Source organism: Mucilaginibacter sp. R-33, from assembly GCF_049949235.1.
GTDB lineage: Bacteria > Bacteroidota > Bacteroidia > Sphingobacteriales > Sphingobacteriaceae > Mucilaginibacter.
Genome location: NZ_CP188089.1, coordinates 2422205 through 2479875 on the forward strand (window position 1 = coordinate 2422205; position 57671 = coordinate 2479875).

Annotated in this window: 59 protein-coding genes (2 of these 59 running past the window's edge); 16 read left to right on the forward strand and 43 right to left on the reverse strand. The window is 42.6% G+C overall.

Annotation, left to right across the window (positions count from 1 at the left end; all coding sequences use genetic code 11):
* The 5 genes from ACP26M_RS10195 to ACP26M_RS10215 all read right to left on the reverse strand — a co-directional run.
* Positions 1-786: the 5' portion of an OmpA family protein gene (locus tag ACP26M_RS10195; RefSeq protein ID WP_188831848.1), read on the reverse strand. Its footprint begins 591 nt before the window's first position; the window shows 786 of its 1377 coding nt (coding positions 1-786); it begins with the start codon at positions 784-786; the stop codon falls past the left edge of the window.
* A gap of 310 nt (positions 787-1096) precedes the next feature.
* Entirely contained in the window at positions 1097-1936 is an 840-nt protein-coding gene (locus ACP26M_RS10200; protein WP_426588518.1) for a maleylpyruvate isomerase N-terminal domain-containing protein, read from the reverse strand.
* A gap of 29 nt (positions 1937-1965) precedes the next feature.
* Positions 1966-2394: an OsmC family protein gene (locus ACP26M_RS10205; RefSeq protein WP_426588520.1), complete on the reverse strand. Its 429-nt coding sequence runs from the start codon at positions 2392-2394 to the stop codon at positions 1966-1968.
* A gap of 80 nt (positions 2395-2474) precedes the next feature.
* Positions 2475-2891: a DUF3052 domain-containing protein gene (locus tag ACP26M_RS10210; RefSeq protein ID WP_426588522.1), complete on the reverse strand. Its 417-nt coding sequence runs from the start codon at positions 2889-2891 to the stop codon at positions 2475-2477.
* Positions 2891-3325: a DinB family protein gene (locus tag ACP26M_RS10215; RefSeq protein ID WP_426588524.1), complete on the reverse strand. Its 435-nt coding sequence runs from the start codon at positions 3323-3325 to the stop codon at positions 2891-2893. Before ACP26M_RS10215 ends, ACP26M_RS10210 begins: the two co-directional genes overlap by 1 nt.
* Positions 3326-3409: 84 nt before the next feature.
* Between ACP26M_RS10215 and ACP26M_RS10220 the strand changes: the two genes are divergently transcribed.
* From ACP26M_RS10220 to ACP26M_RS10230, 3 genes are all read left to right on the forward strand, one after another.
* On the forward strand, positions 3410-4657 hold the full coding sequence (locus ACP26M_RS10220) for a nucleoside recognition domain-containing protein (protein WP_426588526.1): 1248 nt from the start codon (positions 3410-3412) through the stop codon (positions 4655-4657).
* Positions 4658-4778: 121 nt separating this feature from the next.
* Entirely contained in the window at positions 4779-5150 is a 372-nt protein-coding gene (locus tag ACP26M_RS10225) for a hypothetical protein (RefSeq protein ID WP_426588527.1), read from the forward strand.
* A gap of 125 nt (positions 5151-5275) precedes the next feature.
* Positions 5276-5689 (forward strand): OsmC family protein, encoded by a 414-nt coding sequence (locus tag ACP26M_RS10230; protein ID WP_426588529.1) that lies wholly within the window; start codon positions 5276-5278, stop codon positions 5687-5689.
* A gap of 220 nt (positions 5690-5909) precedes the next feature.
* Here ACP26M_RS10230 and ACP26M_RS10235 read toward each other — a convergent pair whose 3' ends face one another.
* Positions 5910-6527 (reverse strand): TetR/AcrR family transcriptional regulator, encoded by a 618-nt coding sequence (locus ACP26M_RS10235; RefSeq protein ID WP_426588531.1) that lies wholly within the window; start codon positions 6525-6527, stop codon positions 5910-5912.
* A 176-nt stretch (positions 6528-6703) separates the two neighbouring features.
* On the opposite strand from ACP26M_RS10235, the gene ACP26M_RS10240 reads away from it, so the two are divergent.
* Positions 6704-7831, forward strand: a complete 1128-nt coding sequence (locus ACP26M_RS10240) for a mechanosensitive ion channel family protein (protein ID WP_426588533.1) — start codon at positions 6704-6706, stop codon at positions 7829-7831.
* Here the strand turns inward: ACP26M_RS10240 and ACP26M_RS10245 are convergent.
* The 5 genes from ACP26M_RS10245 to ACP26M_RS10265 all read right to left on the reverse strand — a co-directional run bounded on the left by ACP26M_RS10245 (position 7810) and on the right by ACP26M_RS10265 (position 15069).
* Positions 7810-8313, reverse strand: coding sequence for a DUF4126 family protein (locus ACP26M_RS10245; protein ID WP_426588535.1), 504 nt, complete (start codon positions 8311-8313; stop codon positions 7810-7812). The two genes, ACP26M_RS10240 and ACP26M_RS10245, sit on opposite strands and share 22 nt — an antisense overlap.
* Positions 8314-8439: 126 nt before the next feature.
* Positions 8440-11862 (reverse strand): efflux RND transporter permease subunit, encoded by a 3423-nt coding sequence (locus ACP26M_RS10250; RefSeq protein ID WP_426588536.1) that lies wholly within the window; start codon positions 11860-11862, stop codon positions 8440-8442.
* A 25-nt stretch (positions 11863-11887) separates the two neighbouring features.
* Positions 11888-12991 carry an efflux RND transporter periplasmic adaptor subunit gene (locus tag ACP26M_RS10255; RefSeq protein ID WP_426588538.1) on the reverse strand — a complete coding sequence of 368 codons (1104 nt, stop codon included), beginning with the start codon at positions 12989-12991 and terminating at the stop codon, positions 11888-11890.
* Positions 12992-13024: 33 nt separating this feature from the next.
* On the reverse strand, positions 13025-14374 hold the full coding sequence (locus ACP26M_RS10260; protein WP_426588540.1) for a TolC family protein: 1350 nt from the start codon (positions 14372-14374) through the stop codon (positions 13025-13027).
* A gap of 83 nt (positions 14375-14457) precedes the next feature.
* Positions 14458-15069 (reverse strand): TetR/AcrR family transcriptional regulator, encoded by a 612-nt coding sequence (locus ACP26M_RS10265; RefSeq protein WP_426588542.1) that lies wholly within the window; start codon positions 15067-15069, stop codon positions 14458-14460.
* Positions 15070-15280: 211 nt separating this feature from the next.
* Here ACP26M_RS10265 and purB point away from each other — a divergent pair, with 211 nt between their 5' ends.
* Positions 15281-16624, forward strand: a complete 1344-nt coding sequence (purB, locus tag ACP26M_RS10270; RefSeq protein WP_426588544.1) for an adenylosuccinate lyase — start codon at positions 15281-15283, stop codon at positions 16622-16624.
* Between the two features lie 216 nt (positions 16625-16840).
* The gene (locus ACP26M_RS10275) at positions 16841-17392 is read left to right on the forward strand and encodes a NifU family protein (RefSeq protein ID WP_426588546.1); all 552 of its coding nucleotides are present in this window, start codon (positions 16841-16843) and stop codon (positions 17390-17392) included.
* 148 nt (positions 17393-17540) lie between these two features.
* Here ACP26M_RS10275 and ACP26M_RS10280 read toward each other — a convergent pair whose 3' ends face one another.
* The 5 genes from ACP26M_RS10280 to mtaB form a co-directional block, all read right to left on the reverse strand.
* The gene (locus ACP26M_RS10280) at positions 17541-18164 is read right to left on the reverse strand and encodes a hypothetical protein (protein ID WP_426588548.1); all 624 of its coding nucleotides are present in this window, start codon (positions 18162-18164) and stop codon (positions 17541-17543) included.
* 113 nt (positions 18165-18277) lie between these two features.
* Positions 18278-19069 (reverse strand): inositol monophosphatase family protein, encoded by a 792-nt coding sequence (locus ACP26M_RS10285; RefSeq protein ID WP_426588550.1) that lies wholly within the window; start codon positions 19067-19069, stop codon positions 18278-18280.
* Positions 19035-19523 (reverse strand): GtrA family protein, encoded by a 489-nt coding sequence (locus ACP26M_RS10290; RefSeq protein ID WP_426588552.1) that lies wholly within the window; start codon positions 19521-19523, stop codon positions 19035-19037. The genes ACP26M_RS10285 and ACP26M_RS10290 overlap by 35 nt, the downstream gene beginning before the upstream one ends.
* Positions 19516-20685, reverse strand: a complete 1170-nt coding sequence (locus ACP26M_RS10295) for a prolipoprotein diacylglyceryl transferase (RefSeq protein WP_426588554.1) — start codon at positions 20683-20685, stop codon at positions 19516-19518. The genes ACP26M_RS10290 and ACP26M_RS10295 overlap by 8 nt, the downstream gene beginning before the upstream one ends.
* Positions 20686-20713: 28 nt before the next feature.
* Complete coding sequence (gene mtaB, locus ACP26M_RS10300; protein ID WP_426588556.1) at positions 20714-22033, reverse strand: tRNA (N(6)-L-threonylcarbamoyladenosine(37)-C(2))-methylthiotransferase MtaB; 1320 nt, start codon at positions 22031-22033, stop codon at positions 20714-20716.
* A gap of 499 nt (positions 22034-22532) precedes the next feature.
* On the opposite strand from mtaB, the gene ACP26M_RS10305 reads away from it, so the two are divergent.
* Both ACP26M_RS10305 and ACP26M_RS10310 read left to right on the forward strand, forming a co-directional pair.
* Positions 22533-23141 carry a hypothetical protein gene (locus tag ACP26M_RS10305; protein WP_426588558.1) on the forward strand — a complete coding sequence of 203 codons (609 nt, stop codon included), beginning with the start codon at positions 22533-22535 and terminating at the stop codon, positions 23139-23141.
* 62 nt (positions 23142-23203) lie between these two features.
* Positions 23204-24262 carry a GTP pyrophosphokinase gene (locus tag ACP26M_RS10310; protein ID WP_426588560.1) on the forward strand — a complete coding sequence of 353 codons (1059 nt, stop codon included), beginning with the start codon at positions 23204-23206 and terminating at the stop codon, positions 24260-24262.
* Between the two features lie 18 nt (positions 24263-24280).
* Here ACP26M_RS10310 and ACP26M_RS10315 read toward each other — a convergent pair whose 3' ends face one another.
* The 6 genes from ACP26M_RS10315 to ACP26M_RS10340 all read right to left on the reverse strand — a co-directional run bounded on the left by ACP26M_RS10315 (position 24281) and on the right by ACP26M_RS10340 (position 29186).
* Positions 24281-25009 (reverse strand): (Fe-S)-binding protein, encoded by a 729-nt coding sequence (locus tag ACP26M_RS10315; protein ID WP_090525250.1) that lies wholly within the window; start codon positions 25007-25009, stop codon positions 24281-24283.
* A 13-nt stretch (positions 25010-25022) separates the two neighbouring features.
* Positions 25023-26345: an MFS transporter gene (locus ACP26M_RS10320; protein WP_090525248.1), complete on the reverse strand. Its 1323-nt coding sequence runs from the start codon at positions 26343-26345 to the stop codon at positions 25023-25025.
* Positions 26346-26404: 59 nt separating this feature from the next.
* The gene (locus ACP26M_RS10325; RefSeq protein ID WP_175489927.1) at positions 26405-26737 is read right to left on the reverse strand and encodes a YnfA family protein; all 333 of its coding nucleotides are present in this window, start codon (positions 26735-26737) and stop codon (positions 26405-26407) included.
* A 118-nt stretch (positions 26738-26855) separates the two neighbouring features.
* Positions 26856-27380, reverse strand: coding sequence for a DinB family protein (locus ACP26M_RS10330; RefSeq protein ID WP_176624396.1), 525 nt, complete (start codon positions 27378-27380; stop codon positions 26856-26858).
* An 85-nt stretch (positions 27381-27465) separates the two neighbouring features.
* On the reverse strand, positions 27466-27810 hold the full coding sequence (locus tag ACP26M_RS10335; protein WP_090525244.1) for a hypothetical protein: 345 nt from the start codon (positions 27808-27810) through the stop codon (positions 27466-27468).
* Between the two features lie 47 nt (positions 27811-27857).
* Complete coding sequence (locus tag ACP26M_RS10340; RefSeq protein WP_426588564.1) at positions 27858-29186, reverse strand: MFS transporter; 1329 nt, start codon at positions 29184-29186, stop codon at positions 27858-27860.
* 55 nt (positions 29187-29241) lie between these two features.
* Between ACP26M_RS10340 and ACP26M_RS10345 the strand changes: the two genes are divergently transcribed.
* Positions 29242-29775 (forward strand): hypothetical protein, encoded by a 534-nt coding sequence (locus tag ACP26M_RS10345; protein WP_426588566.1) that lies wholly within the window; start codon positions 29242-29244, stop codon positions 29773-29775.
* A gap of 29 nt (positions 29776-29804) precedes the next feature.
* A complete protein-coding gene (locus ACP26M_RS10350; protein ID WP_426588568.1) occupies positions 29805-30296 on the forward strand; it encodes a hypothetical protein in 492 nt (163 codons plus the stop codon).
* A gap of 36 nt (positions 30297-30332) precedes the next feature.
* Here the strand turns inward: ACP26M_RS10350 and ACP26M_RS10355 are convergent, their stop codons facing one another.
* From ACP26M_RS10355 to ACP26M_RS10435, 17 genes are all read right to left on the reverse strand, one after another.
* The gene (locus tag ACP26M_RS10355) at positions 30333-32072 is read right to left on the reverse strand and encodes a thiamine pyrophosphate-dependent enzyme (RefSeq protein WP_090525233.1); all 1740 of its coding nucleotides are present in this window, start codon (positions 32070-32072) and stop codon (positions 30333-30335) included.
* A gap of 194 nt (positions 32073-32266) precedes the next feature.
* Positions 32267-34582, reverse strand: a complete 2316-nt coding sequence (locus ACP26M_RS10360; protein WP_426588570.1) for a TonB-dependent receptor domain-containing protein — start codon at positions 34580-34582, stop codon at positions 32267-32269.
* 38 nt (positions 34583-34620) lie between these two features.
* On the reverse strand, positions 34621-35016 hold the full coding sequence (locus ACP26M_RS10365) for a hypothetical protein (protein ID WP_426588572.1): 396 nt from the start codon (positions 35014-35016) through the stop codon (positions 34621-34623).
* A 1-nt stretch (position 35017) separates the two neighbouring features.
* Positions 35018-35785, reverse strand: a complete 768-nt coding sequence (locus tag ACP26M_RS10370) for an ABC transporter permease subunit (protein WP_090525226.1) — start codon at positions 35783-35785, stop codon at positions 35018-35020.
* Positions 35778-36497, reverse strand: coding sequence for an ABC transporter ATP-binding protein (locus ACP26M_RS10375; protein WP_426588575.1), 720 nt, complete (start codon positions 36495-36497; stop codon positions 35778-35780). The genes ACP26M_RS10370 and ACP26M_RS10375 overlap by 8 nt, the downstream gene beginning before the upstream one ends.
* The gene (locus ACP26M_RS10380) at positions 36485-37720 is read right to left on the reverse strand and encodes a nitrous oxide reductase family maturation protein NosD (RefSeq protein ID WP_426588577.1); all 1236 of its coding nucleotides are present in this window, start codon (positions 37718-37720) and stop codon (positions 36485-36487) included. The genes ACP26M_RS10375 and ACP26M_RS10380 overlap by 13 nt, the downstream gene beginning before the upstream one ends.
* 8 nt (positions 37721-37728) lie before the next feature.
* Positions 37729-38148, reverse strand: a complete 420-nt coding sequence (locus ACP26M_RS10385; protein ID WP_175489926.1) for a nitrous oxide reductase accessory protein NosL — start codon at positions 38146-38148, stop codon at positions 37729-37731.
* Entirely contained in the window at positions 38084-38713 is a 630-nt protein-coding gene (locus ACP26M_RS10390; RefSeq protein WP_426588579.1) for a hypothetical protein, read from the reverse strand. The genes ACP26M_RS10385 and ACP26M_RS10390 overlap by 65 nt, the downstream gene beginning before the upstream one ends.
* A 53-nt stretch (positions 38714-38766) precedes the next feature.
* Positions 38767-40743, reverse strand: coding sequence for a Sec-dependent nitrous-oxide reductase (gene nosZ / locus ACP26M_RS10395; protein WP_426588581.1), 1977 nt, complete (start codon positions 40741-40743; stop codon positions 38767-38769).
* A gap of 20 nt (positions 40744-40763) precedes the next feature.
* A complete protein-coding gene (locus ACP26M_RS10400; RefSeq protein WP_426588583.1) occupies positions 40764-41270 on the reverse strand; it encodes a c-type cytochrome in 507 nt (168 codons plus the stop codon).
* Between the two features lie 218 nt (positions 41271-41488).
* Complete coding sequence (locus tag ACP26M_RS10405) at positions 41489-41917, reverse strand: RrF2 family transcriptional regulator (protein ID WP_354482468.1); 429 nt, start codon at positions 41915-41917, stop codon at positions 41489-41491.
* A 22-nt stretch (positions 41918-41939) separates the two neighbouring features.
* Positions 41940-42902, reverse strand: a complete 963-nt coding sequence (gene ric / locus ACP26M_RS10410; RefSeq protein WP_426588585.1) for an iron-sulfur cluster repair di-iron protein — start codon at positions 42900-42902, stop codon at positions 41940-41942.
* A 233-nt stretch (positions 42903-43135) separates the two neighbouring features.
* A complete protein-coding gene (locus tag ACP26M_RS10415) occupies positions 43136-43504 on the reverse strand; it encodes a response regulator (RefSeq protein WP_426588587.1) in 369 nt (122 codons plus the stop codon).
* Positions 43505-43545: 41 nt separating this feature from the next.
* A complete protein-coding gene (locus ACP26M_RS10420; protein ID WP_426588589.1) occupies positions 43546-44757 on the reverse strand; it encodes a hypothetical protein in 1212 nt (403 codons plus the stop codon).
* The gene (locus ACP26M_RS10425) at positions 44757-45089 is read right to left on the reverse strand and encodes a metal-sulfur cluster assembly factor (RefSeq protein ID WP_426588591.1); all 333 of its coding nucleotides are present in this window, start codon (positions 45087-45089) and stop codon (positions 44757-44759) included. Before ACP26M_RS10425 ends, ACP26M_RS10420 begins: the two co-directional genes overlap by 1 nt.
* A complete protein-coding gene (locus ACP26M_RS10430; RefSeq protein ID WP_426588593.1) occupies positions 45082-46374 on the reverse strand; it encodes a hypothetical protein in 1293 nt (430 codons plus the stop codon). The genes ACP26M_RS10425 and ACP26M_RS10430 overlap by 8 nt, the downstream gene beginning before the upstream one ends.
* A complete protein-coding gene (locus tag ACP26M_RS10435; RefSeq protein WP_426588595.1) occupies positions 46371-47186 on the reverse strand; it encodes a DUF2249 domain-containing protein in 816 nt (271 codons plus the stop codon). Before ACP26M_RS10435 ends, ACP26M_RS10430 begins: the two co-directional genes overlap by 4 nt.
* A gap of 491 nt (positions 47187-47677) precedes the next feature.
* Here ACP26M_RS10435 and ACP26M_RS10440 point away from each other — a divergent pair, with 491 nt between their 5' ends.
* A complete protein-coding gene (locus ACP26M_RS10440) occupies positions 47678-48493 on the forward strand; it encodes a universal stress protein (protein WP_426588597.1) in 816 nt (271 codons plus the stop codon).
* A gap of 48 nt (positions 48494-48541) precedes the next feature.
* On the opposite strand, the gene ACP26M_RS10445 is transcribed toward ACP26M_RS10440, so the two are convergent.
* Genes ACP26M_RS10445 through ACP26M_RS10455 form a run of 3 tightly spaced genes read right to left on the reverse strand, consistent with a single transcriptional unit; the run spans position 48542 to position 52272 of the window.
* Complete coding sequence (locus ACP26M_RS10445) at positions 48542-49753, reverse strand: acetate/propionate family kinase (protein WP_426588599.1); 1212 nt, start codon at positions 49751-49753, stop codon at positions 48542-48544.
* 8 nt (positions 49754-49761) lie between these two features.
* The gene (gene pta, locus ACP26M_RS10450; RefSeq protein WP_426588601.1) at positions 49762-51867 is read right to left on the reverse strand and encodes a phosphate acetyltransferase; all 2106 of its coding nucleotides are present in this window, start codon (positions 51865-51867) and stop codon (positions 49762-49764) included.
* Between the two features lie 30 nt (positions 51868-51897).
* Positions 51898-52272, reverse strand: a complete 375-nt coding sequence (locus ACP26M_RS10455; RefSeq protein WP_090525198.1) for a hypothetical protein — start codon at positions 52270-52272, stop codon at positions 51898-51900.
* Positions 52273-52308: 36 nt separating this feature from the next.
* Here ACP26M_RS10455 and ACP26M_RS10460 point away from each other — a divergent pair, with 36 nt between their 5' ends.
* Positions 52309-52434 carry a hypothetical protein gene (locus ACP26M_RS10460; protein WP_426588604.1) on the forward strand — a complete coding sequence of 42 codons (126 nt, stop codon included), beginning with the start codon at positions 52309-52311 and terminating at the stop codon, positions 52432-52434.
* A gap of 52 nt (positions 52435-52486) precedes the next feature.
* On the opposite strand, the gene ACP26M_RS10465 is transcribed toward ACP26M_RS10460, so the two are convergent.
* A complete protein-coding gene (locus tag ACP26M_RS10465) occupies positions 52487-52948 on the reverse strand; it encodes a DUF3659 domain-containing protein (RefSeq protein WP_426588606.1) in 462 nt (153 codons plus the stop codon).
* Positions 52949-53144: 196 nt separating this feature from the next.
* On the opposite strand from ACP26M_RS10465, the gene ACP26M_RS10470 reads away from it, so the two are divergent.
* From ACP26M_RS10470 to ACP26M_RS10485, 4 genes are all read left to right on the forward strand, one after another.
* The gene (locus tag ACP26M_RS10470) at positions 53145-53543 is read left to right on the forward strand and encodes an HYC_CC_PP family protein (RefSeq protein WP_426588608.1); all 399 of its coding nucleotides are present in this window, start codon (positions 53145-53147) and stop codon (positions 53541-53543) included.
* A 128-nt stretch (positions 53544-53671) separates the two neighbouring features.
* Entirely contained in the window at positions 53672-54175 is a 504-nt protein-coding gene (locus ACP26M_RS10475) for a DUF3347 domain-containing protein (protein WP_091163622.1), read from the forward strand.
* 43 nt (positions 54176-54218) lie between these two features.
* The gene (locus ACP26M_RS10480) at positions 54219-56411 is read left to right on the forward strand and encodes a multicopper oxidase domain-containing protein (RefSeq protein WP_426588610.1); all 2193 of its coding nucleotides are present in this window, start codon (positions 54219-54221) and stop codon (positions 56409-56411) included.
* Between the two features lie 38 nt (positions 56412-56449).
* A protein-coding gene (locus tag ACP26M_RS10485) for a copper-translocating P-type ATPase (protein WP_426588612.1) crosses the window boundary here: on the forward strand, positions 56450-57671 show its 5' portion. 842 nt of this gene lie beyond the right edge of the window; 1222 of the gene's 2064 nt are visible here — the first part of the coding sequence; it begins with the start codon at positions 56450-56452; its stop codon lies beyond the right edge, outside the window.

Genomic DNA, 57671 nt, shown 5'->3' on the forward strand with positions numbered 1-57671 from the left:
CTCTGTACGCATTGACGATACGGGATTATGAGTTGCCATCTGATGTTTTTTCTTATTACCAAGGGCAAACTCTAAACCAATATGTGCGTATGAAAACCTGTCATCACCTGCACCATATTTGTATCCGTCAAGGTTATCGGCCTGTACAAAGTTAACCTGGTAACCTAAATCAAGGTTTATACCTGGTGCAAGGTCAAATTTCAAACCTAAGCCAACCGGGATAAACAATTCGTTGATATGGCCATTATCGGTTTTCTTAAAGTTTTCCTGTTGACCGCCAACAGGGGTAATCCTCGGCGTATAGTTCAAATTACCAACACCCGCGGTTAAATAAGGCTGAATAAATGGCTTTTCATGGCGCCAGTTGATATTAGCCAGCGTAATGTTAGCACTTAAAGCTGCCGACCAGTTTAATTTAGTAGAGTATGAATCATAGGGAGAAGTACCTGCTGCGTTAGGCTGACTGTTTGATGAAGTTAATTTACCGCGAAGGAAGTCGGCCTGTAAGCCTAAAGATGGCAATATTTGTTTTTTAATGTATCCGCCGTAACCAAACTGTTCAGTTGGGCTGGTAAAATCCTGCCTGTTATTGCGTCCAAATATGGTAAAAGGGGTTAACAAACCACCATGTACACCTATTGACCAGGTACGCAGTTCACCACCGCCCGAAAAGGGCCTCACGTAATCTTTTGCTGTAGCTGAGGTATCTGTTGACTGAGCGAATAATTTACTGCCAATCATAACTCCTGTAAGAAGCAATGAGGCTTTTTTTAAATTTGTTTTCATATCTATATATTTAATTATACGTTTAACATTCAAGTAAAACGTACACCGGGTAATCCAACATTGATGCCATCAATATTTATTAAACCAGAAAGCCCATGGCCAAAAGGCAGGCTAATCAAACAAAAAAAGCATATGAAATTTGAGATAAAATGCTGATTAACTAAGTCAAGTGCTTATGTTTTTATAACGCGATTAAGGTTGCTTTAAACAGGCAATCACAACCAAATTCTTAACTTTTTGTATAAATTGGTTAATGAGTTAAAAAGAATACAGTTTTGTACAGTTAAAGAGTAATTAAACAAAATGGTTGTTAAGCCATCACAGCAACCATATTAAACAAGTTTTCGCCCAGGTTAATATTACCGCTAATATTGGATGCCTCCAATGCCGTTTGCGGATCGATGCCTTTGGTGAAAACCTTCCAGGCAATATCAGGCGATAAAGTTACTATAGTATCCGGCACAGATCCGGCATTTTTGGTGAGTGTCCAGCCATCAGCCATTTTAAGCAGATACCAGTTACCTCCGGCTTCGCCAGTTACAGTAATTCGAATTAGCATACCAGTGTTTGCGCTGACCGTACGATATGCATGCGGCAGTCCACACATAAAGGTATCGATGCAGGGATAAAACAATTCGGCAGTTAGAATACCTTGTTTGCCTACTGCTTCACGGATCTGTTGTTGGTGATGAAATTTTTCGGTGTATTCACGGGCTATATGAAACCAGTTAACAGATTTATCTTCACCTGCCCAGGCTACTGAAAATGGTGCAGACGCAAACAAATCAGCAGCAGCCATCATTTGGTTGTATTGTTTGCCTGTAGTTTCTAAAAGATCGGTAAGCAACTGCGGGCTTACACGCCTCATAGCTTTTACCCAGGTAGCGTTTAATCCATTCAAAAAATCAACTAAATCACTATAGTTATTAATGAGATTTGAAGGAGGATCGCCTGCGAATTGATGAGACGAAGAAATGACGCGTATGTTACTATCAAGCAAATGAGCGGCAATATCTTTTACTGTCCAAAGTTTTGCTAATGTAGGCCTGTTCCAGTCGTCGGTTGATAAGGATCTAAGCAGTTCTATTAGCTTTTTATCCAAAAGGGGGAACAGGTGAACTATTTTAATAGGTATTTCCTGTTCCGCCATTTTATATTTTTAATGCGTAATAAAATATATTATTCAGCAGGGTGAACAATTACTTTCCACTTAATTTCGGCACCGGCTTTTGCAAGTGTTGCAGCAACCGAGCAATATTTATTGATAGAAAGTTCGGCCGCGCGTACGGCTTTATCTTCTTCAACATTACCGTAGATATGAAATTCGATATCCACATCTTCCCACAATGAAGGTTCTTTACCTGCTTCACGTTCGCCGTTAACCACCATTTTATAATCGGTTATTTCCTGGCGCTGTTTTTTCAGGATACTGATCACGTCAATCGCCGAGCAGCCGGCAAGGCCCATTAAAAGCATCTGCATTGGGCGGATGCCAAAATCCTGGCCGCCACTTTCCGGACTGCTGTCCATTTTTACGGTGTGCCCGTTGGCGTCAACAGCTTCAAAGCCAAAATCGCCATGTACACGTTTTAATTCAATCTGAGCCATATTATCAGGTATTATTGCGCTAAGTTATACAATTAAGCGCTTATGCTAAAACTCGCTACCGTTGTTTAACCAAAAATGACCTATGCTGTATATTTTCGGTCCTTAACAGGTATAACCAATTTTAACCCCGACCAAATTTCATCAACCGCGCAAACCTTGATATCAACTAAACCAATCTGCAAAGCGAAGTTCCTGATCAGATCCTCCGTAATATCAGTAACTACTTTTGAAGCTTTTTTGGGCCATGATATCCAGATCATGCCATCCTGTTTTATTTGATTCATCAGTTCGGGCAGCTTAGCCCGGTATTCATCAACACGTTTACTAAATAAATGAATTATATCATTCTCAAACGAACCTTCATCTGCAAAATAAACATCAGGAGGCATGTCTGTAAACAGATCAAGGTAATAGGCGGGTGCATTTATCAGCATAAGCTTTGCCCCAGCCTTTATACCCAGCTTTTTTTCCAATGGAGTGCCCGAATAACCTGCCATTACAGTATATCTTTGAGGTGATGCAACATATGGTCAACATAATCGGCCGCAAGCCATTCAACGGTTTGTAGGTTAGGTTCCTGTTTGCTGTTGTCACAACGTGCGCTTAACCTGCCGGGCGGGTAATTTGTTAATACCCGTACAATTTGCAGGTTTAATAATGCCCAAAGATCTATTAATTCGTTAATATCAGCATCTTGATAACGTGCAGCGGCAACCCACTCTACCTGCTCATAGGTAAGCCTGAAGTTTTCTTCATAGGTGCAGCGCACAAAACGCTGCAGGTTAATTTGAGCGCTGTCGATCAAATGACCGATCACCTCTTTTTTTGACCATTTAGCCGGAGATGCTTTGTAAGCCCAGTCAATATTCCGGCCTTTAAGTTGTTTTACGTTATTTATAATTCCGTTGAGTTTATTAACTGTATCGTTCATTTATTTATTTTATGGGTAGGATAAAAATATCAGCATTTCATATTAAACTACAAAAGCGCTAACTTCAAAGCCTTAAACATTACTATGGCGCTTAACTATATCTGGATAGCTTTTTTTGTAATTGCATTTGTAGTTTCACTCATAAAATTAGTTTTTTTTGGCGATACGGAAGCTTTCAAATTATTGGTTGAAGGATTATTTAATTCGTCCAAGTCGTCGGTAATGGATATTGCTCTCCCGCTGATAGGTTCAATGGCATTTTGGCTCGGCATTTTAAATATTGGTGAAAAAGCAGGTGCTATTAACTTTTTATCGCGGATAGTAAGACCATTTTTTAGCCGGTTATTCCCGGATGTACCTAAAGATCATCCGGCTACGGGCCAAATGATGATGAACTTTTCGGCTAACTTAATGGGGCTTGATAATGCCGCTACCCCGCTCGGTTTAAAAGCTATGGGCAGCCTGCAGGAACTTAATCCTGATAAAGAAACTGCCTCAAATGCCCAGATCATGTTCCTGGTACTGCACACATCGGGCCTGCAATTATTGCCGGTTACCATTATCGCGCAAAGGGCAATACTCAACTCGAAAGATCCCGCCGAAGTGTTTTTACCCTGCATCATTGCCACCTATGTAGCCACAGTAGTTGGCCTCATTGCGGTAGCTATCAAACAGAAGATCAACCTTTTTGACAGGGTTATTATTGCCTGGCTCGGCGGTGTAACTGCTTTTATCACGTTGGTGGTATGGTATTTTACCACCCAGCTAACCAAAGAGCAGATCAGTACGGTATCATCTGTTATCAGTAATGTGATGCTGTTTACTATACCGGTAATATTTATTGTGGGCGGCCTTATAAAAAAGGTAAACGTATTTGAAGTTTTTGTAGAGGGCGCTAAAGGCGGCTTTGAAACCTCAGTAAAGATAATTCCCTATCTGGTGGCTATGCTGGTTGGGATCAACGTGTTCAGGAATTGCGGCGCGTTAGATTATATGAATGAAGGGTTACGCTGGGTTTGTGTTCAGTTTAATTTAGATACACGCTTTGTAGATGCTATGCCCGTGGCTTACTTAAAACCACTTAGTGGTTCAGGTTCAAAAGGTATGATGATAACGATAATGCAAAATTTTGGTGTAGATAAATTTGCAGGTAGACTGGCTGGGATCTTTAATGGCTCGGCAGATACTACTTTTTATATCGTTGCCTTATACTTTGGTTCGGTGGGCATTAAAAAGTCACGTTACGCTATTCCTGCCGGGCTTATAGCCGATTTGGCCGGCGTTATTGCGGCTATATTTATTGCTTATCTATTCTTTGGTCATCAGCCATAATTACTACATATAAAAAGGGGTGACTTTTATTCATCAATTAAATTGCTACTTTTATTGCACCCTTTATAAACTAATGACTCAAACTTATCTTCAAGAAAAGCAGCTTAAAAAAAAACGTGCTATGAAAGGCGTATACGCCATTATCATCGCTGGTATAGTATTTATTTTTATTATGGTAAAGTTTGCCATATCTGGCGGTGTTACGGAGGTGCTTTCATTTAGCAAAATGCCTAATGCCGATGACGCTTATAAAATTGCGAAGGAATTTGTAACTCCAACTATCCGCGATGGAAATCCCTCCTTTCCCGACGATAAATACCAGTTTGGAAAAAAGGCCGACTCTGTTTTTATTATCAAATCGTATGTTCTTTCAACAGATAGCCAGGGTGAAACAAACCGTACCAATTTTGAAGTGATCCTGAAATATAACGGCGGCCCCAAATTTCTGAAAAAGAACTGGAACCTGGTTGATATTAACGAAACATCCGAATAAAGAAAGGTAAGTCGATAGTATAGAGTCGGAAGTCGCCAATCTGTTTTTTTGCTTTTCTATACTTAGAACTCATGCCTTAGGACTAAGCTTAATTTATTAATAACGATACTCTATTTAAACGCCTTATGGAAGAAACCGGAAATGAGTTGATAGAAACAGCTACTGCGCTTATAGGGCGCTCCCAATATCAAACAGTAGTTAACAGCGGTGGGCATGGCCTTATAACCGATGAACCCCTTGAAGCCGAAGGCAGTAATACAGGCATGAACCCGTTTAGCTTGTTACTGGCGAGCCTTGCAAGCTGCACTGTGATCACCCTACGTATGTACATCAACCGCAAAATGTGGCCTATAGAAGAAATTAAAGCCGATGTTGACATGTTTAAGACGTTAACCGGCACATATATTGAAACCAGGCTTAGCTTTAAAGGCGAAGTAAGCGATGAGCAACGAGACCGCCTGCTTAAAATAGCTAATGCCTGTCCGGTTCATAAAATACTGGTTGGCAATATTGATATTAACACTGTTATCAGCACATAAAAAAGCCCGCGCGGCAAAAAGCTACGCAGGCTAAATCACTCTAAAACAATCACCTCTTAAAAAAAGAAGTAAGTAAAATAATTTAAACAGAAAGGTAATTACCTGGCTATTAAACTATTTGTGAGTACAAATGTACCTATAAATAATAGCCGCAGTGCTCAACAGATGGTTCATTTGACGGCTAACTGACAGTACAGCCTATTTATACTTTCAAATGACTTTAAGCCATTAACCCTTTGATAAAAATATCGAGCAGGAGCAGTTTCTTGGTATGGATCTCTTCAAGATGCTCTTTACGGGGGAAGTTAGTTTTCTTTTGAGATATGGCACCAACCCTGATGCCATGTAAAGCGTCCATCAACACATCAACAACTTCTTCAGGGTTTTCCACAGGCTTTATAGCGCCTTTTTCAACCTCTGTTTTAATAGCATTGCTTAACAGGCCCAGTTCGGCGCTGTGTACCTCGCCAACTATCTGCCAGATGGCCTCGGGAAGATTTTGCTCATTGAGCCTGAAAAAATCAAAAAAATTGTAATTATTAACAATAAACTCGTGATGGGTATTTACCTGGAAAGTAAAAGCATCTTTTAAATTGGCAAAACTATTTAACCTGTTTTCGAGCGTTTTAAGATAATCGGTGGCGAGTTTACGCATTACAGCGATATACAGCTGGCTTTTGTCGGGAAAATAGTAATACAACAGGGCTTTCGACATGGAAAGATCACCTGCTATTTCATTCATCGTAGTTTTAGAATAACCGTAATGTAAAAAGCGCTGGTGCGAGGCCTCTAAAATTTTCTCCCTTTTAATATCCTGCTGGTCATTCGCTGCTGCCATGTGAAAAATTTTGCTTAAAAACAGGTAAACAAACAAGTCAATACAATCGATTTCCTGACTTTTTTAACAAAACTATCAAAAATTCATTAAATAAATGTAGCAACACCCGCTCACAGGTCATTTGCTAAAACAATTTTACATTCCAACTATTTTATACGGGAAAGAAGCATGTGATTATGGATATAGAAACCAGACTGCCGCCCGATTTGCTTGAGTTTTCACAACAGATCCCCTCTGTTGCCTGGAACCTGATCATTATCGTTTCGGCGATACTCATAGGCCTTTTTACCAAATTTATCATAACCAGGTTATTTAAAGTGTATGCCCGGCGAAAGGATACTGATTATTCTATCCTGCGATCAATAATTGTAAACCTGGGACCGGCAGTGGCTTATTTTATACCCTTATTCATACTCAACCTGTTTTCGCCGTTGATGAGGATGAACAAACTCTACTATCAGCCCTTCGATAAAACTATCGAGATTTTGCTTACCATATCATTTGCAGGCTTGCTTGTACGTTCTGTACGGATCCTGGAAGATTATATTTATCACGCTTATGATCTTAATAAAGTAGATAACCTTAAAGAACGTAAGGTGCGGACACAGATCCAGTTTATCCGTAAGATCATTGTAGTAACCATCATCTTTTTAACTATAGCCATTATCCTGCTTAGTTTTGAAAGTATGCGTAAGATAGGTACGGGTTTGCTTACCGGCGTTGGCATTGGTGGTATCATAGTTGGTTTTGCCGCGCAAACCTCATTGGGTAATTTACTCGCAGGCTTCCAGATCGCTTTTACGCAGCCAATCCGCATTGATGATGTTTTGGTTGTGGAGGGCGAATGGGGGCGCGTGGAAGAGATCACCCTCACTTACGTGGTTTTAAAGATCTGGGACGAGCGGAGGTTGATACTGCCCATTAATTATTTTATTCAAAAGCCCTTCCAAAATTGGACACGTACGTCGGCAGATATCTTGGGTACCGTGTTTTTGTACATGGACCACACAGTCCCGGTTGATGCTATACGCGAAGAATTTGAACGCCTGATAGTTAAATCAAACTTATGGGATAAACGGGTTAAAGTAGTACAGGTAACTGATGTTAAAGAACACACTATCGAGATCAGGGTACTAATGAGTTCCCGTACCTCATCAGATGCTTTTGACCTGCGTTGCTATATCCGCGAAAACCTGGTAACCTTTATTCAAAAGAATTATCCCGACAGCCTGCCCCGCTCGCGTAACGAGATCAGCAACCTGGGAGAGCTTGAAAAATATGTTCAGCCTGCAACCGGGGCATAAATCAGCTTGCTTAAGCCAAAACCCGATCCTATTACCAAAGCATCTTCAATCGCGCCAATTAATGGGTCGGCAATATGATTTGCCTTAACTGTGTTTTTTCGCAGGAAGTAGCTTCCGTAGGTGGCTGCTACTGCCACTGCCCCTCCTATCAGTGCTCCGGTTAATGCTTTACCGCCAACAGCTTTATAAATACTTGCGCCGGCCAAAGCACCTGATAGCCCCCTTGCCGCTAACCCGGCGGGTTCTATACGGTTTGGAGTTGAAGGTAATTTATCCGCAATAACTTCAGTAACCGATAAGATCTTTAAAACAGCAGCCACGGTTGTTGATTGCATGAACCTTAGCGGTGATTTTTCAAGTTGCTTTGATGGATGATGACTTAATACATGCGTAGTTACAACAGGGGCAGATAAGGTACGCATACCGGCTAATGTACCAAGGCCTATTACCGGCCAAAGCGGTTTTGATATTTCAAGTTTCATGGCTGTGATAAACGTTTGCATAAAGAACCATAAATACATTATTATGTTTTATTTAAAAACTGTCATAAAATAAAACAGCCGCAATCTTTCGACAGCGGCTGTTTGTGTTACTAATGGCTCTTTATTTTAAACTGCTTCTGTTTCCAATACCTCCACATGTTTAGTTTCAACCGATTTTTTACCGAACAGCCTTGCTTTAAGATTATAGCGGATGAGGTATAAACACGGTACAAGGATCAATGTAATAATAGTGGCAAAACCTAAACCAAAGATCATTGTCCAGGCCAGCGGGCCCCAGAATGCAACGTTATCACCACCAAAATGGATATGCGGTGCAAAATGGGTAAACAAGCCCACGAAATCAATATTAAAACCAACGGCCAAAGGTATCAAACCCAAAATAGCTGCAGTTGCAGTTAACAATACAGGCGTCATACGGGTATGGCCGGCTTCAACCACCGCATCGTGGATGCTTACCCCCTGCTCCAACAGCATATCGGTAAACTCAACCAATAAGATCCCGTTACGAACAACCACACCTGCCAGCGCAATGATACCGATACCTGTCATTACGATAGACATGGTCATGCCAAATACGCTAACCCCCAGCAATACACCAATAATACTAAAGAGGATCTCGCTGATAATAATAAGCGTTTTACCAATTGAGTTAAACTGGATCATTAAAATAACAAGAATAAGCCCAAATGATACACCAAGGGCGGAAAGCAGGAAATTCATGGCTTCCATTTGGTCTTCCTGGCCACCACCCTGGCGTATGATAACGTTATCTGGCTTTTTGAAGTTATTAAGAGCTTTTAAAATATTGGCGTTAACTTCATTAGGGTTGTTAGGCTTAATAACATTTGAACCAAGTGTTAAAACCCTGCGTTGCTGTTTACGCTTGATATTGCTGTACGTAGTTGTATAACGTACATCAGTAAAAGCTGATATTGGCACCTGGCGTATTGTTCCATTCATTGCCATATCGCGATAGGTTATTTTTAAGTTTTTGATTTCATCAATACTGCCTCGCTGATCTTCGAGCGCTCTTACTTTTATTTGATAATCATCCTCTTTAGTATTTCTAAAGTCAGCTGCTTTTTTTCCAAAAATAGCGGTTGCCAAATTATCAGTAATCTGCCCGGACGATATTCCTTCCCTGTTAGCACGCTCACGGTCAACATCAAATACTATTTCAGGCTTATCACTTTGCACATCGGCAATAAGATTTTCGATACCAGCAATATTCTGTTTTGCTAAGTAATTTTTCAATCGCGTGCCTGTCGCTACCAAAGTATCTAAATTATCACCAACAATTTCAATACTTATATCCTTTTGTACAGGCGGGCCACTATTTTCTTGGGTTACTGATATTTTAGCGCCAGGAACACCTTGTACAGCTTCACGTATACGTTTGAGTATTGCTTTAGTATCTTTTCCGTTTCGCTTACCAAACTCAACAAAAGCAACTGTTATTTTGCCTTTATTCTGGTAGTCACTTTGGTCTTCATCTGTGGGATCATTTACTCCCTTTGTAACATTTGAAATAACTGACGACACAATATCCTTATCAGGCTCAACAACTGTTGCAACCTTTTTTTCTAACTGCCTGGTTACTTCGTTAGTATAAGCTTGATCAGTACCGATAGGCAACGTAATATAGACGTATGCAAAGTTAGGGTCGCCGGAAGGAAAAAACTCCGGAGTCTTTCCTCGTACTGCCATCAGGAAAATAGCAAAACCAAATAAGCCAATGGTTCCTACCAAAACGGTTACAGGTCTGCGAACAGCGCGTTCAAGCCATTTGGCATACCAATTTTGAAATTTGGGCCAGGCGTTTTTCTGAAATCTGTCAATAATCCGCAGCAGGAAGAAATGATTGATCAGATATAATACCATGATCAGCACCATCAGGTTGCCAAAACCAATATTGATCAAGTAACCGATTACCGCAGCGATGGCCAAAAATATCATAGCCCTTTTTGTAGGCCTGTCAAACTTAGGGTTATCATGCTCACCATCATGATGAGGTTTCATAAAATCAACCGCAAATACAGGGTTAAAGATATAGGCTACCACCAACGAGGCCAACAAAGTAATGATCAGTGTTATAGGCAGGAAAAACATGAAATGGCCAATCAAACTATTCCAGAATGCCAATGGTATAAATGGAGCCAAAGTGGTCATGGTCCCTGAAAACACTGGCAAGAAAACCTCGCCTGCAGCCATTTTTGCGGCCTCCTTAATCGGAACCTTTCCGTTAGCAAAAATACGGTGTGTATTTTCTATCACCACAATAGCATCATCTACCACAATACCCAGCGCTAACAAAAACGAGAACAACACGATCATATTGAGCGTAAAGCCAATAGCAGGCATCACCAAAAAGGCTATGAAGCATGACAATGGAACCGAGAGCGCAACGAAAATAGCATTGGTTGTGCCCATGAAAAACATCAGGATAACGGTAACCAGCAAAAAACCAATAACAATCGTGTTGATTAAGTCGTTTAACGTTGTGCGGGTTTTGTCAGATTGATCCCCGGTTACTGTAATATCTAATCCTTTGGGAAATACTGTCTTCTGCTTAAGTTTGATCAGGTCGTTGATTTTGTCTGAGGCTTCTATCAAGTTTTCACCCGCCCTTTTACTTACATTAAGAGTAATTACATTTTTAAAATTAGGGTTGGCATTAGTTTTCAAACGAGCGTAGCTTTCCTGCTCAAGAAATGAATCCTTCACTTCCGCAATATCCCTAAGATATATTGGCTGTCCTTTAGGGTTCCTGATTACCATTGCTTTTACTTCATCAGCATTTTTAAAATCCTGCTTGATATCAATGGTACGTCGTACTCCATCTGTTTTCACTGTGCCCGTAGAGGCTAATATATTTTCGTTTCCTACAGCTGTAGTAATATCATTAAAGGTAAGCTGCGCCGCGGCCATTTTATTGATATCGACATTTATTTGAATTTCTGGAGTCAATGCGCCCACCTCGTCTACTTTAGAGATTTCTTTAAATCCTTCTATTTCATCTTTTAACGCGTCTGCATATTCTTTAAGCTTTTTGAGGTCGTAATTACCCGATATATTTATATAAAGGATAGGGATATCAGCCACATTAATATCTGAAATAGTCGATTCCTTAAGATTTGGATCCCCCTGCGGAAGATCCTGCTTCGCTTTATCAACAGCTTCCTTAACATCTGTTTTCGCATCTTTTATATCAATATCAGCATTGAACTCCGCAGTAATTACCGAAGCGTTTTGAATTGAATTAGATGTTACCTTTTTTAAACCTTTTAATGATTTCAGGCGTTTTTCGATTTGCCGGGTTACCAAATTTTCAATGTTCTGCGGTGATTGCCCCAGAAACTGTGTTGTGACAAACACCTTTGATTGCGCTATATCCGGAAAGTTTTCCTTAGGCAGGCGATTATAACTTATCAGGCCAAGTGCAGTGATCAGGAACATGAGCACATAAATGGCTGTTTTGTTATCAATGGCCCAGCTTGAAGGGCCAAATTCTTTTTTTACATCTTTCATAATGAACAGATCAATTGGTTAATAACTAATTGGCCGACTGAACAACTTTGATCTTATCGCCATCCTCTATTTCAGTTGCACCTTCAACAACCAGCTGGTCGCCGGCTTTTAAGCCTGATAATATCTCTGTTTGGCCACCATAAGTAACACCCGATTTTACATTTACCTGTTTTGCAATACCATTCTGATTTACAAAAACATGGTCGCCGTTCTCTGATTTCTGTATAGCTTTAACCGGCACTGCTATGGTATTTGTTTTTGAATAATCAGCAATTTTTAAAATAGCGGTCATATTAGGACGAAGTGTGCTGCGCTGCGGTAATCTGACTTCCACACCAAAACTACGTGATGTTGGATCAATAGCTTTGGCGGCAAAAGTTACCTTGGTAACCAATGAATCCTTAGCATCCGGAATCAATATTTTAACATTGTTACCTGTGTTTACACTGCTTGCGTATGATTCAGGAACATCGGCCTTAACTTTTAACACATCGGCATTTACAATACGGATCCCCGTTTGGCCGGGTGTGGCAGCCTGCCCCAGTTTCAGATCCATTTGATCTACCGTACCAGAAATTGGCGATATAATGCGGTATAAGCCCGATTGTCTTTTTAAGGAAGCCAAAGCTTTCCGATTACTTTGTAATGCGGTTTGAGCTTGCAGATATTGCACTTCGGTGCCAATTTTCTGATCCCAAAGGTTCTTTTGACGATCAAACAACTGTTGACTCAAGCTAACCTGTGCTTCAGCTTGTGCTATATTTTGTTGCATAACACTATTATCCAATTGTGCTAACACCTGCCCTTTACTTACATGCTGGCCGGGCTTTACATAAATAGCTGTAATAATTGCTTGTGCCTGCGGATAAGCCGTAACATTATCCTGCGCATCTATTTTACCCTGGATCTGTACATAGTTGGTAAAGCTGCTATTCTTCACTTCAGTAACACTAACATCCGTGGTTTTAGCCGAATCGGTAGTACCCATTTCAGCCTGCAGCTTCACAATCTTTGCATTGAGATCCGATTGTTGCTTTTGCAGATCAGCCAGTTCGGCCTTTTTATCTTTGGGTTTACCTGAGCATGCAGCCAGTAAAACCAGGAAAGGTATGTATATGAATTTTTTCATTTTCATTGTTATATAGTGAGTTTAGTGTTGTTGTTATTTAATTCGTCCGTAAGCTTTGTCAAGGTCAACTTTGCTAACCAGGGCATCATAAAGGCCCTGTATATATTTATTATCAGCATCTTCAAGGCTGGTTTGGGCCTGCGTAACTTCGATGCTTGAGCCTACGCCTTGCTGATATTTTATTTTTGAAACACGCAATACCTCTTGTGCAAGCTGCTGGTTACGTTTTTGATTATTAAGCGATTGTAAACCATTAATATACGATACGGTTGCCACCTTAGCATCAAGGTTTATGGTATTTTTAAGGTTAACCAGGTCGTTTGTTGACTTTTGCACTTCAATTTTTGCCTGCCTTACCTGGTTAAGCCTTTGCCCGCCACTGAAAATCGGAACGTTAAGCGTTAAACCGATATAACTTGAAGGAAAAACCTGGCTATAAAGTTTGCTGAAATTATTATCCTGGTACGACGCCGCATAGCTGCCATTAGCGCTTAATGTTGGCAAATAAGTTGACTTTTTGTTTTGCAGATCAAGCTCGTTCAGCTTTTTCTGAGTCTCCTGTAAAGAGTATTCTATGCGGTTATGGTAAAATCCTGTATCTACCGCTAACTCTGCAACATTGTTATCAAGACTAACATCACTTAGTTTATCTTTCAACACAAGGTTTTGATCAACAGGCATCCCCATCTGAAACTTCAGCATCTGATAGTTCAGTGCCAGTGAGCGGATTACATTTTCGCGGTTGGTTATCAGGTTATTATACTGTACCGTAATGCGGTCTACATCAATCTTTTCAACAAAACCCTGCTTATTTTGGGCTACAGTTTGGTCAACCTGCTGTTTCAACTGGGCAATATTGGCGTCGTACAACTTTATTTGTTCGTCACTTACTAAAACCTGGTAATATGCTTTAGTAACCGCAACATTGGCTTCAATCTTTGAGCGGGTATAATTGCGCTGTGAAAGCTCACGATACGTCCTTGAAGCCTTTAAACCAACAAGATAACTCCCGTTAAAAAGGATCTGGTTTAAACTAAGACCTAAGTTAGATTGGTATTTTACACCAAACTTAACCGGAACGAAGGTGCCCGGGGCACCAAAAAACTCGCCCGGTAATAAAGTGGTTGGTATTTTCAGATAATCCTGGAATGAAGCGGAACCACTGATTTGCGGCAAGCCGATCCCGGTAGTTTCCTTTACCTTATATTCAGCACTTTTGATATCGAGGGCCGAGTTTACAACTGTATTCTGATGCTCATAAGCATAATTAACACAGTCCTGAACCGTAAAATTATACGTTTGTGTGTTAGGCGCTGCTTCCTGCGCATAGCTTTTAAAGGCTATGGCACAAAACACAGTTGCCGTGTAAAATAAATATTTCATTATATATATTGTGGTTGAGTGATTTGATTTCATTTAAGCTGATACAAATTTGATGCAGTTAGTGACAACCCTGTGTCAGCATGTTATTCATTATTAATATTCTTATACTCATTAAGCAGCTTGTAGCCCTCAAGTGTACAAATGCCATAATTAAAATGATCTAAAAACTGAACTTGCACTTTCCAGGGACTAAACTCTGCTACAGGGAATATTGAAGTATTAAAGCCCAACTCTACCTGGTTAACCCGCATGCGTGCCATTATCTTTACGTCAATATCCTTACGAATGTAACCCTGTCCCATTCCTTTAATTAAAAGCTCTTCCATTTTTTGGATCAACACCCCGGCCTTGAACTGTTGAAAATCGTCCCAGGCTTCAGAATGATACTTTTGCAGGTCGTGGATTACAATAGGGTTGATCCTTGAAAATATTTCCTCCGAGCATTTAGTCATGTTGATCATCTCCTCAATTACATTGTTTGATCTGTTGATGATGTCATTCATCTGATCTTCGTCTTCCTTTAGTTTCTTTTTTGTAAGCGCGACAACTAACTCGTTCTTGTCCTTAAAAAATTGATAGATCGTTTTTTTTGACATACCAAGATGCCTGGCAATATCATCCATGGTGATACTTTTAATTCCCGCAGTTAAAAACAGCTCCTCGGCACCTTTTATAATTCTTTCTGTTTGACTCATTGACTTTCCGGGTCAAAACTAAGGAAACATTTTTTGAATAAAAAGTTTCCATTCATTTTTACTTTTCCATTACAAACACTTGTTTATTTTTAAAATCCATTTAATAAATGCTTATTATCCTGTGGTTTAATTGTGAAGCTTTTAATCTGCCGGTGGCACCTCAAAAATGATTACCTTTGCAAAAAATTATTACCCACTCTCTTTTTATTATATGACGCTTACTTCACTTTCAGCGATCTCGCCTATTGATGGCCGTTATAGAAACACCACCGCCGATCTTGCCGGATACTTTTCAGAATTTGCCCTTATCAAGTACCGTGTATTTGTTGAGATAGAATATTTCATAGCACTGGCCGAATACCCACTACCTCAGTTACAATCATTTGATAAAAATCTATCGGAAAAGTTACGCGACATTTACAGGAATTTTTCGGAAGATGACGCTGAGAGTATCAAAGTGATTGAAAAAACCACAAATCACGATGTTAAAGCCGTTGAATATTTCATTAAAAAAGAGTTTGATAAATTAGGTTTGGAACCTTACAAAGAGTTTATTCACTTTGGCCTTACTTCTCAGGATATCAATAACACAGCTATCCCGTATACCTTTAAACTGGCATTAAATAACAGCTACTATCCTGCCATTAATGACCTGGTTAATATCCTGAAAGCATTTGCTGCCGAGTGGGAAAATGTTCCCTTATTGGCGCATACCCATGGCCAGCCGGCTTCGCCAACCCGTTTAGGCAAAGAGATCCTGGTTTTTGTTGAGCGTTTGGAAAACCAGCTTGAGCTGCTAAAACCTATTCCAAATTCGGCCAAATTTGGCGGCGCTACCGGTAACTTTAATGCGCATAATATTGCTTACCCGGCCATCGACTGGAAAGCATTCGGCAATAATTTCGTGAACAATATATTGGCATTAAAGCGTTCACAGTTTACCACGCAGATTGAGCACTATGATAACTTTGCTGCTCAGTGCGATGCATTGAAACGCGTTAACAATATCCTGATTGATCTCGACCGTGATATGTGGACCTACATATCCATGAACTACTTTAAACAAAAGATCAAAGCGGGCGAAGTTGGCTCATCGGCCATGCCGCATAAGGTTAACCCTATCGATTTTGAAAATTCGGAAGGTAACTTGGGCATCGCTAATGCTTTGTTTGAGCACCTTGCGGCCAAATTGCCAATTTCAAGGTTACAGCGCGACCTTACCGACTCGACCGTATTAAGGAACATCGGTGTACCTTTTGCACATACATTGATCGCCATTAAATCAACCGTAAGGGGATTAAACAAGCTGTTATTGAATACCGATGCCATTAATGCCGATCTGGAAGCTAACTGGCCGGTTGTTGCTGAAGCCATCCAAACCATATTAAGGCGTGAGGGCTACCCTAATCCATATGAAGCCCTGAAAGATCTTACCCGCACCAATCAGCAGATCAACGCCAGCACAATAGCCGAGTTTGTTGATACGTTAGATATAAGTGATGTTATTAAAGATGAGATCAAAAAGATAACGCCGTTGAACTATACTGGTATTTAATCTGCAGATTTCAAATGTGCAGATGTGCAAATTATATTATGATTTTTTGATGCTTTAATTATACATCAATTTGCACATCTGAAATCTGCACATTTGAAATTTACTCATCTGCACATCGGAAGTCACATCAAAGAAATGTCATAACAAAGTTTAGGGTAGCTTTTAATAAAAAAGGTAGTTAAATTTGTTAATTAGATTGAATAAAAACACGAGACGATGAACATCAACGTATATACCGAATTAACGCCGAACCCGGCAACTATGAAATTCATAGTTAATAAACTGCTTATTAATGGCAGTGTTGACTACCCTACTAAGGAAAGTGCCGAACATTCACCTTTTGCAAAGGAACTGTACAAGTTTTCGTTTGTAAATGGTGTTTTCTTTGCCAGCAATTTTGTTACCATTACCAAAACTGAAGGCAGCGACTGGGCGGATGTTGAGCCGATAATGAAAGAGTTTGTTAAAGGCGCCGTCGAATCAGAGTTAAAGATCCAGTTAGAGGAAGAAGCTGAAGCCGGAAACTTTGAAGGCACTGAAACCGAAGTGAAAATTCAGCAGATCCTGCATGATTACGTTCGCCCGGCTGTTGAGCAGGATGGCGGCGCTATTTCTTACCGCTCATTTAACGAGGGTGTTGTAACTGTTGAGCTTCGCGGTTCATGCAGCGGCTGCCCGTCATCAACCGTAACCCTTAAAGCCGGTATCGAAAACCTGCTTAAACGTATGGTTCCTGAAGTTACTGAAGTGGTTTCTGAAGCGTTATAATATTATTGATTGGGGGTTTCGAGCCCTGTTACTTACACGAAAGCCTTTCATGAAAATGAGAGGCTTTTTATTTTCAAATTGTTTGGATTCTATTTGATTATGTTTAACCATTGAGCTGCTAACTCTTCAACATAATCCACAAATGTGTCTATCCCCTTAAGGTATGGAATGTGTATTGCGGTTGCCTCTCCATAAATTCCACGCAATCAAAATCATGGTCATGTGAAAATAAAAAGACATTGCCGTTGTGGGGATTATACATGCTTAAAGAGCCATTTGCCTCTTCAGCAAATGCCACAAAATCAGAAAAGTTAATTGGGGTACAATTCTCATCATCACACATCGTTTCGTAATAGTCGTCATAGTCTCCTATTCCTCTTGACGATTCTGTACCCAAAAACATGAAATTCTGATTGTTGGTAAACGAATTCGCCGGCTGATTAAAAGCTTCCCTGATACCACCAATAATTCTTATAAGTAACTCATGCTCAGAAATCATTTCAACAAAATAAGTTTCAGGGTCTTCTATTTCATTTAGCCAGCCACAAATCAGGTTTTCTTTGGTATTCCACGCCAACAATAAATATCTTACATCCTCAATATCAACAAATGTAACTCTGGCCTTTTTTATTAATGAAGTAAGTTTGGGAAATGTGTCTTCAAATTCAACACTTAGTCTTACATCTCCTTTTTGTAACTGAACATTCGAATCTGGTTTCACAAACCACCTGACCTCGGTTTGAAACGCTTTAAAATCGTTGTTGTCTTCCATAACAATCGTGACTTGATCTTGTTATTTCCATGTAAAAAACAAGTTTAGATTTATATTACAAGTGATAAAGGAATGCTGGACGCATCGACGAATGCCGAAACGTGATTAGATGCCTATTTGAAATACTTCCCTATCACCTGCAACATCTCCTCTGTTATTTTCCCGTTAGTCGCCAGTAACTCCCGGGTATCCAATACCTCAAAGCCACCCTTAAAGTTCACTACTTCACCTCCTGCTTGTTTTACAATTACAATACCGGCGGCAACATCCCAGGCGTTGAGGTTGTACTCATAAAAAGCATCAAAACGACCGCAAGCTGTATAGGCCAGATCAACAGCGGCTGAACCTAAACGGCGTAAGCCATGGCTGCTGCGCATCAGTTCCGTAAACAATTCGATATAGGCGGTCTGCTTGGTAAAATCGTAATATGGGAACCCGGTTGCCAATAAGCTGGTGCCTATTGTGTTGTTTTTACTTACACTGATCTCTTTACCGTTCAGGTATGAAGGCGAATCTTTCCAGGCATAGAAACATTCATCAAGGTTTATTTCATATATCACACCTGCTATCAGCTCATCATATTCCTTTAAAGCGATACTTACGGAAAATGCAGGTACGCCATGAATAAAATTGGTAGTACCATCAAGCGGGTCGATGATCCAGTTGTACCGTTCGCCTATTTTAGTAGTTGTTTTTTCTTCGGTAATGAAACCGGCCTCAGGCAAAATTTTGCTCAGGCCTTTTACAATGGTTTCTTCGGCGGTTTTATCAACATATGATACCATATCGTTGAGTCCTTTATATTCTATTTTATCAGGATCAAACGCTTTACGCTCCTGCCTGATGAAATCACCTGCCTGTTTTGAAACTTCAATTACCTGGTTTAGGATGTTCGCTGTTTGCATGGTTATGTTTTAATGAAAGACTAAATGAAAAAGCCTTATGGATAAAAAAACTTGCGAAGAACAGGCTTAGCGCCGCCGAGATCCGCGCTACCGTAGGGTTAAAACTGCAAGCCTGGATCAATATTTTCACAACAGATAAGTTGGCGAAAAAGCCGATGATAGCCACTGTTACAAAACGCGAAAACTGTTTGCGGGGCGCCGATTTCGATTCATTGAATACCATATAGCGTGTAATCAAAAAATTAACTACAACGCCCATAAAAAATGATAGAGCCAGCGAAACGGTATAGTTGCGAACCGTAAGTCCGAAAACCTGATAAGTATGTTGAATAAGCAGGTTATGATAAAAAAGGTAAAATGCGGAAACATCTACCAAAAAACCAGCCCCGGCCGAAAGTACAAATCTGAATACTTGGTTATTGATCAATCTGCCTTTTGATTTGCTATCAGCCATTTGTTGTGCCCGGTGCTTTCTTTTCTTTGTTTAATCCTGTTACGATAAGTGCAATGCCACCTAAAACCATGATCACAGAGATCATCTCGGCCTGAGTAAATGAAACACCGGCAACAACATATTTGGTATTAACCCTGATGAGTTCGATAAAAAAACGCTCAACGCCCGCTAATATCATATATACACCAAACAAAACACCCGGAGCTTTAAAAATGTGCCTTATTTTCCATAATACAAAGAACAGTAATAAACAAATTACACTCTCATAAAATGAGGTTGGATAAACCGGATATGGCAACTCATGGCAAAACTTGCCCACACAATTAACCATCTGTACACCTTCATCGTTCACGTTATGCGGAAATTTAAAACTCCACATCCAATCGGGCGCCCAGCTTAACCAATGTGGCTTTGGTGCCAGGTTAACTATACCCCAATCACCATCGCCGCTCATCTGGCAGCCTATACGGCCTAAAGCGTAAGCCAGCATCATACCCGGGCCGCCAATATCAAGCATATCTAAGGGTTTAATGCCGTGCTTATTGGCTATATATAAAACCGCCGCGCCACCGCATATCAAACCACCGTAAAAGGTTAAACCACTAAAGCCTATCAGCATGCCAACGGGGTCTTTCATAAAGTCGCCCCAGTTTTCCAGTGCATTAAACAGTTTAGCACCAGCAAAGCCAAACACCGCAGCCCATAATAATATACTCCCCATCAATTCGTTTGGGTGCACATCAACATCTTTGGTTACCGGTTTGTCTAACTTTTGTTTTTGAGCCTCTTGCCACGCCCAGTACGCAAATGCTGCAGCCCCAAGGATCCCACCTATCCAGTTGCCTCGCAGGGATAACAAAAACTCCTGCGGGTTATCTATAAGAGCCTGATAATTGAGAATACAATCAACAATTTTATAGCCTAAAACAAAGCCAAATACACCATTACCTATCAATTCGGTATTTGAAGCGGGCAAACCTATAGTAACCCGTTTTTTAAAAGTATGGATTACGCCCAACGCTTCTTTGCGTTTAAACTCCTGGCCAAATGCCCAGTAAGCGCCAACAAAAGCTATCGCCACAAAAAAGCCAAAGGTTTGTATAGGCAAAGGAAGATTAAAACCAAAAAGGTATTTCAGTAACGATGTAAGCGTTGGAAACATAGGTTATATTTTAAGGCGAATATAGAATTTAATGCACTAATATTTCTTCGCCTTCTGTTATTTCAACATCACCATCAGGTGAAATATTTGTTAGATGCACCGTTTTTAACTCGTTAACCAGTACAGGATCATACTTGGTTCGTACCTTTACATAATTACGGGTAAAGCCATGCATAAAGCCATCTTTAATATCGCCCTCAAATAAAACTTCCTCATTTTTACCAAGCTGGCTTTCATAAAAAGCACGGCGCTTTTTATCCGACAGGATATGCAGCATTTTACTCCGTTCCCCGCGTGCAGAGCCGGGTACCGCGCCCGTCATCTGAGCGGCCAAAGTATTTTCCCTTTCCGAATAAGTAAATACGTGCAGGTACGATATATTAAGTTCGTTGAGGAAGTTATAGGTATCGATAAAATCCTCCCTTGTTTCGCCGGGGAAACCAACAATAACATCCACGCCAATGCAGCAATCGGGCATCAGCTCTTTTATCCTGGCAACACGGTTAACATACAAATCGCGTTTGTAACGGCGGCGCATCAGCCCCAGGATCTTATCCGAACCTGATTGCAGCGGGATATGAAAATGCGGTACGAAACGTTTTGAAGCAGCTACAAAAGCGATGATCTCGTCGGTAAGCAGGTTAGGTTCTATAGATGAGATCCTGAAACGGTCGATACCTTCTACCTCATCAAGGGCCTTAACCAAATCAAAAAACTTGTCTTCGCGTTTACCGTTCCGGATCCCGAAATCACCAAGGTTTACACCGGTAAGCACAATTTCTTTTACGCCCGACTCAGCAATTTGCTTTGCCTGCGCAACAACGTTTTCAATAGTATCGCTCCTGCTGGCGCCGCGGGCCAGCGGAATGGTACAAAACGTACAGGAATAATCGCAGCCATCCTGCACTTTCAGGAAAGTACGGGTACGGTCGCCAAAAGAATATGCGGGAACAAACTCATTAGCTTCAGACACCGGCTGATTAAGCACCAGCGCTTTTGGCCTTTTAGTTAGGTCGGTAATATGATCAACTATCTGGAATTTTTCGGCAGCGCCAAGCACCATGTCAACGCCGGGGATTTCAGCAATTTCCTGTGGTTTTAGCTGCGCGTAGCATCCTACTATGGTTACGTAGGCATTAGGTGAAATTTTAAGCGCCTCTTTAACAATCTTCTTACACTTTTTATCGGCATTGTCAGTTACCGAGCAGGTATTGATCACAAAAACATCCGGGGTTTCGGTAAAATTTACCGTATCATAACCGGCCTGGTTAAACAGCCGACCAATTGATGAGGTCTCTGAGTAATTCAGCTTGCAGCCTAAAGTGTAAAAAGCGACTTTCTTGTTCATTTCAATCGGCAAAGATAATGTTTTTTAAAGAAATGCCTATTTCAGCAATTTCACTTCAAGGTAAAAAGTAATTGTAAAATTATGGGTGTCCCAAAATCGCCATTCCCAAAATAAAATTGGTTTTGCTTTTGCCGCTTTTTTAAAATGTTCCATTTTTTGAGAGTGAAACACAAAACATGATTTTTATGAAACATATTGATAATCAAAGCTTTAATATTCTACCTGAAACACCAATAAATATTTGATTATCAACTACTAAAACTTTAAGGAGTACAAAATCAACAGTTAAGGGCGTACATATATTTTCGGCTTTTTTTGATGTTTTTTGAGTTTTTTTGAACCTGCAGGGCGTCTTGACAATACCCGCTGACAAAACAGTGCCACCATTGTTGCTTTAGTTTTTCAATAAACAAGAGGCTCTTTATAAGGTGTTTTCATAATCCTGGTAATTTGCCTATTTTCAGTGCGGATAAAATGTAAACCCTAAACCGCCCATCTCATGATCATATACGGCACCAAAGCGAAACTATTAAAAGCTGAAATAACAAGCGACATCTGCCCAAACTGCAATACAGCCAACAGTATCCAGATGAATGTATTTCAACGCTGGGCACATATTTTCTGGATCCCGTTTTTCCCGATAGGTAAAACAGGCGTATCCCAATGCCTCCATTGCAGGCAGATTTTGAAGCTTAAGGAAATGCCTGCCTCGCTCAAATTAAGCTATGATAATATAAAGTCTCAAACTACAATACCTGTGTGGACATTTGCAGGCTGTTTCCTGATCGTTATTGGTTCGATATTTTTTTATATCAGCGAAAAGCAGAAAGCAAAAAAAGTAAACCAATGGGTTTTATCGCCACAAAAGAACGATATATTTCATATCAACCTTAAAAACGATCACTATACCCTTTACAGGGTAAATAAGGTTTCCGGCGATTCTGTTTACCTGGCCTTAAACAAATATGAATCGGACCGTGAAGAGGGCCTTGATGATATCGCGGCAAAGGGTGATACCGCCTATGATAACGCCCAGCAAGGTATTGCCAAACCATTGCTTGTGGAAATGGCCAAGGAAGGATCGATTTTGGATATTCAGCGGAAGTAATACCTTGTTAGAGATATAATATTTATTTACTAATATTATATCTCCAAAAAAATCATTCTTTTATGAAAGACCAGATACTTGATGCTTATAAACAAAATATAAAAGTATATACAGCGTATAAGGAGCGGGTTGTAAATTTATTGACGGATCTATTATCTGATCAAGAAATAGTAATTCATCAAATTAGTGGGCGAATCAAATCTTTAGAAAGTCTATCAAAGAAAATAGATGAAAAAGGAGAAAAATATACTTGCATAGAAGACATCACCGATATTATAGGGATAAGAATTATAACTTATATGGAAAGCGATGTGAATACAGTTTCCAATCTGATTGAAAAAGAGTTTATGATTGATACTCAAAACTCAATTGATAAAAGAATATTAAAAACAGATCAATTTGGGTATAGATCATTGCATGTGGTTACAATGCTAAATGAAAGTAGAAGTAACCTAAAAGAATATAAAAAATACAAGGGGTTTAAATGCGAAATTCAGATAAGATCGATCCTACAACATGCTTGGGCGGAAATCGAGCATGATTTAGGCTACAAGGGAGAAATATCTATTCCTGACCAATATAAAAGAACATTTAACAGGCTTTCCGCTTTACTTGAAACAGCAGATGTAGAATTTGATAGATTAAAAACAGAACTTAAAGAATATGAAAATAGAGTGCCTATCTTGATTAAATCAAAACCTGAAAATGTTGATATAAATGCTGCATCAATCAATTCCTTTCTAAAGACAAATGATATCTTATTAGAAGTAAAAAAGCTTATTGAGAATATAACCGGAGTTGAATTAAAGCCCATAGATAACTACGATCCTATTATGAAACTTCTAAGATTTCACGAACTTAAATCTATTGGAGATTTAAGCAAGATGTTAACTATGAATAAAGATAGGTTTTTAAGATTCGCAGAAATTTTTATTAATAATAGAATAAATAAGGGCATGGCCCCAGCTACCATTGCACCTCTTTTATATTTCCTTCATTTTTTAGCGGGTAAATCTCAAGATATTGAAAGAGCCAAAAAACACGCAAGGGCTTTCGGCATTAACAATGAAAATTTCGCAAAACAGTATATCGATTTTTATGTAGAATCTAATAAAGCTTAATATTTCCAATAAAATTAATTACACATTCCCCCAGCCCAAAGCCAAAACATCGGCAATGTGCATGGTTTGGATAGGCAGGTTATTTTTATCGATGTACCCCTGCATGTGCATTAAACATGAGGCATCAGTAGATATGATGTATTCCGCACCAACATCAAGGGCATTATTAACCTTTTGCTGCGCCATCGCGGTTGAAATGCCATCAAACTTAACGGCAAATGTACCGCCGAAACCGCAGCAGGTTTCACCGTCTTTCAGGTCAAGCAGTTCGAGGCCAAGTACCTTGGAGAGCAGTTGGCGCGGCTCATCCTTTATTTTGCACTCGCGCAGGCCGGCACAGCTATCATGATAAACGGCCTTGCCATCAAGCTCGGCGCCGAAATAATCAAACTCCAGGATATTCACCAAAAAGTCGGACAGTTCGTAGATATTCCCTTGAATGGCTCTGCATTTATTGTGAACAGCCGTATTGGTAAACAGATCGTTATAGTAATTCTTCACCATTCCGGTGCATGAAGCCGAAGGCGAAACAATAACACTGTCTTCCGAAAAATCGCTTAAAAACTTGCTTCCCACCTCTTTGGCATCATCCCAAAAACCAGCATTAAAAGCCGGCTGACCGCAGCAGGTTTGCGCCGGGTTATAACTAACCTTGCAGCCTGCTTTCTCCAACAATTTTACGGTATTAAAAGCAGTTGCCGGAAACAACTGATCTATGAAACACGGTATAAACAATTCAACCTTCATCGGCACAAATTAGTTAACGGGCGCTAAAATCCAAATTTTTATTGACGTTTCGTTCAGCCCTCAGCAAAGAAAACAACAAAACTAAGCCAACAATGAAAAATACACCCAGTACCAAAACCGAGTTTCGCGGACTGCCGGTTATTTCTTCAAAAAAACCAAAGCTAAATACCCCGCCTACTATGGCCAGCTTTTCGGTAACATCATAAAAACTAAAGAAAGATGCCGTATCGGGGATATTTTCGGGCAGATATTTTGAATACGTTGAGCGCGACATGGACTGGATACCGCCCATCACCAAACCAACCACCACTGCTATGATGTAAAACTGTGTTTGTGTATAGGTAAAGTAAGCAGCTATACAAACCGCGATCCACAGGATCACCACACTAATTAAAATCCTTACGTTACCATATTTACCCGACAGGCGCGACATCAGCGTAGCGCCCAAAATAGCTACCAATTGAATAATTAAAATGATAGTGATCAACTGCGGAGTTTCCATTTTAAGCTCTTTAGCAGCAAAACCGGTTGCCACCAGCATAATGGTTTGCACTCCCATGGAATAAAAAAAGAATGACGGTAAAAACCTTTTTAACAACGGCATTTCCTTAACCTTTTTCCAAACGTGCCCTAATTCGATAAAACCGCCTTTTATAATATGATGATTGTGGCTTTGCGCATTTGGGCTGCCCTTAGGCAATACGCTGAAGGGGATCATAGCAAAACCTATCCACCATAAGCCTACCAGCAAAAACGACAATCGGGGCGCGAAGGTTTTGTCAACAATACCAAACCACTCCCCTTTCAGCACAAATAAAAAGCAAATAAGCTGAAGCAGTACGCTGCCGATATAACCATAGGTGAAACCTTTGGCACTCACATTATCCTGCATATCAACAGTGGCAATTTCGGGCAGGTATGAATTGTAAAACACAAAGCCACCACTATAACCTATAGCCGCCAGCGCAAAGCAAATGATACCTAACTCCAGGTGGTCTTTGTCAAAGTTGAACAACGCGCAGCAGGCTGCCGAACCAAGCAGGGTAAAAAACATCATGAAGATCTTCTTATTGCCTTTATAGTCGGCTATTGATGACAATATGGGCAGCAGCAATACCATTACCAGGTAAGCGGCCGATAAAGCATAATCTGAAAGTGCTGTATTTACAAAGCTTTTACCAAAAAAGTTAACCCTGTCGCCATTGGCATGATTGGTAGTTATAGCTACATAATAAGCCGGAAAAATGGTTGAAGTGATGACAAGGTTATACGCTGAGTTGGCCCAATCAAAGAAAGCCCAGGCGCGGATGGTTTTTTTGTTGTTTTTATTTTCCATTTGCTCACTAAATGTATGCAAATTTTAGAAACTGCAAAAAAGTCCGACAATAGTACTTATCAATGTCCTCGCGGTGCATAAACAATGATACAAGCGCCTACCAATGCAATCAAAGCACCGATAATATCATAACGGTCGGGCTTAAATCCATCCACCTTCCAGGCCCAGATTAATGCCAGTACAATAAAAATACCGCCATAAGCCGCATACACCCTGCCGAAATTGGCGGTTTGCCACGTTGCTACTATACCATAAAGCGCCAGGATCACCCCGCCCGCTATACCAAACCAAAGCGGCTTACCTTCTTTTAACCAAAGCCAAACCAAATAGCCGCCGCCTATTTCAAATAAACCGGCCAGCAAAAAAAGAGCAAAAGAGCGGATAATTGCCATTATTAAAATTTGAAGTAACCACTTCGTTAAAGATATAAAAACGCCAATATTGGCCCGGGGCAATTATAAAAAAAGGCCTCCCTTTCGGAAAGCCTTGATTATTTTTTATAAAACGGGTTTAGCTCCTGTCATAAAACGCGGGTGGCTCAATACCCAAAGTGCGAAGGTAAACATAGCCCTGGCCGCGGTGATGGATCTCGTTATCAATAACGTACTGTAAAATATAATTGACTAATCCTTCGTATTGGCCAAATGCCAGTACTGTTTCCTGGAAACGCTCAGGCGTAATCTGGGGCCAATAGGTTTTTATTTCCTCAGTGGCCTCATCCCAAAGTTGCAACAGTTCCGCCTTTGTAGCCGCTGCTATTTTACCTGTATGGTGATCCAGACCTGCAATTGGGGTCCAGTTATCTGTTACAACACCTCTTACACAAGGCCCGCCCATACTAATAAACTCTTTAACCATATCGGCAAAGGGGCGCATACCACCTATCGAATAATTAAATAAGGCTTCCTCCGGAAAAGCGTCTATAACCCTGCGGGTTACCCGGCGCTGGCCAAGCCAGCTTTGTAAAAGTTGATCGGGTGTATAAACAGATGCTGCTGCAGTTTCTGTTGACTGTTGATTTGTGTTAGTTTCCATTGCTTTGAGTTTTGTTTTTGATTACAATACAAAGTAACCACACCATGGTGACAGCCCTATGTCAGCAGGAAAAAAGAAAAACTAACTAATTTGTATTTTGGATAAACTCCACCACCTGTTGCTGTTCATAATTCGATAAAGTGCCTTCCGAATAATGCCATTTAGAAGTAACATCACCCTCAAACCTGATCTGTCCTAAATAATCCGGATTTTTGTTATCATCCAGCAGCGGCTTGCTTTCACCAATTTCGGGAGCTATCTCCTGAATTTCAAAAAGTGTAGCTTCCCCATCGGCCCCACCTTTATAAAGTTTGTACAAGCCGGTGGCATTTAATTCATGATTTGTTGATTGATGCAGTACCGGCTCAATAATGATATTTCTCTGTGTGCCGTTATCGCCGGTAACGTTGTGGTTAACTGTGTGGATCATGGCTTATGTTTTTATTTATTGATAGTACAAGCCTGCCGCCAAATTGTTTAGGCCTCTACTTCAACACGCTGTTTGCGAAGTTTATTTTCTTTAAACATCAGCACGATGAGCATAATAAGGCCCAACACAAAAAAACCATCAAGGGCAAGTGTCGAGTCGCGCATCTCATTAGTCACAGCTTCCACAAAGCCAAAACAAAACAGGCCTACCACAATCGACAGCTTTTCGGTAACATCATAAAAACTGAAATATGAAGCCGTATCCGGGATGTTTTCGGGTAAATATTTGGAGTAGGTTGAGCGTGACAAAGATTGTACCCCTCCCATTACAATGCCAATGATCACCGCGGCCACATAAAACTGGGTAGAATTGGTGATAAAGTAAGCATACAAACAAATGGCCGACCAGATTGCCACCAAACCTACCAGCGTACGCACATTCCCGAATTTCTCCGATGATTTGGAGGCGATCAATGCCCCCGGCACAGCAACCACCTGGATGATGAGCACAATAGAGATCAGGGCAGCATCGGGCATGTGCAATTCTTTGGCAGCAAAGTTAGCCGCAGCCAGCATAATGGTTTGTACACCGACAGAGTAAAGGAAAAACGATACCAGGAAGCGTTTAAGCAGCGGCATGTTACGCACTTTGCCAAAAACTTTGGCAAGTTCTTTAAAGCCTCCCGTAAGTACATTATAATTATGTTTACCGGCGTTAGGTTGGCCTTTTGGCAACATGCGGAACGGGATAATGGAAAAACCTATCCACCATACAAAAACCATCAGGAACGAGATCCGCGCAGGCAGCCAGTCGTCGGTGATGCCGAACCAATTGGGCTCAAGTACTACAATGAAGCAAAGTACCTGCACTACGATACTGCCTACATAACCATAAATAAACCCTTTTGCGCTTACAGCGTCCTGCTTATCGGGTGTGGCTATTTGAGGGAGATAAGAATTATAAAATACAAAGCCGCCGCAATAACCTATAGAAGCGAGGCCAAAGCAAAGCATCGGGATTTCCAACCCTGTGCCGGGCTTAAAGAAAAACAAACCCGCGCAGGCCAGGCTACCCAGCCAGGTAAACAATTGCAGGTACGATTTTTTATTGCCCCGGTAATCGGCTATGGAAGTAAGGATGGGCAAAATTGCCGCAACTATGAGATAGGATAATCCAAGAATATAGTTTGATAAAACTGTATTAACATACCTGTGCCCCAAAAAAGTTACCATTTGGGTGTTTTTTGAATTGAATTTGGTAACCTCCACAAAATACGCGGGGAATATGGTAGAGGTGATAACGATATTATATGACTGATTGGCCCAGTCAAACATGCACCAGGCCCAAATGGTTTTCTTGTTATTTTTTGCTTCCATTACGGGCTTAAAAGTAGGGAAATTTGGTTGAGTTACATATCAGGGAAACATCATTATGAAATTTATTGTAGCTTTAGAAACAGAAGATTATAGCATGTTCACCTATCTCCATTTTACAAACCAATTCGGCTCGTATCTTTATAATGATAGCTTCCAGGCATTTTTAGCGGATACTTTTACCGACCTCAGCCCTTACAATATTTTAAAAAGCGATTACATGCGATCTGAAATATTGGGTATCGATTTGGGGTTCACCAATGAGGATGCGGTTATTGACGAAGATGAGCTGATCGTTTTAGAACCCGGCCAACCGGTATTCTCTCATCTGAATATTTACCCTAAACCGGGTATGCAAGTTGTACTCCCATTTGAGATTTCATTTGACGATACCCGCGCAGACGTTTTCAAAAAAGCAGGTGAGCCAACACAAACCAAACACGGAGATTCGCCGATACTGGATAAACCCTTCCTGGTAGACCATTACAAAATAAATAACCTTGTTTTAAGTATCGATTACGATCCGGCTGATGAGCATATTAATTTTATACAGATCAGGGACAATAACATTGTTGCGCATTTGAAATTGTAAGTCAACACTTTTTATTCATATATACCGCCTTGAAACCTTATCCTTTCTTCAACATCAAAACCCGTCCCCAGCACATATTCGCGATTGTGGCATTGTTATCAATTATACTTTCATTTTTTACGACTGCCGCAACAATAGATATCAATCTTCATGACACTTATTTCGTAGTATCAGCGGTTCATTTATACCGCCTAACAGCTTTAATATTTTTTATCGTATGGGCTACTTACACAATAATTGAACCGATATTGCCTGTAGTTTGGTTAAAATGGGGACACGTGCTGGTTACATTGATTGCGTTAATTATAATTTCTCATTTTTCCGCACAGCTATCCATCCGCGGCCCGCATAAATACTATATCGATGGCCAGATCCGGGAAGCAGTCAACATTAACACTATAATTACTATTGCAACAACCGTATTGCTGACTGCGCAATTGCTTTTTATAGCTAACTTTATGACGGGTATTGTCAAAAAGGTTTTCCTATCAAGTCATCGATATAAAAACCGGAAGATATAAACAGCATACATCTCCCGGTTATACGTATTGCCAACATTAATCAAATATTTCGGGCAGATGCTTATAGTTACCTTTCACAGTTGCCAACACCTCATCAAATTTACCGCCAAGCATCATTTTGGTCATGGAGACGGCCATTCCTTTAACCATTTTAAGTTCGATATGCGGCGGCATGGCAAGGGCAGTTCCGTCGGTATAAACATTTACTAAAACTGGTCCTGTGTGTGCAAAAGCTTCGGCTATGCCCTGCTCAAGGTCCTGCGGGTCATTAATAGTGATCCCCTTTATACCCATTGACTCCGCGACCATGGTAAAATTAGGATTGTGCATGTCCACTTCAAAATCGGGCAGGCCCATTACTTCCATTTCCAGCTTTACCATGCCAAGGCTCCTGTTATTAAATACAATGATCTTTATAGGCAGATCATATTGTTTAATAGTGGCTAAGTCACCCAACAACATAGAAATACCGCCATCGCCGCACATAGCCACAACCTGCCTTTCGGGGCAAGCCAGCGCCGCGCCGATAGCATGCGGCATAGCATTGGCCATAGATCCATGAACAAACGAGCCGATCATAGAACGCCGCCCATTAGCGCTGATATGCCTGGCACTCCAAACATTACACATCCCGGTATCGCAGGTAAAAATGGCATCAGCAGATGCATATTCGTCTACGATAGCTGCTAAAGCTTCGGGATGAATAGCATCATGTTCACCAAAATCCTTAATGTAAGCTTGCTGCTGTTCTTTTACTTTAGCATGTACATGAAGTTGCGCATCTAAAAAGCTGCTGTCGGTTTTTTCTTTAATTAAAGGGATCAACGCTTTAATTGTAGATTTTATATCACCGTAAAGCCCCATCGTTAGTTTTGCGCGGCGACCAAGATTTTCGGGCTTGATGTCAATCTGCACTATCTTTTTATCCTGGGGATAAAAAGGCGTGTAAGGAAAATCGGTGCCAAGCAGGATAACCAAATCGCTTTCATGCATGCTATGATACGCAGCAGGCAAGCCAAGCAGGCCGGTCATACCTACCTCGTATGGGTTATCATGCTCCAAAAACATTTTACCACGGAACGAATAACCAACCGGCGCCTTGATCAGTGCCGCCAGTTCAACTACCTCATCATGGGCGTCGGCGCAACCAATACCGCCAAAAATGCAAACTTTAGGGTGACGATTGATCAGATCGGCCAGTTTTACTAACTCTTCCCATACCGGGGTAATGTTGGCTTTGCAAAAAAAGTTATTTACCGACGAATCGATTTCAACAGCATCCTCCCCTGCCACATCGCCCGGTAAACCCAATACGCCAACCCCTTTGCGCTGAATAGCGGTTTGGATAGCCGCCTGTGCCATACGGGGTACTTGCTTGTTGTTGGCAGCCACCTGGTTATAGTAACTGCAGTCATCAAAAAGCTTGATAACATTGGTTTCCTGGAAGTAGTTACTGCCAAACTCTTTAGTAGCACAGGTAGATGCTATGGCTAAAACAGGTGCTCCTGACCGGTGAGCATCATAAAGGCCATTCACCAGATGCACATGCCCGGGACCACTGCTTCCTGCACAACAGGCAAGCCCGCTCAGTTGCGCATCGGCCGAAGCTGCAAAAGCGCCTGCTTCTTCATTGCGTACGTGGATCCATTTTAATTCGGGCGTTCTGCGTACGGCATCATTAAGTTCGTTTAAACTATCGCCGGTAATGGCGTAAATACGTTTGATGCCGGCCTGTATCAGCATTTCTACAAGTTGCTCGGCTACTTTTTTTGACATGTTTGGGTTGTTTAGCGTTAGTGATGTGGTAATTTACTATCCATAACACCAAACACGTGCCATTTGTTAAGCAATTAACAGTCAAATATTTGCAATTAAGATAGTTTTTTGAGCTTTTTGATATATCGCGATTTCACGATAATGAATGATATATCGCAATCTAACCGGATTCGCAACGGATGTTTTTTTCATGATCATAGTTTTGAAATAGAATGACTGATACCTAATGAAAAGGTGCGCGGAGGGGCCGCCGTATAAGTATCCCCATAGCTATTTCCAGTCACAGTAGTTGCATATAGCTTATTGGTCAGGTTCATTACATTAAACCAAACTTCCAGTCCCTTCGCGCTGCCGCTGCTGATGCGATAGGCAGTGCGTAAATTAAAAAGATCATAACCGCTGTAGGTTTTGGTATTAGCTGCATTTGTAAAGTATTTACCCAAATGTTGCCATTCAACACCGGTTCTGAAGCCAGCGATAAAAGCGGGTTTCCAGGTAATCTCCGAATTAGCAATCCATTTTGGCGCATTGGTCATTTGATGACCGTCATAGCCGATGGATTTTCCGGCACTAATTTCACTGTATTTATTAAAGGTATGGGACGCAAACGTTCCACCGATGCGAAAGGCAAGGCTTTTTACGGAGCCAACCAGTAGGTTATACTCTAAGCCTTTGTGGGTAGTAGCAGCAGCGTTGGCATATTGTGTAGTATTGTCTGCCTGGAGCAAGCTGATGATCTCATCTTTCCCCTGCAGGTAATAAGCAGTTAGCTCAAACCTGATCTTTTGGGAGAACAATGATGTCCAGCCGCCCAGTTCATAATTGTTATAAGTGGCCTGTTTAAGCGGTGTTAATTGCCTGGAATTGTAAAGGGTATTAGTTTCAGGCGGCTGAAAGCCCATACTGAAATTGGCATACACGCCGCGCCCCTTCTGCAGGTCATAAGTTACGCCAAGCTTGGGCGCCAATACATCATATCGATTATGCTCCTGTTGTTTGTACTTGGTTTTTAAAGGAGGCAGCTGGTTGTCAAAATTGTAAATGAGCAGGTCATAACGCAGTCCGGCAGTAATTTTTATCCGCTTAACCGGCTCTGCCATATACTGTACATAGGATGCGGCATTAAAAAGATGAATCTTATAATTATCAATCAGCGAATCAGTGTTAATATAACCGGTATAATACTGAGCGGTATTATCTTTTTTAATATTCAGGAAGTTAGCATAAAACGAACTTGGGCTATTATCCAGGTAAATGCCTGCGATCAATTGTGAGTGCATAAAATTTAACTTTACGGTATGCTGGGCAAGCAAGCCAAAGCTGTAAAAACTCAGCTCATTTAATTGACCTGTTGACTTTATGTATTGACCCTTATTGTTGCGGACATCCGAAATGTAATAGCTGGGTAATTGCCCGGTGGAATTGTTTCTGTAAAAAAGCGTTAGAAAGGTGTGATTATCATCATTCCAATTATGATCAAGACGACTGCTGGCCCGGAATGCGTTCACCCTACGGTAGGCAAAACGCTGATTACTACTGTAAGATCGGTTATAGAAACGTGTACTGTCAAGGTTTCCGGGTGTTTGTGTGTTAAGATAATTATAGGTACCATATACTGTTAGCTTACTGTCGGCCCCCAGCGGATAACTAACTTTAGCAGAAAGCGAATACTTATCAAAATCAGTATAATCCTGCCAGCCTTTTTCCTGGTGTGTGGCATAACCTGCCATATAAAACCCAACTTTTCCTGCCGTGAGGCCTCCCTGAATACCAGCCCGCAGGTAATGGTATTTATCTCCCTGTACATTGATTTGCCCTGCCGGGGTTACGGGCTCTTTTGCCGTATTGAAGTTAACAGCCGCACCTATTGAGTTACTGCCATATAAAGACGAAGCTGGCCCCTTAATCACCTCAATATCCCGGATACCATCGGTATTGATCTCATATAAAACGTTATGATTGAATATCCCCGTCGGTCGGATCGGGATACCATCTTCCATGTAAAGGTAGAGCGCGTTGTAAGTAATCGGTTGGCGAATGGCCATGGTATGCTGCTCATTACCGAGGTTCACCATATATACCCCCGCAACTTTATTCAACAATTGATAAGGAGCGGTTGCATGCGCTTCGCGGATGGTATTTGAACTTATCTTGCTGATTGCAGCCGGTATATCCTTGCGGGGCTGCTCCTGGCGGCCCGCCGTTACCACCACCTCCTCCAGGCCGGCAATCACCGGTTTTAGTTGAACTGAGAGCGAGCTATCGCACCTGATACAGCAAGTACCATAACCAGTACAGCTAACCATCAGGGAATCAGCTTTATTTGTATGCGCCAACATAAATTTGCCTGATAAATCCGTTGAGGTACCCAGCTTACTTCCTTTGACACGGATACTGGCACCGACAACGGGTGCCTGGGTTTGGGCGTCGACAACAACACCCCGTATTTTTTGCGCTGATGCCTGTAAAGTAAAGGCAATAGCAAAGCAGAACACGATAAAGTATTTCATTTTTAAACATCTTCTTGTTAAACCAAAATTGAATTTGCTCAGGAGAGCATGTAGCGGTAAACTGAAGACGTAGCGGGGGGCCGAAAGATAGCTCCGAGCGGGCGAAGCAGCAGGGCGAAGCTTACCAGGGAGGTAAAAATGGCCAGCAGTTTGATGTGTACAGTAAATTGATTAACGCCGTGATAATAAGCCTCAAAAATGATTTCTTTAGCGGTTCGGTTTTCGTTGCTTTTCTCTTCGCTATTAGCCTTTTTAAGCTGTTTGCTCAGGAAACACCTGCCGTTGCAGTGTAGCATGGGCCTTGCCTTATTGGCGCAAAGTTTTGCCGCGATATAATCCTGGTTGAGCCGGAATCCCGCATAAAGCCAAAGCGAGTTCAGGTTCATAACCAGCACCGAGAACAGGAGTAATATGGCGGTGAAACGGCGGAACATCTTACAGATCTTTTTTGGAGAAAATTTTAAGCGCCAGTAGTACGGGTAAAACAGACCAGATAAATAGCATCGAAACACTGAAGGCAATGCCTGTACCGCTTCCGAAAAACTGTCGGTAAAGCGCGCCGGTGTAACCCATCAGAGCAGAAATATCCAGTTTTAACAAGATCATGATCCTTGCCAGGTCTACGGGATTTAAAGCCGTGAGCACAATCATGGCTTTTTCCAACGGATAATCGCTAAAGGTGAACAGGAACAACAGCACCAAAGCATCATAAATAATGGCCGCATAGAACCAAATCATTAGCGCAAGCCCAATCCCCTTTGATTTATCCCTGGTTTTGGTGGAAGCCCAGAAAGCGAGTGAAGTAAAACTTAAGGTTACCAAACCTCCGGCAACCATTAAGGTGATGCCCGTAGCTGAGAGTGCAAACAAAGCAACCGGCAGGCAAACTCCGAGCACAAAAGCCCCGAGGATAGAGCTGCTGATGCCGAGGTATTCTCCCAATAAAATATCCCTGCGTTTGATAGGCTGGGAAACAAGCAATTCGGTAAACTCCGCGGCGTTGAAATAATAGGTGGTTGCATAGATAATGCTGACCAGCGGCACAATGATCATCACAATGGTTGTAATACTTACCAGTCCTTTAATCACATCGCTGTCTGACAGGAAGATCACCGTACAAATGGTAGCGAGCAACAACGTGTAGGCAATGAGTACCTTACTGCGTATGATGTCGAGAATAATATATTTGGCTATCTTAAACATGTTCTTCAGTTAATAATCGGGTCAATATTTTACCCAGTCTCTGCTCACCTGTCTCCATTTGCAGCGCAGCCAGCGGCTCATAAAATTTGATCTTGCCTTCATAAAGGTACATCACGGTATCGGCTAACTCCTCCGACTCTGAAAGGATATGCGAGGTGATGATCACAAGCCTGTTATTTGCTTTTTCGGCAAGGATCTTTTGTTTTAAAATCTCGGTGGCAAAGGGATCAAGGCCCGCTGTGGGTTCGTCGAGTATCAGCACGTCAGGATTAAACATAAAAGCAAGGGCGGCGCTCACTTTCTGCCTGGTACCTCCGGAAAGTGTCCTCATAGGCTTATGGTACATACTTTTGAGCCGGTAAGCCTCAATCAGGTCTGTATCAGGTATTTTATTGCAGTTACGAATATCAAGCATCATGTCAAACAACTGGCCAATCTTCATATTGTCCGGGTAACGCCCGATCTGCGGCATATAGCCGATGTATTTTTTGTAATCAAAAGTGTTGTTGACTCTGGTCCCTCGAAACCGGATGTCGCCTTCGTCGGGTATAACCATACCGAGTATACTTTTGATCATGGTTGTTTTTCCGGAGGCGTTCGGCCCCAAAACAGACACAACGTTGCCGCTTTCAAAATGACAACTAATATCTTTTAGCACCTGCAATTTGCCAAATGTCTTTTTAATGTGGCTTAATTCAATTAACGTGTCCATGGTTTCATTTTAGGGTTTATATCTTTAACAGATTCAGGGGTAAGAGATGGGATAGCCCGTTCAACCTTATCTAAAAGATTGACCATAAAACTCCGCATCAACACCACGCTTTGCGGAATTTGCTCCATTATCTGCGCATAGAGGCTAACCGGCCGGTAGGGTACATCACCGGTGCCATCTTTATTCAGATCGTAACCTTCATACTTGTCCCAGTAGTTCTGATCAAATTTATTAAGGTTGAGCACCCCGTTGGTTGTCACATCAAAAGAGTTCGACTCGAAATTATTCCGCTCAAACCTGCCGTTTTCACAATTGGCCAGTATACGCATAGCCCAACCATTATTGATGAAGGTATTATCGTTAGCCGTCATGAGGTTGCAACCCTCCATATAAATACCCGTCGTATTCCTAACGAAACGGTTGCCAACAATTTGGGACCGGGTAATATCTTTCAGCAGCAAACCATAAATGGAGCTTCCCCAGTTTTCAATAAACAAATTATCAAACATTCGTATCCGTTTGGAATACATCACCGCGACACCTGATCCGTTATTGCGAAAAGTGTTTTTTTGATACAGATCATCGTCCGAAAACATGAAGTGCAGCCCATACCTAAAGTTCCGTTCACTGGTATTACTGATGATCCTGCTCTTTTTAACAAATTCAAAGTAGATACCGTCGCGGTGGCGGGTAGAATAATTATTCATAATGATAACATCATGACATTGCCAGGCATGAATGCCGTTACCGGCCGTAAGCTCGGTGCCAGTGCCATTGGTTGTATTACCAATAACAGACACATGATCGCAATCGGACAGGTAAATCCCAAAAAAGTTATTGATTAACCTGTTATTACTGATCGTAACATTGTGTACCTTATGCAGGCGGATGCCGGCATAGTCGCGCATCGAACCGGTTTTAGAGTTTTTGAGCACAAAGCCGCTGAACGTAACACCATTCGCCAGGATAGTCACTACCTCTTCTTTATAATTTGCGTCCAGCACAGGATACCCATCGCCAATGATGGTCAGTCTTTTGGTGATAAGTGTATTGTACGAATAATAATACCCCTTCTTCACCTTGATCGTATCACCATCGGCAGCCTCAGCGACAGCTGCCTTTAAATCAGGCAAGGCAGTATCCACGGCCACTACAAGTGTACGTGCATGCGAAGCAACAGTTACCGCCACGGCAAAAAGACAAATGAGTGAGATCCTTTTCATGCAATCTTTTATTTAACAAGTTCATTCCAGGTCAGCAGTTTCCCGTTTCCCAGAAAGGTTTTCGCCTCTTGTTCGGAAGCAAGGGCAGCGAGGTTACCGCCCATCGGAGAACTGATCTTTTGGTCATGTATATAGGCACATTTGCGGGCATCCATAAGTGTACCGCCTGACTTGTAGTTTACAACAAGGTAAGTATCTGCATCGCCAAACTGCCCACGTTTTTCGCTGATGTAACCCAGCATACACTCTGCAGAATCGAACTTATAAATCTTGCCTTTGGAAGTTACGATCTCTGCACCGAACTTACGGTCCATAATTGTCATCATACAGTGTACGCAGGCATCTTTTCCATATTGCAGGGCCTCAGGCTTTTGACTGCAGGCGGTGATCCAAAGTGCCAGCAGCACGATCATTCCTCTCTTTTTCATTTCTTTTACCATTTCTTATTTCGATGTATAATGTAACGGCGGTAATTATTCCGGCCAGGCCGATCAGCATCCCCCCCGTAGCAGGAAAAGACCCTGCCAGGAAGTTCAGAAGTTGTTTATACCCAATCAGCGGAGGTTGATAATACATGCCTTCAACTTTAATGGCTGCATGAGGATCAAGATTGTGCCCATAGTTGTATTCCCACAGGTAAAAATCAATAAATCCGGCAGCGGCAAAAACGATCATCAGCGCCAGCAAGCCAATCAGCAGTTTTCTGCTGCCTTTTACTGAAGCAACCGACCCGATCAGGATCAGTAACCCGAACACACAGGGGGCAATCTTAAATTCGGCAAAGTTCTGCGGGTCGATATGCTGCATGCCGATATAATGGTTAAGCCCATTGATCTGCAGCACGTTTCCTGTGATACCATTCAGCCATATATCCATACTCAGGCCCTCGGGGTATTGTGGTGCGGACAAGGTAATCTCCCATAAAGGAAGAAAATACGCTGTTAGCAGCAGCACCATGGCTGCAGCTATTGCTATTCTTGAACCGGTTTTCATATTATTGGTATTAATGGGAGGACACAGGGTCCTCCCGTTGAATAAAAGATTTGTTACCTTGCCGCGAGGTTTTCTCCCAGGTGGAAAGTAAGTGGTACGTTTGAGCCTTTAGGCGATACCCTAAAGTAACCAGACATCTCCTGGTGCAATGCAGAGCAGAAGTCAGTACAATAGAATGGGAAAATACCAGTCCGGTCAGGTGTCCATTTCAGTGTGGCGGTCTCGCCCGGCATGATCAATAATTCTGAGTTATTGGAACCTTTGATGGCAAAGCCGTGCGGAACGTCCCAGTCCTGCTCCAGGTTGGTCACATGCACATACACATCATCACCCTGATTTATGCCTTCTATATTGTCCGGGGCCAGGTGAGACCGGATAGCAGTCATGTATACATCCACCCGGTTGCCTTTTCTTACTACGCGGGCTTCTTTCTCTGATTTGGCAGCGTATGGATTATCATTCTCTTCCAGTTTAAAAAACTTCACAGAATTTTTCTCTATTTTCTCCGCCGGTATGGTCTGCGCGTAGTGCGGCTCACCAATGGTCGGGAAGTCAAGCAATAGTTTCATCTTGTTGCCGGTAATGTCAATCAACTGGGCAGATTGCGTTAGCTCAGGACCGGTGGGCAGATAACGGTCTTTGGTGATCTTGTTCAGCGCAATCACATATTTACCATATGGATGCCTGGAATCGCCGCCCGGTACCGAAAGGTGGCCGATAGAATAATAAGTTGGAATACGATCGATGATCTCACGTGTGTCCACTTTCCATTTTACAATCTCTGAAGACACGAACATGGACGTATAAGCATAACCTTTACCGTCAAATTCGGTATGCAGCGGACCTAAACCCGGCTTTTGCACTTCACCTTCCAATACAGTATTATATTTCAATACCGGAATACCGTCAAAGTCCCCTTCAAATTGTTTTTGGTCAATAGCACCAAGCATCTTCTTAAACGAAAATACAGGAATCACCGCGGCCAGTTTACCGCTGGCTACAAAGTATTCGCCGTTGGGTTCCACGTCAACACCGTGAGGTGATTTTGGGCAGGGAATATAATAGATCAGTCCCGGATAATCTTTTACATCCAGCATGGTCACGTCGTTTTCCATGGTTGAAGTAGCTGAGTGCGTGCGCTCGTTATAGAGGTTATGCGCGTATTTAGCAGGCGCTTTATGCCCCTTGCCCTGGGCCACCAACTCTTCTGCTTTTTTCCAGTTCACCGCCATGATAAAGTCCTTATCGCGTTGACTGGCATTAACTTCAAGTAAGGTATTAGCTTGCTCTGTATTATAACAGGTAAAGAAGATCCAATCATGTGAGGGGCCTTTGCCGGCATGTGCCAGGTCATAGTTAAAGCCAGGAACAATCAATTGAAAGGCAATGTTCATGCGGCCTGTGTTCTTATCTACCTTGATAAAAGTCGCGGCACCTTTGAACTTCTTTTTGAAATCACCTATCGATACATCCTTATCTCCATCAAGCGGTACGCTAAAACGAGTGTTACCTACTATATACTCGGTATTTTCTGTACAAAATGGAGAGGCGTGGTTACCGGCAACGTTTGGTAACTCCAGAATTTCTTCCGTTTTGAAAGTTGCCAGGTTGAGACGGGCAATGCGTGGCGTGTTATTACCGTTGATAAAAAGCCAGCGGCCATCATCTTCGCCATTGGTTTTGGAAAATTCAGGATGGTGCGTGTCGTCCCAGGGCACAAATCCGTGCGAGGTGTTGAGCATTGGTTTGGTCTCTTCTGAGTAGCCATAACCATTTTCCGGGTTCTGGGAAAACACAGGTATCACTTTAAGCAACCTTCCGGAAGGAATGCCATACGCTGCAATCTGGCCGCTGAAGCCACCGGAGGCGAACATGTACAATTCATCATGCTTGCCGGGCGCTACGTATACTTTTTTGGCAGCATCTTCATCGGTGGCTGCCTGCCCCGTTTTACCTGCTTTACAACCGCTGGCAATGGCAATCGCCCCCAGTCCCGCTAACAACAGGGTAGTTTGTGTAATTCGTTTCATGGTTTAAACATATAAAGAGGTTATTGATCGTTTTTTCTCAAATACTCAAGTATCTGTCGGGTTTCATCGTCACTTACATTCTGAAAACTCATTTGAGTCAGATATTTTGCTAAAAGTGCTTTACCCACGGGGTCTTTTTGTTCCATTTCTATCGGATTGGTGATCTGGTTCATGATCCATTCCGGCGTACGGCGTTTGGTTACCCCTTTCAGACCGGGCCCAACCACCTTCTGATCGGTGATCTGGTGACAGGCGGAGCACTTGGCAGTAAAAACTCCTTTGCCTTTGTCGGCCATTGCATTGTCAATTGTGCCGATCTCCACGCTTGTGAATTTACCTACGCCCTTGCTGTCACTTTTGGCGGCGGGGTCAACGTCTGCTGAAGATGCGGCCGAACTATTTTCGGCATTGGCAGCCGGAGCAGATTCCGTTGCCTGTTTATCACCCCCATTGGAAGGGCCGCAAGCGGCCAAAAGGGCCATACCTCCTATAAAGGCGGCCCGGATAAAGCTGGTTGAAATTTTCATTATTTTCATGTTTATAATACTTCGAAATTGCTTTATTAATTTTGACTATTTCATGATTCAAATCATGTTTTTTTAGTGATATATCTCATTTAAATAGCATTTTATATGATATATAATATATCTATATAGCTTCCACCCCAAAGCACCTCTATAAATAAAGACATTTTTATCTTTTATTATTTTAAACTTGTCCCCTCTTGTTTGTTGAATAATTTTTTTTATTTTAAAACGAACTTATTTTGCTGGTAATCGCTTACCAGGTCTCGAAGGGATTTTTTGTTAAATTCGAGGAGCAGTTGTGTCCGTACCGTCTTGATTTCGTCGTGCACCGGACAAGGCTTCGTGTCGGAACAGTTTTTAAGTCCAAGTATGCAGGCATTGAATAGCCCGTCCCCTTCAATAGCCCGAATAATATCAATCAGGTAAACCTTGGCGGAGTTTTCAATATAAAAACCACCGTGCGGACCTTTACTGGAGGAAATGACGCGCTTTCGGGATAACCCCTGCAGGATCCTGGCAGTGAAATGGACAGGTGCACCTATCGCTTCAGCGACCTCTGAGATGCCGGTCTTTTCTTTGGTCAAGGTCTTATAACCAACATATACTGCCGCCCTGATGGCATATTCACATGATTTAGATAATAACACTACTATCCTTTCAACTTAAAACCTATAATTGAGAATTATCTTTTAACTGCTGTTCGAGTTGAACCGACTTCGGAAACAAAATATTATTTTCGAGGTGTACATGTGTGTGCAGGTCATTTTCAAACTCCTGCAACTTTTGGAAAAGGATACGATACGAGGTACAGGCATCTTCCGGAAGCGTATAGTTATTTGTCATTTGCCTGATCTCTTCGAGTTCTTCTCCTGCTCCTTCGTGCTCCATCTCCATCATTTGAATGGGATTCATAACCCCTCCAAACGGTGCCGGCAACACAGCGGTACCTAATTCCCGGGCTGTCACCATATCCCTGATATAAGGAAAAAGGATGCGTTCCTCTTTAATCATGTGCATGCTCAGTTCCTGTGCCACCGTAGCGAATACGTTAGCCACCACAATCAATTCGGGGTGTTTGTCCCCATGTACACGCGCCACTTTTGTTGCAAGTTCACCAATAAAGGGAATATTGTCACGTACATATTTATGATGGACATTTACTACGTAGTCACTTAAAAAATCAAGAGCCCAGTCCTGAAAATTATGCGCATTTACATATTCTCCGTTATCCGCCGACTGCAGTACGAGCTTCACTTCTTCAACGGCAAGCCCTTTTTTCACGCAGGCTTCTGTTAATGTTTTTTTGCCGCCGCAGCAGAAATCAATGCCGAGTTTTTTGAAAACCATCGCCTTCCTATAGTCTTTAGCAACAATCTCACCAATTGTCTCTTCCTGGTTATGCGGGTTCTTTTTACCAATCAGAACCCTCCAAACCTCCGGGCCGCTCATCAGATATTCCCAGTTAAAGATCTGTCCGCGCTCTGCCAGCAACTGATAATAAAGCGGTTTGGGGTCATGATCATTGTGAATGATCAATTCCTCACCACCGGTCAGTTCATCGAATCTCTTAAAAATAGTGGGATGTTTTAGTTTTGGTTCAATGACCGTTACATCCAAAATTTGTGTTTCCATTTGTTATTAATTTAATAGAAGACAAATTTATCCTTTATTATTGTTCTTGTATATTTTAGGCTGTTCTTTTTTCGTAAATGTGATAACAATCAATTTTTAAAGCGCAAAAGTGACCGCGCTCATTAGCTCCGGCTGAAACTTTGAAAAGCCTTGCCGTAATTTCAGTAAAAAATAGTCATGGCATGTTACCCCGATATTTGAGGCAAATTACCGGGCGTTCAACCGAAGGGAAATCAGATCATGTCCAGGCACTTCCGGATACAGCTGATAAGCTCAGCTTCGTCATATGGTTTAATGAGATAGTTTTGTATTCCCATCACTTTTGCTATGTCCTGGTCCTTCTTTTCGGAAAGTGCGGTAGTAAAGATGAAGGGGATGTTTTTTTTAAGGGAATCCTCTTGAAGCTGATTGAACACATCGTATCCACTAATACCCGGCATAATTACATCCGAAATAATCAAGTCCGGGTGTAAATCAGTCAGGTCCAATCCTGCCTCGCCGCAGTCGGCAACCAGCACTTCGAAACCGTAAAGCTCCAACAGCTCTGCTGCGTTTTCCCGAATGTCCTGGTTGTCTTCGATTAGGAGAACTTTGTTTTTCATATCCGGCGTGTTAATCCAAAAATAAATATTTGAATCTGATTTTACACGCTAACTGCCTCGCTTTTTTTTGAACTACCTAAAATTAGCAGCACAAAATAGCCGACCCCGCATAGCAGCAACAGTATGGATAGCAACAATAATTGGGGCTCGACATCCTGAACTATTATTCCGACAAGTTTTAAGGCGGGTTCAACAAATAATATCACGAGATATGCGAAAGTCAACACTATATAACTTCCGTTTATGATCTGCAATTTTTTTCCGGCGCCGAAAAAGCCGGCTTGCTTAAACTGATCGAGTATGACTGGTGTCACGATGCCCAATGTCAGCAAATGAATATAGCCAATGATGATATTACGGTCACTGAAAGCCCATTTGCCAATGACGGGAATACATACCAGGGCTTGAAAAACGGTTTTTAAGGTGATGGCCAAAAATGCAACTTTTAACAGCAAAGGCAGTTTCAGCAGCCGCGTTTTCCGACCCTGCCATATCATAAACCACGCAGTAAGATTACCCGCAGCCGCAATTCCGGCTATCAGAAAAACCCAACCGGCAGGGTTGCTCCACAAGGTAAAAATTAAATACAGCGGCAGGTTCGACCAGATTAATAGTTGATATACCCAACGCTGCGGATTGGTTGGGCACATATTGAAATAAGTGATTTCAACTAACGCAATGGCCGCCAACTGCATCCAGCCATTCAACTGAAAATGCAGGTAAACATAAATTGCATCCTGGTACACTGCCGTGCCTTTTAATCCCATAACCATAAGCGGCCCCAGGGCTAAAGGGCCCAGTGAGGAAAAGCAGAGAAAAAACAAAGCGCCAAGGGTCAATTGGCGCGCGCCTTTTGAAAGTTGCCGTGTTTCCTTTAAACTTTTTAGAAACTGCCGGGTAAAATAATAAGTACTTAAAATAAAAAACGTCGAAAAAATAATAGAGACTGTTTTGTAGCCCTGAAAGGAGAAACTAACCAGCATGCCATAAGCACTTACGAGTGTTGCATTAAGGGCATACAGGAACTTCCGGCGTCTTTGAACAGGCGAAACCCGTCCGGCCAATAGCATGGCCAATCCAAGAAAGGCCCACCCGGCAAAAGCGAAATGCGAGTGAGCATGCAGCAAAAAAATATAGTTTAAATGAGGCACAAAGGCAATATGCATCAGCCTGAGCACCACGCCAAAAACAGCAAGCACCACAAAGCTGCCTCCTGCCCAATAATGATACCTGCCTTTACTTATCCAGTCCATTATCCCCACAACTGTTTTTTGCCTTCTTCGGTAATATTATCAAAGCCCCATGCTGGCTCCCAGGTGAGTTGCACATCTGTCTTGTAGTCCACAAATCTGGCTTCGAGGCAATTGGCCACCCCCTGCAAAATGGCTTCCCCCACCGGGCAACTGGGTGACGATAAGGTCATTACCACCACCAGCATCCTCGCTGTGCTATTTGCCCTGATAGTATAAACAAGTCCCAAATCAATGATATTGACATGAAGTTCAGGGTCAATAATGGATCGTAAGCGCTCCCATGCTTCCATTTCTATGTAGGTATCAGGATTGGTAACGTCAAAGCTATGCATGGCCGGTTGTTTTTTTGTGGGTAAGGACCCTGGTTAAATTTAAAAGATAGCAAAGCGCCGTTAACAGCAGGCAACCTGAGGCAATACGCGCAGGCGTAGCCAGGCCGGATAACGCCATAGTGATCATGGATAATATAAAACCGGTAAAGGCAATACCCTGGATGATCAGTAATTTTTGACTGTATAGATCCGAAGGTAAAGGTGTAGGTTCTTTACCGGTGCCCGGGCCATAAATTTTTAACCAAACCAGGAAAGGCAAAGTTTTAAACGCCTGCCCCAGGATCAGCAAAGAAAGCCAGCCCATTAGCACCAATAGCCCGTATAGTTTAGTAAGCGCAATGCCTTGTGTTATATTTTGAACATGCGCGTTAATAATAAGCGGCTGTATCAGCAATGCAGCCAGCAGCAATATAAAAGACAACATGGTGTACATCATAGGTAAATCCAACCTTCTTTTCATTCGTGACCGGTAACATTGGATTAAATAAATGAAATATATGATAAACGCTGCAGTTGGAAGCAGTGCGATGAGATAGGTCCGGTTGTTGATACCTTCCAGGTACGTATCGATCACAAATGCAAGCAGGCCGCCATTCAGCAGATAATAAACCCAATCAAGCAGCCGCAAATTCTGTTTGCGGGACACCAGGAACATTGGCACCAATTTACTGCTTACTCCTATCACTAACAATAAAAACCAGCCTCCCATTCCCATATGCGCATGGAGCCTTAAAAACTGAAGGTGATCCTGTGGCAAAAAGGCGTAACGGAGGTTGAATACCAGCAGAACCCCAAGAACACCGGTGGCCAGCAACCAGATACAGGAAGTATTGATCATTTCCTGATGAATGTTCTCCTTTTTGTTCTTTAATCTTTTTCCTGTTAGAAAAATGACAATGGTAAAGCCAAGCATGCCGGTTAGCAGCAGCAGTGCCCCTCCCTGCATACATAAACCTGGTTCAAAACGCCAGAAAGAACAAACCAACAGGACAAGCCCGCTCAAAAAAGCGACGAATGATAGCCAGGGCAAACGATAGCCTGACAATCCTGTTTCAAGTATGACCGGTACCAGTTGATACGCTGCACCGAAAATAACCATAGTAACCCAGCCCAGCGCGGCAAGATGGGTAATGGCTAATAATTTCGGCTGAAAATAGTGCCCGGCAAAATCTGCCGACGCAAAGAAAAACAAGACACCGATAAGCACAAAACAAACCGCTGAAGCCAGGTAGTGAGCCCTTACAATAGGGTATAATTCGGGATGCTGTTTAGTGATCATATTCATGGCTTATAGATAAACAGGATAACTGCATCCGCTGTTTCCATGATGCGAAAGTCAAAACCTCTTTCTTTTAATACCGGGAGCAGATGAACAGGGACTTTTCGATGCCGGACATACAAGGCTTCAGTGGTTTTCAGCGTTTCCAGCTTGTCCAGGATCATAGTCATAGGCTTAGGCATTTGGAAAGGCCTGACATCCATAATGTACAATTGATAGGCTTTCATAAGTTCCGTGAGCCCATCTGCTTCAACCGATAATTCCGATATATCCATTATAAGCTCATCAGGTTGGGCCTCATTCTTTAGGAAATAAGTATTCACAAGTTCCGGTCCGGCGATGTCCATAAACGAACGGTATCCCTTATTTTCCAGGAGGTTGATTAACGGGACAGGTTCAAAAGTATTGATCACTTTTAGCACCTCGCCGTTTTTAAGCCCGGCCGCCGCTGTAAGGATCATTTTTAAAGGGTCATTTCCTGCCGCCAAAATCGGTCTGACATCAAGATCAATAATTTTAGTAAAAGAAGCGGCAAGGGGAAGTGGTAACCTGTCAACTTCAACAGCTTCGTGCGCCGCTTTAAATCCAAGCGGTTTAAGGACGTCAAAAAATTCATTCAGCGAGCAGCCTGCTATCCTGCAAGCCTGAGCAACGGATACCCGTTTGGCTAAAACCTTTCTGAGCACAGGGTTTTTCAGCCGGTTAAAATTTTTATTGGGTTCGGTAAGTTTTTGGATTATCAGCTCTTCGTTATACTTCAGCAGATCACTTATTAGGCTATTAGCATTCAATACAATGTGTATTTCTGACGGTTCCATTTTTTTATGAGTTAGTGGACAAATGTAAATAATAAAAGACAAAATTATCTTTTATTATTTAGAAAGGTGACGTAAAGATTACGTTTACCCGGCTACGATATTTTTTTTTGTCAGTCACCCATCGATCAAATGGCTGCCAACAATTGGTTTCCTGTTCTCTCTCTGCCCAGATTATCTACGCTATTTGTAAAAAAGCCCCTATCTCCTAAAATAAACTTTCAAAATGGTCCGATGCTATGGCAGTTGATCTTCTCCCTGATTTCCTTCTGGTTTCCCTGCACTTGTTAGTAATTGTGATCATTTTTTAAGCTGATCAACGTCATGTTGAAGTTTAAAGCCATTCTTGATCTTTGTTTTTAAGAAACCGCCGATAAAAAAGCAGAACAGGTTGCACTGTTTAACTGCGCTATTTACGGTACAAAGGGTCTTCTACTTTTACGAGCCCGTATTTAATGGTTTTATGAATATTAACAAAACAACCAGTCACCCATATGAAAACTATAATTGCTGCAACAGACTATTCGCCGGCTGCTGAAAACGCGGTAACCTATGCCGCCGCTTTGGCCAAACATTTCAACTACAGGCTCCTGCTTTTTAATGCCTTCAGCTTGTCCCTGCACGAATCGAATACGCTCCTGCCAGCTTCAACTGTAAGTGAACTGGAGGCAAAGAATCAAGACCGGCTTGCACAACAAGCAGCAATAACTGCACTGATTCACGACATCACTGTCAGTTGTGAAACCAGTTATACGCCGGTTACAGATGAATTACAAAACCTGGTAAAAAAGCACAATGCTTCGCTGGTAGTGCTTGGCATGGCCCCTGAAAGCCAGGATCAATGGGTTTTAGGCAATACAACTACAACTGCCATCAAAAATTTGGCTTTCCCTGTACTGGTCGTCCCCATTGGCGCCCGGTTCAAAGGGCTAAAGAAAATCATGCTGGCATGTGATGTGGCTAATGACCAGCCCGTACAGTTACTTTCCATGATTCGGAATGAAGTTATTGCTTTCGAATCGCCGGTGGAGATTTTTTATGTTAATAAAGAAGCCGCTGAAATAAAACCTGTTCAGGACACAGTAGCGCATAATTTCCAGGCAGCTGGTATTGATTGTGTTTATAGAGAAACTAATTCAACTAAAATTGTTGCCGAATTAAAAAAGGAGCTTATAAATTGTGGCGCCGAGTTGTTGATCATGATCCCCAAAAAGCACGGCTTTTGGTCTTCACTCCTTCACCGAAGTAAAACCCGCCAAATGGCTACCGGGCTGAACATACCGTTACTTGCTGTTCCGATGAGTTCATGAACTTAAGTGATGATCCCCAGAATTATAAAATATTTGCCTGGGGATCAGTTACCGCCCGGTGGTTTCACCGAGCAATTGCCTGCACTGCCGGGCAATTTCCAATTCTTCATTGGTGGGCACCACCAATATTCTGGCACGGGAAGCCGGTGCACTAAGATCACGAATACCATTGCCTTTTTCTGAATTTTTTGCGTTATCCAGCTTAATGCCTAAAAAATCCATATTCCGGCAAACGAGGTCGCGGGCCAGGGCATCATTTTCACCAACCCCAGCCGTAAACACAATTGCATCAAGCCCGTTCATTGCAGCGGCATAAGCGCCAATAAATTTTTTAATCCGGTAGGCATACATCTCATAAGCAAGCTCCGCCCGGGCGTTCCCATTATTATAAAGCGCGCTGATATCCCGCATATCGTTATGACCTGTAAGCCCTTGCATGCCGCTTTGTTTGTTTAACAACGTAGTAAGTTGTTCTGTACTGTAATTTTCTTGTTCTGCAAGGAATAATAATACCGAGGCATCAATGCTTCCGCTTCTTGTTCCCATGATCAACCCATCAAGTGGGGTAAGCCCCATACTTGTATCCACGCTCTTTCCGCCGTTAACAGCGGCCATGCTGCAGCCATTACCAAGGTGAATGGTAATGAGTTTTGCGTCTGTATGATTAAGATATTTCATTGCTTCACCACTAACGTACTGATGACTTATGCCATGAAAGCCATAAACACGAATGCCGTGGTTTTTATAAAAAGAGTCGGGTATAGCATACCTAAAAGCTTTTTCGGGTAGCGATGTATGAAACGCGGTATCAAATACAGCAATCTGTACAGCCTGGGGGAAAATCTTTTCCGACACTTCGATACCCTTTATATGCCCCGGATTATGCAAAGGCGCCAGTGGGTACAGTGCTTTGATCTTGTCTTTTACCCCGGGCGTAATGACTGTGGTACCGGTAAGTTTTTCGCCGCCATGAACTACACGATGACCAACCGCGCCCACTTGTCCCGAATCGCGGATCACCGCGATACCATCCCTGGTGAGCAGTTCGCCCACAGCCTGCATGCCGGCTTCGTGATCGGGTACCTGTTGTTGAATATACAACACTTTTTCTTCGTCATGCTGCCTGTATTTATGAGTGATCAGCGCATCCGGCTGACCGATGCGTTCAACCAGGCCACTGCAAAGCGGGCTGCTTGAATCCTGAGAAAACAACTGGTATTTGATAGAGCTGCTGCCCGAATTGATAACAAATATTTCCATATGTAAAATTATAGTGAGGCCGGGCTATCCTGACTTTGTATAGCAGTGATAATAACGGTATTAAAAACATCATCAACAGTGCAACCGCGGCTAAGGTCATTAACCGGTTTATTCAACCCCTGTAGCATCGGCCCAATGGCCAGGGCTCCCGTTTCCCGCTGCACCGCTTTATAAGTATTATTGCCGGTATTCAGATCAGGGAAGATCAATACGCTTGCTTTGCCGGCAACTTCTGAACCGGGCATTTTTTGGCTGCCAACTACCGGATCTACAGCGGCATCATATTGTATGGGCCCTTCTACTTTAATATCGGGCCGTCTATCACGCACCAATTGGGTAGCTCGCCTAACCTTTTCAACATCGGCCCCTGAACCTGATGTGCCCGATGAATATGAAAGCATTGCAACACGCGGTTCGATGCCAAAACGCAGGCTGTTATCTGCCGACGAGATAGCTATTTCTGCCAGTTCTTCTGCAGTAGGGTCGGGATTTACCGCACAATCGCCAAATACAGAAACACGGTCGGCCAGGCACATAAAAAAAACAGATGACACCGTAGAGATGCCGGGCTTTGTTTTGATAAACTGCAGGGCGGGGCGTATGGTATGCTGAGTAGTATGAACAGCCCCGGAAACCATTCCGTCGGCGTGCCCTTTATAAACCATCATCGTTCCAAAATAAGATACATCCGTCATGAGGTCCCTCGCCATTTCGAGGGTTACATTTTTACTTTTACGCAGCTCATACAGTGTTTGAACATAATCTTCGTAATGAGGCGAACTGGCCGGGGGTATAACGGTTACCTTATTGAGATCAAGGTCAATGCCCAACCGTTTCACCGAAGCGGCTATTTCCGCGGGATCGCCAAGCAGGATAATGTGAACCAACTGCTGTGCAATCAGTCTTGCGCTCGCCTGCAGGATGCGGTCGTCATTCCCTTCGGGCAGTACAATAGTTTTGCGCTGCCGCTTAGCCCATTGGGTGAGCTGGTATTGAAACATGTGCGGCGTCATCACATTGGAATGATACGTTACCAGCATTTTATCAAGGGCGGCGATATCTATATAACGGTTAAATGTTTCTATAGCAAGCCGGATTTTTTTAGTATTATCTGCTGTAATACGGGCTTTAACTGCTGCCACCTGGTTGGTTGTTTCAAAAGTGCCGGTTCCGACAGCAAGGATAGGAACAACGTTCTGCAATCCTTCAATCAACCTCATCACCGGTTCTTCCGGAACTGCACCTGCCGTAAGTATAATGCCGGCCACGCGGGGATAACTGGCAGATTGATTGGCCTGCAACGAGCTGATGACAATATCTCCCCTGTCGCCAGGTGTAACGATCAAAACATTCTCCTTCAGATAATTCAAAAAATTGGGCACCTGCATGGCGCCGGTCACAAAGTTATCAACCTGGTTTCCGAGGTGTTCACTACCAAACAGCAACCTGCCGTCCAACTTTTCAAAAATATCGCGAACAGTTGGGTTTTCCAGGCCCGGATCAGCGGGTACAACGGCGATAAGTATATTTTCGGACAATTGCGCACGCAGCAATTGTTGTACATCTGCAGCCTGATCGGCCTGTACCCTGTTGACGACAACCGCTAATACCTGAATATCCTGCACCTGGTAAGCCTGCCTGAAATTCAGCGCATCCTGAACGATTTCGGCAGTGGTTTTCCCCACGCCCGATACAAGGAGTAAGACGGGGGAGTTCAGATTTTTGGCGATGAGCCGGTTAGTTTCAAACTCAAATGCCGTTCCCTGCCCTTCAAAATCACTCCCTTCAACTACAGTAAAATCGCACGTCGCTTCTAAGGCCTTAAACCGTGCGATAATCGCGTCGATCATGTCGCCCTGGTGCTGATCTTTGATCTGCTGCATAGCCTCCTGCCGGGTAAATACATAGGTATCCCGATAAGTTTGCGGTAGTTGAAAATGTGCCAAAACCGTTTCAATATGGGTATCTGGCTGCTCTTCCGGGCCAAACGGTATAATGGGTTTCAAATAACCTATCTTTTGTGCCCGGCCAAGCAGCATAGCCACCAGGCCCAATACAATAACTGATTTGCCGCTATAGGGTTCGGCCGAAGTGATATAAATACTTTTTGTCAAAACCTTTATAAATTAAGTTTTCTTGTGGAACTAAGCAGCCCGCCTTATGCCTGTAAACGCCAATTTAAGGTCCTTCATTGCCAATAAAGCGCCCCCTACCCTGATCTGTAAACTAATAAAGTCATCTATCAGCGATAACCCGATCACAGCTCCCGGAACAACGATCAATTGTTCTATTTTGTTTATGAAATGAAGAATATCTTTATGCAGGTCATGTTGCTCAAGCATAGCGGAGTGCAGCCCTTCTTCCATATGCCTGGCCGGGCTTTTTTCGCCAGCCAGCAGTTTTGTTAAAAAGGCATGCTCATTATCCATGAAGGCCAGGTCTGCCAGCCATTGTTTACCAGTGAGGTAAATTTCCTGAAGTTCAAATTCCAGTTCGGTGTCTTCGATAAGTGCTTCCATCGTTTGAATATTTTATAGTACAAATATCGTTGCCGGATGAAATCTGATAAGGGTAAACAATCAAAAACAAAAATGATCTCCGTCATATTTAACTACGGACTGAGCAGGACAGTGGGGATACAACCCTCGCTCAAAAACAACAACTATGAAAGCGATGATTAGCAGCGTTGAATTAGCAAACAGAAAAGGGAGTATGTTGTGATACTCCCTTTAATTAATGCGCCGGATGTGGCGTACTTTTCTTTTTCAGCCAGAAACAATGCGCTGCGCACGCATGCAGCTTATAATTTTTGTGCGCCGTGCCAAAATTATGTCCTGCGGGATCAAGGATTTCGCATTCTTCGGCATCTTTATCCTTAACTTTAAGTACGGTTTCACCCTCATTATTAAAATAAAAACCGTCTTTCCTGGCTTTGCCCAGTTTATTGCCCTTGGCATCGATTACGTTACCGTCCCGGTCAATAAAATAAACCTTGTTGCCCTGGGCGTCTTTTACGATATCATCTTTGCTGATATACCCGAGCAGCGTACCACCGTGATCATGGATTTCACCTTTTTTATTAATATGAATTTCGCTGGCAGGAACACTCTTAGGTTCTATTTGCGCAAATGCAGGTACGCTATTCCATAATAGCGCAGCTGTAATAAACAAAATAGCTGTGATTAGTTTTTTCATGATTGTTTTTTTTTCCAAAGTACCGGCATTTAAAAAAGCAAATCATTGATCATCAGCATGTAAAAAAGTAATGGTTATCATTTATTGCAAGGATGGTTTATTCTATGTTTGGAAGGTGATCTATCCCAAAAAAACATAAAAAGAAAAAGAAATTCTATAAACAACACTTTACTAATTTGCTCATATTTGTACCGTGATGAAGAAACTGTTCGTAACTTTTTTAGCTGTGCTGTACCTCGGGGTTTCTTCGGGTGCAACATTGCATTATCAGTACTGCATGGGCAGGCTGGTCAAAGTTGCGTTGTGGCATGATGAGCAGGGCAAAAAATGCAATACTTGCGGTATGAACTACCATGGCAAGGCTGCAAAAAAATGCTGTACAGATAAACACCAGCAACTGAAATCGGAAAAGAGCAGTTCACTAACATACAGCCAGATTAGCCTGGGAACAAGCCCCGCATTGCTGGTTATACCGCTTTTCGGGTTGGTGCCTTACAATTACCTGCCGCTGAAAATTAGTCATCCGGTTGGACAGTCACCGCCGCTTGTCACTACCCTACCTGTTTTTTTACGCAACTGCAACTTCCGCATTTGATTTTCCTTTTGCTTCAATCCGAAGCCTGGTAGCTTTCTTATGGCTATCCTGCAACCCTAAAACTTCTTTAATTCATAGTTTCCTGCTACGGCGGGAAATGATATTCATTACTTAACCATTTCTATATCATGAAAAAGATTCAAATTTTCGTTTTCGCCATCATCATGTTATTTGCTTTTAACCAGGTTAAAGCACAAAACACTTCATCCAAAGCGGATGTACTTTCGGCCTATTATGGCGTAAAAAACGCCCTGATCAGCGGCGACGCGTCTGCAACCAATGCCAAAGCCAAAATGTTGCTGGCTGCAATCAGTTCATTTCCGGTCGACAAGCTTTCAGCAGCCGATAAAACTACCTGGACAAAATATGCGGATAAGTTGCAGTTCGATGCCCGTCATATTTCGGAAAGCGATGACATCACGCATCAGCGTGAACATTTTGCCAGCCTTTCAGAAAACATGTTCGCCACCGTACAGGCAATCAAACTGAACAATGCCCCTGTTTACCGCGACTATTGTCCGATGAAAAAATCATATTGGTTAAGTGAAACTGCCGCTATTCAAAATCCCTACTACGGCAATCAAATGTTAACCTGTGGCGCTGTAAAAGAAACTCTACCTGCAGCTAAGTAATTAAAGGGCCGGGGCATATACTCCGGCCTTATATTTTAATACTATGAAGAAGTTTATTTTATTGTTCCTTTTTTTGCTGCCTGTTGTCAGTTCCATTGCCCAACATTCGGGGATGAAAATGGAGTCTGCCGGTCAGAGCAAGCATCTTCCGTTTTTCACCAAAACAGGTAACCGGGAGATTTACCACTTATATATCAATGATACCACCGTTAACTATACCGGCAAACAGCGGCCGGCTATGGCTATAAATGGCAGTATCCCTGCACCCGAACTGGAATTTACCGAAGGCGATACTGCCGAGATCTATGTGCACAATGAAATGATGATGGAAACCTCTATCCACTGGCACGGGCTGATCCTGCCCAACCGGTATGACGGTGTTTCCTATCTAACTACCACGCCCATCAAGGCTGGTGAAACGCACCTGTTCAAATTTCCGCTGGTGCAGCACGGAACCTACTGGTACCACTCCCATACGATGACGCAGGAACAAAGCGGGCTGTACGGGGCATTTATCATTCATAAAAAACAGCCATCCCCTTTAAAGGAATATACCCTGCTGCTAAGCGACTGGACCGATGAAAACCCGGAACAGGTACAGCGCCGGCTCCATAATGCCACAGACTGGTATGCCATCCGTAAAGGCAGTACCCAGAATTATTTGCAGGCGATACAAACCGGACATTTCAAAACAAAGCTGGCCAATGAATGGAAACGCATGACGGCTATGGATGTAAGCGATGTTTACTACGACCGTTTTTTCAGCAATGGCAAGGCCGAAAACCAAGCTCCCGAATTTAAAGCCGGCGACAAGGTGAAACTGCGGGTAATTAACGGAAGTTCTTCTACCTATTTCTGGCTTGGCTGGGCGGGCGGCAAACTAAAAGTTGTTGCCAATGACGGCGAAGATGTTCAGCCTGTTGAGGTGGACCGGATGATCGTAGGCGTTGCAGAAACGTATGACCTGATAGTTACTATCCCTGCCGATGGCAGTTATGAGTTCCTGGCGACACCCGAAGATCGTACCAAATATACGTCGCTTTGGCTGGGCAGCGGTGCTAAACACGCCGCTAAAAAGCTGCCTAAGCTGAAATATTTTGCCGGCATGAAAATGATGAATGATATGATGGATATGCACGGTAACATGAAGGAAATGGAAGGAATGAAGATGACTACCCAGGTAATGGACATGAACACCGTGATGTATCCCGAACTTGACAAAGGCAAGCCGCCGGTTACCCTGAACTATGGTATGCTGAAAGCCCTTCAACCGACAACGCTTCCAACCGGCCCTACCAAAGTGTTCAATTTTGAATTAACCGGTAACATGAACCGCTATATCTGGACGATCAACAACAAAACCGTTTCGGAATCTGACAAGATCCTGATTAAGCGGGGAGAAAATGTTCGTATCATTCTCTATAACAATACCATGATGCGTCATCCTATGCACCTTCACGGGCATTATTTCAGGGTATTAAACGGACAGGGAGAATACTCGCCGCTGAAGAACACCCTGGATATTATGCCGATGGAAAGGGACACCATCGAATTCCGTGCCAGCGAAAGTGGCGACTGGTTTTTCCATTGTCATATCCTATACCATATGATGAGCGGTATGGGGCGGATCTTCAGTTACGAAAACTCGCCGCCTAACCCCGAAGTGCCCGACCCCGCAGCTGGCTTTAAGAAAGTAGCTGCCGACGATCGTAAATACTATGCATCGGCCAAACTGGGGCTGGAAACAAACGGCAGCGATGGCAACGCGGCTTTAGCAAATACCCGCTGGAAATTTTCTACCATGTGGCACCTTGGAATAAACAATACCAAGGGATACGAGAGTGAAACGATGTTTGGAAGGTACTTTGGCCGTATGCAATGGCTGTATGCTTATGCAGGATTTGATTATCATTATAAAAAAACAAATGAACAGGAAAAAAACCTGTTCGGTCAGCTCAGCAATAAAAACAACCGGCATACGGTAGTTGCAGGTTTGGCCTACACTTTGCCATTACTGTTTGTGGCCGATGCCCGTATTGATGGCAATGGCAAACTCAGGTTTCAACTTGGCCGGGAGGATATTGCATTGACCAGCAGGCTCCGGTTTTCTATCACAGGCAATACCGATAAAGAATATAGCACGGGATTGCGCTATATCGTTAATAAGAATTTTTCTTTCTCCAGCCACTATGACAGTGATATGGGTTTAGGCGCCGGATTAACATTAACCTATTAGTAGTTATCATTAAGTAAAGCTAATTAACACAAACGACTATGGAACATCAGCATCATGAACACCAGCACGAAATGCCTGAAATGAAAGGGCACCAGCATCCACAACATCAGGAAAGGAATGGTATGGGGCATGGAGACATGGGCCACGCCGGGCATGATCACGGAGCCATGATCGCTGACTTCCGTAAGCGTTTTTACGTGGTGCTGGCATTCACCCTACCCATATTGGCCCTGTCGCCAATGATCCAGCACTGGCTGCACCTGCAAATTGGTTTCCCGGGCGACCGGTATATACTTTTTGCGCTGTCGACGGCAGTTTTTCTTTATGGCGGCCGGCCTTTTCTGACCGGGTGGCTTTCGGAACTAAAGGCGAAAAACCCCGGAATGATGACCCTGATCGGTTTCGCCATATCCGTTGCTTACCTGTACAGTGCGGCTACCGTATTCGGGCTTAATGGCATGGATTTCTTCTGGGAACTGGACACGCTTATTCTCATTATGCTGTTGGGACACTGGATCGAAATGAAATCGATAGCAGGTGCCTCGCGCGAGCTCGAATTGCTGGTCCAGCTCATGCCTTCAGCCGCGCACGTGCTTAAAGGAGACATTACAGAGGACGTAAAAACGGAAAGCCTGAAAGAAAATGACCTGATCTTAATTAAACCGGGCGAAAAGGTACCCGCCGACGGTATGGTGGAAGATGGCGAGAGCTACCTGAATGAGTCCATGCTGACAGGGGAATCTGCCCCGGTGCAAAAAACAAAAGGCCAGCGAGTGATTGCCGGATCGGTGAACGGTAACGGTTCATTAAAAGTTCGTGTTACACATAGCGGTAAAGATTCCTATTTGTTCAAAGTCATCGATCTTGTCCGCGATGCGCAAAACGCTAAATCAAACACGCAGTTGTTAGCAGATAAAGCCGCCCGTTGGCTAACTATCATTGCGCTCTTAGCCGGTATAACTACGTTCGTGGTATGGATTAGCCTGGGGCACGACCTGGCTTTTGCCATGGAGCGGATGGTGACCGTTATTGTGATCTGTTGCCCGCATGCGCTTGGCCTGGCTGTTCCCCTCGTGGTAGCTAAATCAACATCCTTATCGGCGCAACATGGCCTGCTGATTAAAAACAGGACTGCTTTTGAAAATGCACGAAAGATCACGTCTATAGTTTTTGATAAAACCGGCACCTTAAATAAAGGAAAATTTGAGGTATCCAGGATGGTGTTTACCGAAGGAGTGCTGAAAAGCGAAAATGAATTAC

Excerpts from the sequence above, each read along its gene's own strand:
- ACP26M_RS10280 (WP_426588548.1), bottom strand. The coding sequence starts at position 18,164 with ATGGAAGACAACAACGATTTTAAAGCGTTTCAAACCGAGGTCAGGTGG.
- ACP26M_RS10415 (WP_426588587.1), bottom strand. The coding sequence starts at position 43,504 with ATGAAAAACAAAGTTCTCCTAATCGAAGACAACCAGGACATTCGGGAA.
- ACP26M_RS10330 (WP_176624396.1), bottom strand. The coding sequence starts at position 27,380 with ATGGAAACTAACACAAATCAACAGTCAACAGAAACTGCAGCAGCATCT.
- ACP26M_RS10290 (WP_426588552.1), bottom strand. The coding sequence starts at position 19,523 with ATGGCTGATAGCAAATCAAAAGGCAGATTGATCAATAACCAAGTATTC.
- ACP26M_RS10370 (WP_090525226.1), bottom strand. The coding sequence starts at position 35,785 with ATGTTTAAGATAGCCAAATATATTATTCTCGACATCATACGCAGTAAG.
- ACP26M_RS10310 (WP_426588560.1), top strand. The coding sequence starts at position 23,204 with ATGAAAGACCAGATACTTGATGCTTATAAACAAAATATAAAAGTATAT.
- ACP26M_RS10435 (WP_426588595.1), bottom strand. The coding sequence starts at position 47,186 with ATGGAACCGTCAGAAATACACATTGTATTGAATGCTAATAGCCTAATA.
- ACP26M_RS10315 (WP_090525250.1), bottom strand. The coding sequence starts at position 25,009 with ATGAAGGTTGAATTGTTTATACCGTGTTTCATAGATCAGTTGTTTCCG.
- ACP26M_RS10305 (WP_426588558.1), top strand. The coding sequence starts at position 22,533 with ATGATCATATACGGCACCAAAGCGAAACTATTAAAAGCTGAAATAACA.
- ACP26M_RS10250 (WP_426588536.1), bottom strand. The coding sequence starts at position 11,862 with ATGAAAGATGTAAAAAAAGAATTTGGCCCTTCAAGCTGGGCCATTGAT.
- ACP26M_RS10355 (WP_090525233.1), bottom strand. The coding sequence starts at position 32,072 with ATGTCAAAAAAAGTAGCCGAGCAACTTGTAGAAATGCTGATACAGGCC.
- ACP26M_RS10345 (WP_426588566.1), top strand. The coding sequence starts at position 29,242 with ATGAAATTTATTGTAGCTTTAGAAACAGAAGATTATAGCATGTTCACC.
- ACP26M_RS10440 (WP_426588597.1), top strand. The coding sequence starts at position 47,678 with ATGAAAACTATAATTGCTGCAACAGACTATTCGCCGGCTGCTGAAAAC.
- ACP26M_RS10245 (WP_426588535.1), bottom strand. The coding sequence starts at position 8,313 with ATGAAACTTGAAATATCAAAACCGCTTTGGCCGGTAATAGGCCTTGGT.
- ACP26M_RS10215 (WP_426588524.1), bottom strand. The coding sequence starts at position 3,325 with ATGAACGATACAGTTAATAAACTCAACGGAATTATAAATAACGTAAAA.
- ACP26M_RS10255 (WP_426588538.1), bottom strand. The coding sequence starts at position 12,991 with ATGAAAAAATTCATATACATACCTTTCCTGGTTTTACTGGCTGCATGC.
- ACP26M_RS10380 (WP_426588577.1), bottom strand. The coding sequence starts at position 37,720 with ATGAAAAGGATCTCACTCATTTGTCTTTTTGCCGTGGCGGTAACTGTT.
- ACP26M_RS10240 (WP_426588533.1), top strand. The coding sequence starts at position 6,704 with ATGGATATAGAAACCAGACTGCCGCCCGATTTGCTTGAGTTTTCACAA.
- ACP26M_RS10425 (WP_426588591.1), bottom strand. The coding sequence starts at position 45,089 with ATGCATAGCTTTGACGTTACCAATCCTGATACCTACATAGAAATGGAA.
- purB (WP_426588544.1), top strand. The coding sequence starts at position 15,281 with ATGACGCTTACTTCACTTTCAGCGATCTCGCCTATTGATGGCCGTTAT.
- ACP26M_RS10340 (WP_426588564.1), bottom strand. The coding sequence starts at position 29,186 with ATGGAAGCAAAAAATAACAAGAAAACCATTTGGGCCTGGTGCATGTTT.
- ACP26M_RS10285 (WP_426588550.1), bottom strand. The coding sequence starts at position 19,069 with ATGCAAACAGCGAACATCCTAAACCAGGTAATTGAAGTTTCAAAACAG.
- ACP26M_RS10275 (WP_426588546.1), top strand. The coding sequence starts at position 16,841 with ATGAACATCAACGTATATACCGAATTAACGCCGAACCCGGCAACTATG.
- ACP26M_RS10455 (WP_090525198.1), bottom strand. The coding sequence starts at position 52,272 with ATGGAAGCACTTATCGAAGACACCGAACTGGAATTTGAACTTCAGGAA.
- ACP26M_RS10230 (WP_426588529.1), top strand. The coding sequence starts at position 5,276 with ATGGAAGAAACCGGAAATGAGTTGATAGAAACAGCTACTGCGCTTATA.
- ACP26M_RS10260 (WP_426588540.1), bottom strand. The coding sequence starts at position 14,374 with ATGAAATATTTATTTTACACGGCAACTGTGTTTTGTGCCATAGCCTTT.
- ACP26M_RS10235 (WP_426588531.1), bottom strand. The coding sequence starts at position 6,527 with ATGGCAGCAGCGAATGACCAGCAGGATATTAAAAGGGAGAAAATTTTA.
- ACP26M_RS10265 (WP_426588542.1), bottom strand. The coding sequence starts at position 15,069 with ATGAGTCAAACAGAAAGAATTATAAAAGGTGCCGAGGAGCTGTTTTTA.
- ACP26M_RS10225 (WP_426588527.1), top strand. The coding sequence starts at position 4,779 with ATGAAAGGCGTATACGCCATTATCATCGCTGGTATAGTATTTATTTTT.
- ACP26M_RS10445 (WP_426588599.1), bottom strand. The coding sequence starts at position 49,753 with ATGGAAATATTTGTTATCAATTCGGGCAGCAGCTCTATCAAATACCAG.
- ACP26M_RS10460 (WP_426588604.1), top strand. The coding sequence starts at position 52,309 with ATGAAATCTGATAAGGGTAAACAATCAAAAACAAAAATGATCTCCGTC.
- ACP26M_RS10360 (WP_426588570.1), bottom strand. The coding sequence starts at position 34,582 with ATGAAATACTTTATCGTGTTCTGCTTTGCTATTGCCTTTACTTTACAG.
- nosZ (WP_426588581.1), bottom strand. The coding sequence starts at position 40,743 with ATGAAACGAATTACACAAACTACCCTGTTGTTAGCGGGACTGGGGGCG.
- ACP26M_RS10385 (WP_175489926.1), bottom strand. The coding sequence starts at position 38,148 with ATGAAAAAGAGAGGAATGATCGTGCTGCTGGCACTTTGGATCACCGCC.
- ric (WP_426588585.1), bottom strand. The coding sequence starts at position 42,902 with ATGGAAACACAAATTTTGGATGTAACGGTCATTGAACCAAAACTAAAA.
- ACP26M_RS10205 (WP_426588520.1), bottom strand. The coding sequence starts at position 2,394 with ATGGCTCAGATTGAATTAAAACGTGTACATGGCGATTTTGGCTTTGAA.
- ACP26M_RS10475 (WP_091163622.1), top strand. The coding sequence starts at position 53,672 with ATGAAAAAGATTCAAATTTTCGTTTTCGCCATCATCATGTTATTTGCT.
- ACP26M_RS10320 (WP_090525248.1), bottom strand. The coding sequence starts at position 26,345 with ATGGAAAATAAAAACAACAAAAAAACCATCCGCGCCTGGGCTTTCTTT.
- ACP26M_RS10375 (WP_426588575.1), bottom strand. The coding sequence starts at position 36,497 with ATGGACACGTTAATTGAATTAAGCCACATTAAAAAGACATTTGGCAAA.
- ACP26M_RS10480 (WP_426588610.1), top strand. The coding sequence starts at position 54,219 with ATGAAGAAGTTTATTTTATTGTTCCTTTTTTTGCTGCCTGTTGTCAGT.
- ACP26M_RS10400 (WP_426588583.1), bottom strand. The coding sequence starts at position 41,270 with ATGAAAATTTCAACCAGCTTTATCCGGGCCGCCTTTATAGGAGGTATG.
- ACP26M_RS10210 (WP_426588522.1), bottom strand. The coding sequence starts at position 2,891 with ATGGCAGGTTATTCGGGCACTCCATTGGAAAAAAAGCTGGGTATAAAG.
- ACP26M_RS10335 (WP_090525244.1), bottom strand. The coding sequence starts at position 27,810 with ATGATCCACACAGTTAACCACAACGTTACCGGCGATAACGGCACACAG.
- ACP26M_RS10200 (WP_426588518.1), bottom strand. The coding sequence starts at position 1,936 with ATGGCGGAACAGGAAATACCTATTAAAATAGTTCACCTGTTCCCCCTT.
- ACP26M_RS10465 (WP_426588606.1), bottom strand. The coding sequence starts at position 52,948 with ATGAAAAAACTAATCACAGCTATTTTGTTTATTACAGCTGCGCTATTA.
- mtaB (WP_426588556.1), bottom strand. The coding sequence starts at position 22,033 with ATGAACAAGAAAGTCGCTTTTTACACTTTAGGCTGCAAGCTGAATTAC.
- ACP26M_RS10430 (WP_426588593.1), bottom strand. The coding sequence starts at position 46,374 with ATGAATATGATCACTAAACAGCATCCCGAATTATACCCTATTGTAAGG.
- ACP26M_RS10390 (WP_426588579.1), bottom strand. The coding sequence starts at position 38,713 with ATGAAAACCGGTTCAAGAATAGCAATAGCTGCAGCCATGGTGCTGCTG.
- ACP26M_RS10220 (WP_426588526.1), top strand. The coding sequence starts at position 3,410 with ATGGCGCTTAACTATATCTGGATAGCTTTTTTTGTAATTGCATTTGTA.
- ACP26M_RS10420 (WP_426588589.1), bottom strand. The coding sequence starts at position 44,757 with ATGGACTGGATAAGTAAAGGCAGGTATCATTATTGGGCAGGAGGCAGC.
- ACP26M_RS10325 (WP_175489927.1), bottom strand. The coding sequence starts at position 26,737 with ATGGCAATTATCCGCTCTTTTGCTCTTTTTTTGCTGGCCGGTTTATTT.
- ACP26M_RS10365 (WP_426588572.1), bottom strand. The coding sequence starts at position 35,016 with ATGTTCCGCCGTTTCACCGCCATATTACTCCTGTTCTCGGTGCTGGTT.
- ACP26M_RS10295 (WP_426588554.1), bottom strand. The coding sequence starts at position 20,685 with ATGTTTCCAACGCTTACATCGTTACTGAAATACCTTTTTGGTTTTAAT.
- ACP26M_RS10470 (WP_426588608.1), top strand. The coding sequence starts at position 53,145 with ATGAAGAAACTGTTCGTAACTTTTTTAGCTGTGCTGTACCTCGGGGTT.